The sequence below is a fragment of the Dyella marensis genome, assembly GCF_900112865.1.
Lineage (GTDB): Bacteria > Pseudomonadota > Gammaproteobacteria > Xanthomonadales > Rhodanobacteraceae > Dyella_D > Dyella_D marensis_A.
Genome location: NZ_FONH01000008.1, coordinates 57,436 through 114,658 on the forward strand (window position 1 = coordinate 57,436; position 57,223 = coordinate 114,658).

Consider the following 57,223-nt stretch of genomic DNA (forward strand, 5'->3'; position numbering starts at 1 on the left):
CCAGCTGGAGCCGGGCGTCGATGCGCGCGCGATCCAGGCCTATGCCTACGAAAGCTTCCCCACCGACGGCCTTGCACCGGAGCGGCGCGCGGGCCTGCTATTCGTCGCCGGCTTCGGCCATCCGCCGAACGAGGATGCCGCGGTGTGGCTGGTCGAGGATATCCTGCCGAAGATCCGCGCCCGTGTGCCCGAGGTGACGCTGTACCTGGTCGGCTCCAATCCGACCGCGCGCGTGGAGGCGCTGTCCAGCGCCGGCGTGGTCGTCACCGGTTTCGTGGACGATGCGGCGCTGCAGGATTTCTACGCGCGCAGCCGCGTCGCCGTGGTGCCGCTGCGCTTCGGCGCAGGCGTGAAGTCGAAGGTGGTGGAAGCCTTGCAGCAGGGCCTGCCGCTGGTGACCACCGCGGTGGGCGCCCAGGGCCTGGCCGGGCTGGAGCAGGTGGCGAAGGTCGCGGACGACGCGGATGCCATCGCTGCCGCGGTGGCGGACCTGCTGACCGGTGCCGACGAATGGAGCAGCCTGTCGGCCGCGGGCACCCGCTACGCGCAAGCGCATTTCTCAACCGGCTCTCTGCGTAGAGCTCTCGCCGACGCCCTGGAATTGAAGAGTCTTTCATGATCGTCCGATCGCGCGCGCCCTTGCGTCTTGGCCTGGCCGGCGGTGGCACCGACGTGTCGCCGTACTGCGACATCTACGGCGGCCATGTGATGAACGCCACCATCGACAAGCACGCCTTCGCCATCCTCTCCGAGCCCGAATCCGGCCAGCGCGAGTTCTGCGCGATCGACGTCGGCGTATCCGAAGTGCTCGGCGGCGACGAGGCGCTGGTGCCGGATGGTCCGCTCAAGCTGCTGAAGGGCGTCTACGCGCGCATCTGCAACGAGTTCCTCGGCGGCGAGCCGCGTCCGCTGAAGGTGCAGACGTTCTCGGACGCGCCGCCGGGCTCGGGCCTGGGTTCGTCCTCGACCATGGTGGTGGCGCTGGTGCAGGCCTTCGCCGAATACTTCGCGCTGCCGCTGGGCGAGTACGAAGTGGCCCATCTCGCCTACGACATCGAGCGCAAGGACCTGGGGCTGGCCGGCGGCAAGCAGGATCAGTACGCGGCGGCGTTCGGCGGATTCAACTTCATGGAGTTCTACAAGGACGACCGCGTCATCGTGAACCCGCTGCGCATCAAGGACTGGGTGTGGTCGGAGCTGGAAGCCTCGCTGGTGCTGTACTTCACCGGTGTCTCGCGCGCCTCGGCCGACATCATCGACCAGCAGTCGCGCAATGTGGTCGAAGGCAATCGCAGCTCGATCGACGCCATGCACAGCCTCAAGCAGGAGGCCGTGCAGATGAAGGAATGCGTGCTGCGCGGCGACCTGCAGGGCCTGGCGCGCACGCTGCAGGCCGGCTGGGAAGCGAAGAAGAACATGGCCAGCTCGATCAGCAACCCGGTGATCGAGCAGGTGGAGCGCGTGGCTTTCGCCAATGGCGCCCACGCGGCCAAGGTATCGGGCGCGGGCGGCGGCGGCTTCATGATGTTCATGTGCAGCCCCGACAAGCGCATCGGATTGACCCGGGCATTGGCCGAACAGGGCGGCCGTCTGCTCGATTTCCATTTCACGCAACAAGGAGCGACGTCATGGCGCATCATGTGAAAGCCATGCTGCAATCCGAATTCAGCAAGTCCATCGCCCTGCTGCAGACCATGTCCGGGGACGAGGCGCTGCACGGCCAGGTGCAGCAGGTGCTGGAGCTGTCGGTGCAGGCACTGAAGAGCGGCAACAAGCTGCTGTTCGCCGGCAACGGCGGCAGCGCGGCCGACGCCCAGCACTGGGCGGGCGAGCTGGTCAGCCGCTTTTACTTCGATCGCCCGGGCCTGCCCGCGATCGCGCTGACCACCGACACCAGCATCCTGACCGCGATCGGCAACGACTATGGCTACGACTACGTGTTCGCGCGCCAGGTCGAGGCGCTGGGGCAGGCGGGCGACGTGCTGTTCGCCATCTCCACCTCCGGCAATTCCAAGAACATCGTGCGCGCGATCGACGCGGCCAGGACCAAGGGCCTCAAGGTGGTCGGCTTCACGGGGCAGGGCGGTGGAGCGATGGCTGTGCTGTGCGACGTCTGCTTCCGCGTGCCGTCGCCGGAGACGCCGCGCATCCAGGAAGGCCACGAGGCGCTGGGCCACCTGATCTGTGCGCTGATCGAGCAGGAAATCTTCGGTCAGGAAAAGACGGGCGATGCTGGGCACTGACGAGGCGATCATCCTCGCCGGCGGTTTCGGCACGCGCCTGCGCAGCGTCGTGAAGGACCTGCCCAAGCCGCTGGCGCCGGTGGCGGGGCGTCCGTTTCTCGCTCATGTGCTGGACCTGATCGCCGGCCAGGGCATCCGGCGCGCCGTGCTCGCCACCGGCTTCATGGCCGATCGGGTGGAGCAGGAGCTGGGCCACGACTGGCACGGCATGCAGCTGGTGTACTCGCCCGAGACCGAGCCGCTGGGCACCGGCGGAGCGATCGCCAAGGCCATGCCGCTGCTGGCCGGCGACGCGTTCTTCGTCTTGAACGGCGATACCTTCCTGTCGCTCGATTACGCCGCGCTCGACCGCGCGGCCCGTGCGGCGGACCGGAGCATGTGCATGGCGCTGGCCGCGGTGCCCGACGTGGCGCGCTACGGCGCCGTGGTAGTTGAAGATGCGCGCGTCACCGGCTTCCGGGAAAAGGGCCAGCCGGGCCCCGGCTTCATCAATGCGGGCGTCTATCGGCTGCGCCACGAGGTGCAGGAGCGTTTCCCCGCGACGGCGAACTTCTCGTTCGAGACGGACGTGATGGCCGCGCTGGTGGCGGCCGGCCAGGTGAGCGCGTTCGCGCAGACGCAGCGCTTCATCGACATCGGCGTGCCGGAAGACTACGAACGCGCCCAGACCGAGCTGGCCGCATGAGCGCGCCGTCGGCGCAGGGTCCGCGCGTGTTTCTCGATGAGCGGGCCGTACTCGGAGCCAAGACGCTGCGACCGGCGTTGTTCCTCGACCGCGACGGCGTGATCAACGTCGATCACGGCTATGTGCATCGCGCCGAAGACACGCAGTGGCTGCCCGGCATCTTCGAGCTGGTGCGGCGCGCCCGCGCGGCCGGCTATCTGTGCATCGTGGTTTCCAACCAGGCCGGCCTGGCGCGCGGCTACTACACCGACGCGCAGTTCCGCGCCTATACCGCGTGGATGCATGCCGAGTTCGCCCGGCATGGCGCGCCGCTCGATGCCACCTATTACTGCCCGCATCACCCCGAGGCCGGCCTGGGCGATCTGAAACAGGCCTGCGACTGCCGCAAGCCGCAACCGGGCATGTTCCTGGCCGCGCGCGATGCACTGGGCGTCGACCTGCCGGTCTCGATCATGGTGGGCAATCAGGCGACCGACATGCAGGCGGCATTGGCCGCCGCGGTGGGCCGTTGCTATTGGCTCGACGGGGAACGCGATCGTGCCGCCGAATGGGGCGGCAAGGTGATCGTCGCCGCGGGCCTGGACGACATCATGCCTGCGGGGGAAATTGCCGCGCAGCCCGGTTGAGGCGATGCGTGCAGCGACGCTTTCGCCTGAGCCGCAATCGAGCTGGATCGATCATGGAGCTGGACAATGCATGTATTCCGTTTTGAAGCCTACGCCGCACGCCAGGAAAGCAAGGAGCTGGTGGGTTGCTGGCTGCACAGCAGGGACTTCTGTGAAGCCGCGGGCAGGCGCAAGTCGGTCGCGCGGCTATGCAGCGCCTGTGGCGAACTGGTCGACCTGGCGGTGTCGGCCCCCGGTGGCCAGGTCGAAACCCGCGAAGGCCTGCAGTGCCCGCGGTGCGGCCTCAATGCCCGCGTGCGCGCCGGCATCAGCCTGCTGCGCGGGCTGGTCGATCCGGCGTCGGCTTCGATCTATGTCACCGAGCAGGCGACTTCGACCTACGCGTGGATGCAGGCGCATCACCAGGGCGCCCTGTACGGCAGCGAATTCGAACCCGATGCCGCCAAGCGCGGCAAGCTCGCCGCGAACCTGCAGCACCTGGGCGGTCAGGGCGAGATCAACTTCGAGGACGTCACCCGGCTGACCCTGCCGGATGCCAGCCAGGACGCGGTGCTGACCTTCGACGTGCTCGAACACGTACCCGACTACCGGGCCGCGCTGCGTGAATTCGCCCGTGTGCTCAAGCCCGGCGGCAGCCTGGTCGCCACCTTTCCCTTCACCGACCAGCCGCCCACCATCACCCGCGCATCGATTAATGCCAAGGGCCAGATCGAGCACCACCTGCCGCCCGAATACCACGGCGACCCCATCAGCGGCGGCGTGCTGTGCTTCTACCACTTCGGCTGGGACGTGCTGGAGGAGGCGCGGCAGGCCGGCTTCGGCAAGGTCGAGATGGTGATGCCCTGGGCGCCCGAGCAGGGCATCGTCTATGGCAACTGGACCCTGCTGGCCCGGCGCTAGCTCGCCCCCCTGGCGGATGGAAGGATTTCCATCCTGGCCGTCTCATCCGTTGTAGCTCTGGCGGGTCTGGAACTGCAGGCTTTTGCTTGTCACGGCAAAGTTGTTTTTGCCGTGCTGCGGCGGCCTGCCTGACCGTATAATCCTGCGGCAATTATTCGCGACCCGTTGGAAATGGTTCGCAAGCTTCAGGGGGGCTGACAGGGGACATCCTGGTGGAGAAACAACGATCTTCGGGCGTCGCAGCGACGTGGATGACGCGCCTGCTGTCGCTCGGTGGATGCCTCGCCGTGGCGGCCGGGCTGGCGCTTACGCCGGCGTTGCAGGGGCTGCGTTCCGTCGTCACCGATCACAATCTGGTCCTTTTCGCCGTCGCCCTGGTGGCCGCCGTCGTCATTGCCCGCCTGGCGCGATGGTCGGTGGCGAGCGCGCTGCTGCTGGTGGCGCTGGTGCTGCTGCTGCGCTTCGTCGGCGCGGGGCCCTTGCTCGCGGCGGCATTGCTGGTGGCTGCCGCCGCCGTCATCGGTGCATCGATATGCCGCTCGGACACCTGGAGCCACCCCGGCATCGCCATCCTGGTCGGCCTGGCGGTGTTGTCGGCGCTTGCCGGTTGGCTATTGCCGTTTCCCGTCCATTACTTCCTGACCTACCTGGCCGTGCTGGCCGCCATCGTCGGCCTGGGGCGGCATCGCCTGCACTGCCTCGTACGGGCGGCGCAGGGCAGTTGGCGCGAGGCCGTGCGGCAGGCGCCGGTGCATGCCGCGTTCGCCATGCTGGTAGTGCTCATGGGCGGGGCGGCGCTGTGCGCGCCGACGGTGCAGTACGACGATCTGGTCCTGCACGTCACGCTGCCCGCGCAGCTCGTCGCGCTGGGCTATTACAAGATGGACCTGGCCTCGCAGGTGTGGAGCGCGGCGCCCTGGGCGTCGGATGTCATCCAGGCCTATGTCGCGGTCCTCGCCGGGCATGAAGCGCGCGGTGCGGCCAACCTCATCTGGTATGGACTGACCGTCGTCTCGGTCTGGACCCTGGCCAGGGAGCTCGATCTATCGCCGGGCCTGCGCTGGCTCGCCGTGGCCCTCACCGCCTCGGTGCCCCTCATGGTTTCGCTCAACGGCAGCATGCAGGCCGATACCGCGATCACCACCGTCACGGTGGCGTTGGCCGCGCTGGTGGTGCGGCTGGTGCGCACGCGCGAAGCAGGCTTGCTGCTTCCGTTCTTCCTGCTGTCGGCGCTGGCCATTGCCTTGAAGGCCACCCAGGGCTTGCTGGTGTTGCCGCTGGCGGCAGTGGTGCTGGCCTACGTCGGTTGGCGTCCATTTCTCCGACAGGCGCTGCGCATCGCCATCCCCGTGGTCTTCGTAGCGGGGTCGAGCTATTTCTACGCCTTCTTTGTCACCGGCAATCCGTTCTTCCCTCTATTCAACGGTGTCTTCAAGTCTTCGTTCGCGCGCCCTGAGGACTTTGCCGATCGCCGTTGGAACCAGGGGCTGCACCTCAATTCGCTGTGGCGCCTGACCTTCGAGACCGATCGCTATCTGGAGGCCGCCCCGGGAGCCATCGGCTTTTCCATGCTGGCCCTGTGTGGCGGTGCGTTATGGACCTTGCTGTTGCCGCGCATCCGATGGATCACGCTTGCGTTGCTCGCCGCCAGCATCGGCATGTTTCTTGGCATCCAATACGCTCGATACCTGGTGCCGTTGTTCACGGCGCTGATCACGCTGGGTCTGCTGGCATGGGAGCGCGCGCGGATGCGCTGGGGCGGGGAGGTCGTGCTCGGCGCGGTGGTATTGGTAAATATCGTCTTCATGCCCGCGTCGCTCTACATTTTCGGCGACGACCTGTACTGGAGGATGTTCAGCAACGTCAATGGACAACCCAGTGTCGTCAAGCAGGATTTGCAGCGCACCTATGCCGTCGAGCTGTTATTCGCCCAGTACCTGAGCATGACGCAGCCGAAGGGCTATTCGCTGTACCTGGCGGACACGGATCGTCCCTTCGTCGCTCCCTTCGACGGCCAGGCTTTCGGCAGCGGATGGTACGACCCGACCTTCAACGCGATCCTGGCGACCGCCAACCGGGACGAATCGGGAGCGACCTGGTCGGGCATTTTCGAGCGCACCGGCATGTCGCACGTGCTGGTCACGAGCAATACACCCCAGGCCATCAGGGCCTCGCTGAAGGCGATCAAGGCGGCGCCCGAACTCGTCATCGGCGACGCCACGCTGTGGAGCCTGTGCAAGGACCGCTGTGCCGGGCGGGTGCACGCGCTGGTGAACGAGCGTGACGTCAGCCGCAACCTGATCCGTTCCCGTGGTTATTAGCCCGCCCTGTCGCCGATCGGGTGACGACCGGACGTGACCCGATCAACGTTGAGGAAAGCATGAAGTTACTTAAGCAAGGATTCGGTTACGGCGTGGTGGGCGGCGTCCAGTTGGGATTGGACTGGATGATCTTCGTCGCGCTGACCGCCGCCGGCGTCGCCACTGGTGGCGCGAACGTGATCGGACGCGCCACGGCGGCGATGCTGGGCTTCTGGCTCAACGGCAAGTGGACCTTTGCGGAAAACGGCGGGAAGCCGCTGGGCATGCAGCACTTCGGTCGCTACGTGATCACCTGGCTGAGCATGACGGCCTTGAGCACCTGCATCGTCGTCGCCACCAGCCGGGCGCAGGGCATGCACGCCGCGTGGATGGTCAAGCCGGCGGCGGACCTGGTCCTGGCGGCCCTGGGATTCACTATTTCCAAGTATTGGATTTACCGCTGACTGTGCCAGCGCCGGATATGCCATGAACACAACTATGGACACGATCGCCGCCCCCATCGCCGTCGTCATCCCCTGCTACCGCGTCGGCCGCCTGGTGCTCGACGTCATCGCCCGCATTGGCTGCGAGGTCGGCTGGATCTTCGTGGTGGACGACAAATGCCCGATCGACACGGGCGATATCGTCGAGGCCGAGTGCAAGGACGCGCGCGTCAAGGTGATCCGGCATGAGGAGAACCAGGGCGTGGGCGGCGCGACCGTCACCGGCTACAAGGCCGCCATGGCGACCCCGGCCAAGGTGGTGGTGAAGATCGACGGCGACGGCCAGATGGATCCGGCGCTGATTCCGCAGCTGTCGCGCGCGATCCTGCTGGGGCGCGCCGACTACGTGAAGGGCAATCGCTTTCATCGCATCAGCGACGTGCACGGCATGCCGGCGGTGCGGCTGCTCGGCAATGCGGGCCTGTCCTTTCTCACCAAGCTTTCCAGCGGCTACTGGCAGCTGTTCGATCCGACCAACGGCTTCACCGCGATCCATCGCGAAATCCTGGCCGAGATCGAACTGGACAAGCTGGCCAGGCGCTACTTCTTCGAATCGGACCTGCTGTACAACCTCAACCAGGTGCGCGCGGTGGTCGCCGAGATGCCGATGCGCGCGATGTATGGCGACGAGCCGTCGAGCCTCAGCCCGATGAAAGTGCTGCTGCCGTTCTTCAAGGGCAATATGCGCAACTTCTTCCGGCGCCTGCTGTACACCTACTTCGTGCGCAATTTCTCCGCCGCCTCGCTGGAACTGCTGCTGTCGATCCCCTTGATCCTGATCGGGCTGGTCTACGGCACGGCGCACTGGTTCGCCGGCATGGAGACCGGCATTCAATCGGCGCCCGGCGTGGTGATGGCCGCGGCGCTGCCGCTGATCATCGGCACGCAGCTGCTGCTGTCCTGGCTCAACTACGATGTGGCGGTGCAGCCGACGCAACCGATCCATGTATCGCTGGAAAAAGCGAGGGAAGGCTGATGGGCAAGCGCGATGCTTTCATCCTGCTGGCCATGCTCGCATTGAGTGCGTGCACGGACCGGCAGACGGCGCCGGTTCCCGGCGCGAACCTGATTACCGGCAAGGCCGGCGGTCGGCAGTTGTCCGGTGTCACCATGGAGCTCTCGCCCGGCATGCTGCGCACTTGCGAGCACGCCGGCGGCCGCATGGTGGCCAAGGTGAGCTGGAACGCGAAAAGCTCCGGCGCCAAGTCGGTGACGATCTGGGTCAGCGACAGCACGAGCGAGGAAAAAAGCTGGTACCACGGTGCAGCCGAGGGTTCGGCGGAAACCGGTCCGTGGGTCGGCGACGGGACCATGTTCCGCATGGCGGACGGCGACGCCAAGCGGCGCACGCTTGCCGTACGCGAAGTCCGTGCCGTCGATTGCATGACGGCTCAGCCGGAAACGCCTTCGAATCCGGCGACGCCATAAGCCCGAGTAAGGCTCAGCGCACCATGCTTAGCTGGTCGACCTGCGCCTGCAATCCCAGCGCCCACTGCGCCCGTCGCGTGGACTCGTCCTGGAAGAAATACGAGCGCGCGGATTCGAACGCGGCGACGTAGAGCAGCGGGCATTCCTTCAGCAGCTGCTGGTTCTCCGGCAGTGCATGATAGAAGCGCTGTTCGAACGGGATCGGCGAAAAATCGGGCCGATACTCGACCAGGAAGGCGAAGCTCTTGCCCGGCAGGTCCAGCACGCGGAAGCCGTGCGGCTCGAAGATGCGCCGCAGCGCCTTGATGCCGTAGGACACGATATGCCCGCGGTGCTTCGGATCGAGGTAGCCCGGATCCTGGTGCCGCACATAGGACGGCATGCCGGTGTTGAACAGCCAGGCCGCATTGACATTGCTGACCTTGGCCAGGCCGGCGGCCAGGCCGCCGAGCATGCCCGGCGTCAAGTGTTCGACGACTTCGATGCACACGCCGGCGTCGAATTTTCCGGCCAGGCTGCCGACGTCGCCGACGATGTAATTCGGATGAGTGCTGCGCTCGTCCGGCGGAAACAGTTCCACGGCGTGGAAGGTATCCGGATGCGCCGGATACTTCGCGGCCAGTTCGTCCAGCAGATAGCCGGGGCCGGCGCCCACGTCGAGAAAGCGCCGCACCGGCCGGCGTGCGTAGATGATCGCCTCGCCCGCGCAGATCAGGCCTTCCGCCTGCGAGCGTTCGCGTGCGGATTGCAGTTCGCTGTTCCAGTAGTCCGCGTCGTACTCGCGAGTGGTGTGGCCCTCATCGATCCTGGCCAGTACGTCGGGGTTGATGTAGAGCGACTCGCAGCTGCTGCAGGCGTAGTAGTCGTAACCGTCGCGGACGCCGAAATGGACCTGTTCGTGGCGGCCGTTGCATATGGGACAAGCGACGTGCATCGAAGCTCCTGCTGGCGGCTGGGCTGGCGGTGACGACTCGTTGCTGACGGACCGGTCGCGCGCGCGACCGTTTTCTCCCCGAATCCCGAATCTATCCCCGTACCCGGAACGGAGCAAGGGCAGAAACGCACGCCCATGCGCAGGCCCTGCATGCGCATGTCGTTGCGTGGCATGGTTCGCGGATTCGCCCTGTACCGCCGCGCGCATGTTGGCCGGCGAGGGTGACTGGCGCGCTACAGCGGTATGAAACCGGCGCGGAAAACGGCGAGGCCCACTGAACGTGATGCTGCCGTGATGAAACGAAGCGAGCGGAACTTCGCCGCACGGAAAACCGCGCGACGAAGTTCGTCGTGCCGCCGCTCAGCCCAGCGCCTGCTCGATCTCGGGGATCAGCTTGAACAGGTCGCCGACCAGGCCGATGTCGGCGATCTCGAAGATCGGCGCCTCGCCGTCCTTGTTGATGGCGACGATGGTGCCGGCGTCCTTGATGCCGGTCAGGTGCTGGATCGCGCCGGAAATGCCGAATGCCATGTACAGCTCCGGCGCGATGATCTTGCCGGTCTGGCCGACCTGCAGCTCGTTTGGCACATAGCCGGCATCGACCGCCGCGCGCGAAGCGCCGACCGCCGCGCCGATCTTGTCGGCGAGCTTGTAGATCACCTCGAAGTTTTCCTTCGAGCCGACACCGCGTCCGCCGGACACCACCTTGCCCGCGCCCTGCAGGTCGGGGCGGTCGCTCTTGCCCTGCTGCAGTTCGACGAAGCGGGTGTGCGCGGGCAGGGCCGCATCGACAGCGAGCGCTTCGACCGCGGCGCTGTCGCCGCGGCTGCCGGCCGCCGGCCAGGAGGCCGTGCGGATGGTGGCAACCACGGCATGCGCCGGATTCGCCTCGACGGTGACGATCGCGTTGCCGGCGTAGATCGGACGCTTGAAGCTGTGCGCGCCTTCCACGCTCATCACGTCGCTGACCTGCGACACGCCCAGCAGCGCGGCGACGCGCGGCGCGACGTCCTTGCCGAAGGTGGTGGACGGGAAGAACACGTGCGAGTAACCGGCAGCTGCCTTGGCCACCTGCGGCGCCAGCACGGCGGCCAGCGGATGGGCGTTCTCGGCGCGCGCGATGGTGAGGACCTTGCCGACGCCGTCGATCTTCGCCGCTTCGGCGGCGATGGCGTCCACGCTGTCGGCCAGCACCAGCACGTCGATGCTGTCGCCCTTGACGGCGGCGGCGGCGCTGACGGCGCGGGCGGTGGAGGAATTGAGCTTGCCGTTGAGGTGTTCGGCGACGACCAGAATCTTGCTCATGTCTATCTCCCGGCCCTGCTTACAGCAGGCCCTTCTGCTTCAGCACCGCGACCAGCTCGGCCGCGTCCTTGACCATCACGCCCTTGCTGCGCTTGGGCGGCGCGGCGTAGTGCGTGGTCTTGAGGTGATCGTGCGCCTCCACCCCGAGCGAGCCGAACTCGATGCTGTCGATCGGCTTGGACTTGGCCTTCATGATGTCCGGCAGCTTGATGAAGCGCGGCTCGTTGAGGCGCAGGTCGGTGGTGATCACTGCCGGCAGCTCGGCCTCGATGGTTTCCAGGCCGGCATCCACTTCGCGCGTCACCGTGGCCTTGCCGGCGGCGATCTCGACCTTGCTGGCGAAGGTGGCCTGGGGGCGATCCCACAGCGCGGCGAGCATCTGGCCGGTCTGGTTGGCGTCGTCGTCGATGGCCTGCTTGCCGAGGATCACCAGCTCCGGCTGCTCCTTCTCGACCAGCTTCAGCAGCACGCGCGCCGCGGTCAGCGGCTGCACTTCGTCGGCGGTGACCACGTGGATGGCGCGGTTGGCGCCCATGGCCAGGCCATTGCGCAGGTGCGCGGTCAGGTCGGCGGGGCCGATGCCCACCACCACCACTTCGGTGGCGATGCCCTTCTCGCGCAGGCGCAGGGCTTCTTCCAGGGCGATATCGTCGAACGGATTGGCCGAAAGCTTGACGCCGTCCGTCATCACGCCGGTGCCGTCAGGCTTCACCTGAATACGGACGTTGAAGTCCACCACCCGCTTGTAGCCGACAAGAATTTTCATCTGAGGACCTTTGGTGCGTGGCCGCCTGACGGTGGCCGGAAGCCATCGATTGTACCCGCCGGCAAACAATCGTTTGAAGTGCCGCTCGCTTGAAGTGCCGGCGCGTTTGAAACGCCGGCCGGCGGCCCGTTCAGGACAGGGCCGCTTCCAGCGTGGCGCGGGCGATGGCGGGGGAGAAATGTTCCTGGATGTTGCGCAGGCTGGCCTCGGACAGGCGCAGCCACAGTGCCGGGTCGTCGTACAGGCGCAGCACGGCGGCGACGTAGGCATCGGTGTCGTCGCCGATCAGCACGTTCTGGTCGTCGACCAGAAACATGCCCTCGGCGGCGATGCTGGTGGCCACCACCGGCAGGCCGTGGCTCATGGCGGTATTGACCTTGCCCTTCACGCCGGCGCCGTAGCGCAGCGGGGCCAGGGCGATGCGGCAGCCGTCCATCCAGGGATCGAGATCCTCGACGCGGCCGTGCGCGACCACGCCGTTGCCGTCGAGCTCCTGGCGCGTGGCCTCGGGCATCTGGCCGATCAGGTGCAGTTCGATGTCCGGCCGCGCGGCGCGGATCTTCGGGAAGATCTCGCCGACCAGCCACTGCACGGCATCGACATTCGGCGGATGGCCGAAGCCGCCCACGAAGACCAGGCCGCTGCGCTGCGCGAACGGCTGCTTGCGCCCATGCACCTCGTGCATGTTCGGCAGCAGCATCACGCGGGCGTCGGGCACCGCCTTGCGCAGCAGTTCCAGTTCCACCGTGCTGACCACGAAGGTGGCGTGGCAGGCGCGGATGGTGGCGATCTCGCGCTGCTGCGACACCGCGGCGCGGCGCGCCAGGGTCGGGTTGTTGGTGTGGTCGGCGGCGCGTTGCTCGCGCAGGAAATGCACGTCGACAGTGTCGAACAGCAGGCGCGCCTGCGGCGCCATGCGCTGGACCAGCGGCAGGTTGGCGTCGGCCACGTAGTGGCGGCACAGCAGCACCGCGTCCAGGCCGGCGCCTTCTTCCTTCAGCCAGGCGGCCAGCGAGCTCAGCGTCGGCTTGCACAGCACGCGCACGCCGATCGCGCCCAGCGTGCGCAGGTCGGCGGCGCTGGCCTGGGCGTTGTCGGCCATGAAGGTGACGCGCCAGCCCATGCCGCGCAGCAGCTGCATGATGTTGTAAAGCTGCAGCGAGCCGGCGTCGCGCTTCGGGTCCGGGGTCAGCGCGTCCATCACGAAGATATGCCGCTGGCCGGCGTGGATCGCCTTGTTCACCGGCGTGCCGCGCGCGGGCTGGCGCTTCAGCGCATCGCCCCACTTCTCGATGAACTTGGCGCGGTTGAGCACCTGGTACTGCTTGGTGCCGGCGGTGAGGTCCGTGCCCGAGCTGATGCCCTCGCAGTGGATCACCACGCTGGCCGGTTCGTAGACCACGCGGCGGCCGGCGGCACGCACGGCGAAGGCCAGGTCCATGTCTTCGCAGTAGGCCGGTGCGTAGCGCGTATCGAAACCGCCCAGCTGCATGAACAGCTCGCGCTCGATCAGCAGGGCCGCGCCGGAGACATAGTCGACGTCGCGGCGATACAGATAGCGCGGATCGTCGCGCTGCTCGAAGCGCCCCACGTTCCAGGCTTCGCCGTCGTCGTAGACCAGCGCGCCGGCTTCCTGCAGGCGGCCGTCCGGATAGACCAGCTGGCTGCCGGCGATGCCGCAGTCCGGTTCTTCCAGGTAGGTCTGCAGCAGCCGGTCCAGCCAGCCCGCGGTGACCTGCGTGTCGTTGTTGAGGAACAGCAGGTACGGCGCGCGCGCCGCCGCGGCGCCGGCATTGCAGCTGCCGATGAAGCCGAGGTTGCGCTCATTGCCGAGCACGCGCAGGCCTTGCACCTGGGCCAGGGTGGCCGCGGTGTCGTCGGGCGAGGCATCGTCCACCACCAGGATCTCGATCGGCGCCTCGCTGCCGTATTGCGCGATGGAGCGCAGGCAGGCGAGCGTCCAGGCGAGCTTGCCGTAGACGGGAATGATCACGCTGACGCGCGGCGCGTCGTCATGCGGCACCTCGAACGGCGCGAACGGCTGCTCCAGCGGCAGCAGTTCCAGCGCCAGATCCTCCGGCGGCAGCGGGCGGAACTCCTGCATCATGCGCGACAGCGTTCCGCGCAAACCACGCTGGGCGATGCTGCCTAGGACGCGCTCGGACAGATAGCGCAGGCGCTTGACCCGCCATGGCAAGGAACTCAAAGGCATTCGTACCTCTCGACTGCGGGCGTGCGCGGCACGCCCGCGAAGGACAGCGGCGACCGCACCGGTGTCTTACAGATTCTGATAATTCGGACCCGAGCCGCCTTCCGGCGTCACCCAGTTGATGATCTGGTACGGATCCTTGATGTCGCAGGTCTTGCAGTGCACGCAGTTGGCGGCGTTGATCTGCAGCCGCTTGCCGGCCTCGTCCTGCACGATCTCGTAGACGTTGGCCGGGCAGAAGCGCTGGCAGGGGTTGCCGTATTCCTCTGCGCATCTGGTCACGCAGATCGAGGTGTCGGCCACGTGCAGGTGCACCGGCTGGTCCTCGTCGTGCTCGGTGGCGGCGAAGTACACGCCGGCGAGGCGGTCGCGCGGCGGCAGCTCGCGCTGCACGTAGTCGCGCCTGGGTTCTTCCTGCTGGCCGAGCTTGTGCAGGGACGACCAGTCGGCCTTGTTCTTCAGCGTCCACGGCGAGGCGCCGGCGGTGACGGTTTCCCAGGCGGCGTTGAGCATGCCGATCCACAGGCCCTTCTTGAACGCGGGCTTGATGTTGCGGACCTTCTTCAGTTCCGCCATCACCTCCGAGCCGCGCAGCTTCGCGTCGAAGCCGGCCGGGTCCAGCGCGTTGCCGGCCAGGTGCTCGGCGGCGAGCATGCCGCTCCTGATCGCCTGGTGGGTGCCCTTGATCTTCGGCACGTTGAGGAGGCCCGCGGTATCGCCGATCAGCAGCGCGCCGGGCATTTCCAGCTTCGGCAGCGACTGCCAGCCGCCGGTGACGATGGCGCGCGCGCCGGCGGAAAGAATGCTGCCGCCTTCCAGCAGCGGCTTCATCGAGGGATGGTTCTTCCACTGCTGGAAGGCCTCCCAGGGCTGGTAGTTCGGATCGCTGTAGTCCAGGCCGCTGACATAGCCCAGCGCGACGCGGTCCTTGTCCAGGTGATACAGGAAGCTGCCGCCGTAGGTGTGGCTGTCGGCCGGCCAGCCGAAGCTGTGCACGATCTTGCCGGGCGTGACGCGGCCGGCGGGCAGCTGCCACAGCTCCTTGATGCCGATCGAATAGCCCTGCGGGTCGCTGTCCTGGTCCAGCTTGAAGCGCTTGATCAGCTGCTTGCTCAGGCTGCCGCGCGCGCCTTCGGCCAGCACGGTGACCTTGGCCTTGATATCGATGCCCTGGGTGTAGCCGCTCTTGTGCGAGCCGTCCTTCGCCACGCCCATGTCGCCGATGCGCACGCCGGCGACGGCGCCGTGCTCGTCATAGATGTTGTCGGCGGCGGCGAAACCGGGGAATACATCCACGCCCAGCGCCTCGGCCTGCGGCGCCAGCCACGCGCACATGGCGCCCAGCGAGACGATGAAGTTGCCCTTGTTGTGCATGCCCGGCGGGATCGGCAGGCTGCGATGGCCGGTCTTGCTGAGCAGCCAGAACTCGTCCTCGACGGCCGGCACGCAGATCGGCGGCGGGTTGTCGCGCCAGCCGGGCAGCAGGGCGTCCAGCGGCTGCGGCTCGATCACCGCGCCGGACAGGATCTGCGCGCCGATGGTCGAAGCCTTCTCGATCACGCACACGCTGACGTCGGGCTTGAGCTGCTTGAGCCGGATGGCGAACGACAGGCCGGCGGGGCCCGCGCCCACGACGACGACGTCGTATTCCATGATTTCGCGTTCGCTCATCGGCTGCTCCGGAAGGTTCTGGCTGGCGGTGGTTCTGGCTCGCGCGAGGCGGCCGCGGCCACCCCAGCTGGCCATTGTCCGGTTTCATGCACCGTGCGGCAACGCATGGTGCGTGCACGGCATGGTGCGGCACCGCTTGCAAACGCTTAACCGCCCACGTCGATAATCGATCCCGCCACCAGGGAGAGTTCATGAATCAGTTGCCGCCGATCTCCGACCGTGACCTGCGTCGCGCCACACTTTGTCAATTGCTGCACTGGCTGGCCGCCGGGCGGGTTCATCCGGAGGGATTGGCCGAGGTCTACCTGGAAGCCATCGAGCGTCTGAACCCCCAACTCAATGCCTACGTCGGCCTCAGCGCCGGCCTGCTGCGGGAACAGGCCCGCGCTGCGCAGCACCGTCGCCGCGATGGCGTGCTGGGCCGCCTCGACGGCCTGCCGGTGGCGATCAAGGACAACTTCGACGTGGCCGGCTGGCCCACCCGCGCCGGCCTGCCCGGCCGCGCGCAGCCGGCACAGGGCGATGCCCATGCGGTGGCCCGGCTGCGCGCCTCGGGCGCGGTGCTGCTGGGCAAGACCAATATGGACGAGGGCGCGCTGGGCGCGTCCACCGACAATCCGCACACCGGCCCCACCCATAACCCGCACCGCCATGGCTACACCGCCGGCGGCTCCTCGGGCGGCGCGGCCGCGGCGGTGGCGGCGGGCATGGCGGTGGCGGCGATCGGTTCGGACAGCCTGGGCTCGATCCGCATTCCCGCCAGCTATTGCGGCGTGTATGCGCTGAAACCGACGCACGGCGAGATTTCCGCGCGCGGCCTGGTGCCCGCCGCGCGGCGGCTGGACGCGGTCGGCCTGCTCGCGCGCAGCGCCAACGACCTGACCGTGCTGCTGCAGGTGCTGGCCGGCTATGACGCCGACGATGCGCGCTCGCGCCGCCGCCGCGTGGCCTTCGCGCCGCCGGACTGGGAGCCGGGCAACCTGCGCTGCGGCCTGCTGCCGGACCTGGCGGCGGTGGGCGTGGAAGCGGCGGTGATCGACGTGTTCGAGGACGCGCTATCGCGGCTGCCGCGCGAGCTGGGCGAGCGGCGCCAGGTCGACTTCAGCGATTGGGACTTCGCCCGCACGCGCCGCGCCGGCCTGTTCCTGATGGAAGCGGAGATGCTCAGCACCTTCGCCGCCGACCTGGATGACGCCGAGCATCCGGCCTCCGAGCGCTTCCGCCGCATGCTTTCCTACGCTGCGACCAAGAGCGCGGCCGACTACGCCGTGGCCGACCGCGTGCTGGATGCGGCCACGCTGAAGATGCGCCGCCTGTTCGCCCAGATCGACGTGCTGGTGCTCCCCACCACGCCGCAGGGCGCCTTCCCGCTGGGCGGCGCGGTGCCGGATTCGCAGGCGGACCTGACCAGCTTCGCCAGCCTCGCCGGCTGCCCCGCGGTGAGCATCCCGATGGGCACGCTGCCGGACGGCATGCCGGTGGGCATGCAACTGGTCGGCGCGCGCGGCTCGGATCTGCGCCTGCTCGAACTGGCCGAGGTCTGCGCGGCCACGCTGGATGCGGAGCCGGTCTATCCGGTGGAGCCGCGTCCGCTGGCATGAGTCCGCCCTGGTGAGCCTGTTCCCTGCGCAGTGGCAGGCGATTCCGCTGCCGGATGCGGAGCTGCGCCTGCTGCCGCAGTGGCTGGCCGCGGACGAGGCCGATGCCTTGTTCGAGGAACTGCAGCGCAGCATCCCCTGGGAGGTGCACCGCATCCGCATCTTCGGGCGCGAAGTGGATTCGCCGCGCCTGAGCTGCTGGATCGGCGATGCCGACGCGACCTATGTGTACTCGCGCACCCGCTTCGAGCCGCAGCCGTGGACGCAGGCGCTGTCTTCGCTGCGCTGGCGCGTGCAGCAGGCTTGCGGCGCGCGCTTCAACAGCGTGCTGGCCAATCTCTATCGCGACGGACGCGATGCGATGGGTTGGCACAGCGACGACGAGCCGGAGCTGGGGCCGCGGCCGGTGATCGCCTCCGTCAGCCTCGGCGCGCAGCGGCGCTTCTGCCTGCGCCGGCGCGAGCAGGGCATGGCCAGGCGCGAAGTGCGCGGCCTGGAGTTGCCGCACGGCAGCCTGCTGTGCATGGCCGGCGAAACCCAGCGGCACTACCAGCATGCGTTACCCAGGACGAGCGCGGCGACCGGGCCGCGCATCAACCTCACCTTCCGCTGGATCGACGCACGCCGCTGAGCGGATTCAGTCGTGCGCGTCCGCGCGCTGCTGCAGCGTCCAGCCCACTACCTGTGCGGCCAGCGCATCGCCGGCCTGGCCGAACGCCGCGACCACCTGCGGCACCGCGGTGCCGTTTACTGCCTGGGTCACTTCGAAGCGGCGTGCGGCAACGATCTTCAAGCCGCTGTTGCGCACCAGCCGCGCGTCGTAGCGCACGACCACCACCGGATCCTTGCCGCGGTATTCCGACTGGAACGCGGTGAGGTCGGCGTCCAGCACGTAATCGGCCTGCAGGCTGGTGTCGTCGCTGCTGAGCGCCGTGATGCGGCCATCGTTGCGGAAGCCTTCGAGCAGGCGGTTGCGCAGCAGCACCGGCACGCGGTCGCTCCAGCGCGCGCCCTTGTACACGCTGACCGTGTCGCCGGCGGGGAGCACCGCGATGCGCGCGCTGTCGAGCATGCGCTCGGCCTGCGGCGTATCCACCCGCAGCGACCAGCTCACCGCACCGGCCTGCGCCTGCGGCAGCGATGCGGCGGGCAGGCGGTAGATTTCCGGCGTCTCTGCCTTGGGCAGCACCGAGCAGGCGGCGGTGGCGAGCAGGGCCGCCAGGAGCGGGGCGCGGCGGGCGGCGGTCGTCATGGCACGCGTCATGGCTCGAACTCCTTGCTGCGGTCGCGGCCGAGCAGGAAGCCGGCCGGGTTGTCGTCGAACTTGCGGGTGATGCCGCGCAGCGAATTGGCGGCGTCGCGCAGTTCGCGCACCGCCGGTCCCAGTTCGCCCAGGCCCTGCATGCCGCCGTTGAGCGCGGCGCGGTTGTCGTTGAGCAGGCGGTCGATCGCCGCGGTGGAGCGCTCCAGCGAGGCCATCGCATTGCGCGCGCTTTCCAGCGTGGCGCGGCCCTGCTGGTCGACCAGGCCGTTGGCGCTGCGCGCCAGCTGCTCGGTCTGCGCCAGCGTGGCGTTGGCCTGCTTGCTGGCCTGGGCCAGCTGGCTGAGCAGGGCGCGGATGTCGTCGCGCTGGTCCGCCACCGCGCCGGTGGCCTTGTCCAGGTGATCCAGGGTGCGGCCGATGCGCGCCACGTTCTCCTCGGACATCAGCTGGCTGGCACGCGAGACCACGTCGTTGATATTAGTCATCACATCTTCGCCGTTGGACAGCAGTTTGCTGAGCGGCGAGGGGTCGGCCACGATCACCGGCAAGCCGCCTTCCGGCGAAGTCAGCGCCGGGCTGCCGGGCGAGCCGCCGCTGAGCTGGATCACCGCCATGCCGGTGACGCCGGTGAGCGCGAGCTTGGCGCGGGTGTCCTGCTTGATCGGCGTGTCGGCGCCGACGCGGATGCGCGCGAGCACGCGGCGCGGATCCTGCGGATCGAGCTTGAGCTGGTTGACGTCGCCGACCTTGATGCCGTTGTACTGCACCGCGCTGCCCTGCGAGAGGCCGCTGACCGCTTCGTTGAAGACCACCTGGTATTCGGCGAACTGCCGGTCCGTGCTGGACTTGGCCAGCCACAGCCCGAACAGCAGCGCGGCGGCCACCACGATCACCGTGAACAGGCCGATCAGGACGTGATGGGCGCGGGTTTCCATCTCATTTCACCTCTCGCGTCTGTTCTGCCGCGTCGAGTGCGGCACGGCCACGCGGGCCATGGAAATACGACTGGACCCAGGGGTCCTCATTCTGCGCGACCACGTCCAGCCGATCGCACGCCAGCACCTTCTTCTGCGACAGCACGGCGACGCGGTCGCAGATGGTGTAGAGCGTGTCCAGGTCGTGGGTGACCAGGAACACGGTGAGGCCGAGCGCGTCGCGCAGGGTCAGGATCAGCTGGTCGAACGCGGCGGCGCTGATCGGATCGAGGCCCGCCGTGGGTTCGTCCAGGAACAGGACTTCCGGATCCAGCGCCAGCGCGCGGGCCAGCGCCGCGCGCTTGACCATGCCGCCGGACAGCTCGGACGGGTATTTGTGCTCGGTGCCGGGCGGCAGGCCGGCCAGGGCCAGCTTCACCGTGCCCAGGGCTTCGGCTTCGGGCCGCTTCAGGCCGGCGTGTTCGATCAGCGGCATGGCGATGTTCTCGACCACGTTCTGCGAAGAGAACAGCGCGCCGTTCTGGAACAGCACGCCGAAGCGCCGCTCGATGCGCGAGCGTTGTTCCGGCGGCAGGCGCAGCAGGTCCTGCCCGAACACCTGCACCTGGCCCGAGGTCGGCCGGCGCAGGCCGACGATGGTGCGCAGCAGGACCGACTTGCCGGTGCCCGAGCCGCCGACCACGCCGAGGATCTCGCCGCGGCGCACGTCCAGGTCCAGGTGCTCGTGCACGGCCTGCGTCCCGAAGCGGTTGACCAGGTCGCGGACCTGGATCACGTCTTCCTGCGCGGAGTGTTCCTGCGCGACGGCGTTCACCAGTCCATCTCCATGAAGAACAACGCGGCCACGGCGTCCAGCAGGATCACCACGAAGATCGACTGCACCACGCTCGAGGTGGTGTGCTCGCCCACCGACTGCGCGCTGCCACTGACCTTGAAGCCCTCCAGGCAGCCGATCACCGCGATCAGGAAGGCGAACACCGGTGCCTTGGACAGGCCGACCAGGAAATGGCGCACGCCGATGTCGGCCTTGAACAGCGTCAGGAACATGGTCGGCGAGATGTCCAGGGTCAGCGCGCACACCACGGCGCCGCCGAGCAGGCCGCAGATCATGGCCAGGAAGGTCAGCATCGGCAGCGATACCAGCAGGGCCAGCACGCGCGGCAGCACCAGCAGTTCCAGCGGGTCCAGGCCGAGCGCGCGGATCGCGTCGATTTCCTCGTTGGCCTTCATCGAGCCGATCTGCGCGGTGAAGGCGCTGGCGGTGCGGCCGGCCATCAGGATGGCGGTGAGCAGCACGCCGAATTCGCGCAGGAAGGAGAACGCGATCAGGTCCACCGTATAGATGGTGGCGCCGAAGTCGGCCAGCACGGTCGAACCCAGGAAGGCCACCACCGCGCCGACCATGAAGGTGAGCAGGGCCACGATCGGCACCGCATCCAGGCCGGTCTGCTCCACGTGCGCCACCAGCGAGGTGACGCGCCAGCGGCGCGGGTGCAGGATGCCGCGCGCCAGCGCCTCCAGCGTCATGCCGATGAAGCCGAGCAACTGCAGCTGCTGGCGCCACACGCTGTCCATCGCGCGGCCGATGCGCGCCAGCACCTCGACCACGGCGGAGCGCCGGCGCCTGGCCTTGGCGGGGATGCGATAGGCATCGAGCGCCTTGCCCACCGTGTCGAGCAGGGCGCGCCGCGCGGGCGGCAGGCCGTCGGCCTGGGCCAGTTCCGCGATGCGGTCCGGGCCGAGCAGGCGCACCAGCAGCGAGGCGCCGGCGGTGTCGAGCGCCGCCAGTGCGGCCAGGTCGATCCGCGTGCCCTGCGGCAGCGGCGCGGCGAGGGTCTCCACGCGGCGTTCCAGATCGGCGTAATGTGCGAGAGTCCAATCGCCCGAGATGCGCAGCTGCGGGGGCTGCGAGCTGGCATCCAGTTCGGCGCTTCCGGTCGCGGTCGATGGGCTCATGAAAGGCGATCTTATAGGCACCGCCGGGTTTTGTATGCGCGCTGCCGTGTGGGCGGCGTGCACGGCAGAGAGGGGACAAATGCGATGAGTTCCGCATGCCGCGGCGGCGCGGCGACCGCTCGTGTCGTCCGATTGGCGCCTGCCGCGTTAGCGGTGCGTTCGGGCGCGGCGCGCCGGCCCGATTTCATTCTTCAAGCGGAATCGACGTGAACGAAAACGCCGTATGGCCCAGCTCCTGGCTCGACGTCCTGGAGGCGGAAAGCATCCACATCCTGCGCGAGACCATGGCCGCGTTCGCGCGGCCGGTGCTGCTGTATTCGATCGGCAAGGATTCGGCCGTGCTGCTGCACCTGCTGCGCAAGGCCTGCTATCCGGCGCCGCCGCCGATGCCGCTGCTGCACGTGGACACCACCTGGAAGTTCCGCGAGATGATCGAGAGCCGCGACCGCCTGGCCGCGCAGCCGGGCATCCGCCTGCTGGTCCACGTCAACCAGGACGGCCTGCGCCAGGGCATCTCGCCGCTGGTGCATGGGCCTTCCGTGCATACGGACGTGATGAAGACCGCCGCGCTGCGCCAGGCGCTGGACCACTATGGCTTCGATGCCGCGATCGGCGGCGCGCGGCGCGACGAGGAGAAATCGCGCGCCAAGGAGCGCGTGTTCTCCTTCCGCGGCGGCCAGCACCGCTGGGACCCGCGCCGCCAGCGCCCCGAGCTGTGGGGCAACTACAACACCCGGCTGCATCCGGGCGAGAGCGTGCGCGTATTCCCTCTGTCCAACTGGACCGAGCTGGACGTGTGGCGCTACATCCGCCGTGAACAGATCGAGGTGGTGCCGCTGTATTTCGCCAAGCCGCGCCCCGTAGTAGAGCGCGACGGCGCGCTGATCATGGCCGACGACGAGCGGCTGGTGCTGCGCGAAGGCGAGCGGCTGCAGACGCGCATGGTGCGCTTCCGCACCCTGGGCTGCTATCCGCTGACCGGCGCGATCGAATCCAGCGCGGCGACGCTGGACGACATCATCGAGGAGATGGCCGGCTCGCGCTGTTCCGAGCGACAAGGGCGGATGATCGACCACGACGGCGCCGCCTCCATGGAGCGGAAGAAGCAGGAGGGGTACTTCTGATGGCCGTCGCGATGAAAGACCTGCCGATGGAGACGCAGCCCGGCCTGCTGCGCTTCATCGCCTGCGGCAGCGTGGACGACGGCAAGAGCACCTTGCTGGGCCGGCTGCTGTACGACGCCGGCGCGGTGCCGGACGACCAGCTCGACGCGCTGGCGCGCGACAGCCGCGCGGGCCCGCTGGATTTCTCCCTGCTCACCGACGGCCTCGATGCCGAGCGCCAGCAGGGCATCACCATCGACGTGGCCTACCGCTATTTCCAGACCGCGCGGCGCGCCTTCATCGTGGCCGACTGCCCCGGGCACGAGCAGTACACCCGCAACATGGCCACCGGCGCGTCCGGCGCGGACCTGGCGGTGGTGCTGATCGATGCACGCAAGGGTGTGCTGCCGCAGACCCGCCGGCATACCTATATCTGCGCCCTGCTCGGCGTGCGCGAGGTGGTGCTGGCGGTGAACAAGATGGACCTGGTCGGCGGGCGGCGCGAGGTTTACGACGAGATCGTCGCGGCGTACCGCGAGCTGGCCGCGTCGCTCGGCATCGCCGCGGTGCGCTGCCTGCCGGTGATCGCGCCGGAGGGTGACAACGTCGGCAGCCGCTCCACGCGGATGCCCTGGTACGACGGCCCCAGCCTGCTGGAACTGCTGGAAGCCGCGCAGCCGGCCAGCGCGCGCTTCGCGGATTTCCGCCTGCCCGTGCAGTGGGTCAATCGTCCCGATGAGTCGTTTCGCGGCTATGCCGGCACGCTTTGCGGCGGCGCGGTGGCGCCGGGCGACGAGATCGTGGTGCAGCCGGGCATGCAGCGCGCCCGCGTGGCGCGCATCGTCACCGCCGACGGCGATCTGTCGTGCGCCGTCGAGGGTCAGGCCGTGACCCTGACCCTGGATCGCGAGCTGGACATCATCCGCGGCGACGTGCTGGCCTGCGCGGCGCGGCCGGCGCCGGTGTCCGACCAGTTCGCCGCGCACCTGCTGTGGCTGGGCGACGAGGCCCTGCTGCCCAACCGCACCTACGAGCTGAAGCTCGGCACGCGCAGCGTCCATGCGCGGGTGTCGTCGATCAAGCACAAGGTGGACGTGAACAGCCAGGCCGAGCTGGCCGCGCGCCGGCTGGAGCTCAACGAGGTCGGTTACTGCAACCTCGACCTGGACCAGCCGGTGCCGTTCGAGCGCTACGCCGACAACCGCACGCTGGGCGGCTTCATCCTGGTCGACCGCCAGAGCCAGGCCACGGTGGCCTGCGGCATGCTCGACTTCGCCCTGCGCCGCGCCACCAACGTGCACTGGCAGCACCTGGACATCGACAAGCGCACGCGCAGCCTGGCCAAGGGCCAGGGACCGCGCTGTCTGTGGTTCACCGGCCTGTCCGGAGCCGGCAAGTCGACCATCGCCAACCTGGTCGAGCGCCGCCTGCACGCGCTGGGGCAGCACACCTACCTGCTCGACGGCGACAACCTGCGGCTGGGCCTCAACAAGGACCTGGGCTTCACGCCCGAGGCGCGCGTGGAGAACGTGCGCCGCGTGGCCGAGGTGGCGCACCTGATGGTCGACGCCGGGCTGATCGTGCTGGCCTGCGTGATCTCGCCCTACCGCGACGAACGCCGCTTCGCGCGCGAGCGCTTCGAGGACGGCGAGTTCGTCGAGATCTTCGTCGATACCCCGCTGGAGGAGTGCGAGCGGCGCGACGCCAAGGGGCTGTACCACAAGGCGCGCCTGGGCGAGATCCGAAATTTCACCGGGATCGATTCGCCGTACGAGGCACCGGAGACGCCGGAGCTGCATCTGCTCGCCGGGTCGATGCGCGCCGAGGCGCTGGCCGAGCGGGTGGTGGAATACCTGCTGGCGCAGGAGCGGCACGCGCGCTGACGTCTGGATGTCCATGCGGCCACGTATTCAAGGCTGCATGGAATCGATCGGGGCACCCCCAGCGCCGCATCGCAGCATGGCCTTGGCTTGGAATGCGGCATGGCGCCCGGCGATAATGCGGCTTTTCCCCAGGCGCACTTTCGATGACCGAGAAGACCGTACTCAATGCCACCCATCGTGCGCTCGGCGCGCGCATGGTCGACTTCGGCGGCTGGGACATGCCCATCAATTACGGCTCGCAGATCGAGGAGCACCATGCCGTGCGCCAGGACGCCGGCATGTTCGACGTCTCGCACATGACCGTGGTCGACCTGCACGGCGAGCGCACCCGGGAGTTCCTGCGCCACCTGCTGGCCAACAACGTCGACAAGCTGAAGGCGCAGGGCAAGGCGCTGTATTCCTGCATGCTCGACGAGCAGGGCGGGGTGATCGACGACCTCATCGTGTATTTCTTCGACGACCGGCACTTCCGCCTGGTGGTCAACGCCGCCACCCGCGCCAAGGACCTGGCCTGGATCGAGCAGCAGGCCAAGGCCTTCGGCGTCGAGGTCAAGGAGCGGCCGGACTTCTCCATGATCGCCGTGCAGGGCCCCAATGCCCGCGACAAGGTGATCGGGCTGCTGCACGAGGTGGATCGCGAGCGCATCCGCAAGCTCGGCAAGTTCGTCGCCGCGGCGGCGCAGGGTCCGCACGGCATGCCGCTGTTCATCGCCCGCACCGGCTACACCGGCGAGGACGGCTTCGAAATCATCGTGCCGGAAGAGCACGCCGTCGCCCTGTGGGAAGCGCTGCTCGCCGCGGGCGTGAAGCCGGCCGGCCTGGGCGCGCGCGACACGCTGCGCCTGGAGGCCGGCATGAATCTCTACGGCCAGGACATGGACGAGACCGTCAGCCCCTGGGAAGCCAACCTCGGCTGGACCATCTCGCTGGACGAGGGCCGCGACTTCATCGGCCGCAAGGTGCTGGAGGCGCAGAAGGCCGCCGGCGTGAAGCGGGTGATGGTCGGCCTGGTGCTGGACGAGAAGGGCGTGCTCCGCCACGGCCAGAAGGTGCTTACCGCCAACGGCGAGGGCGAAATCCTGTCCGGCAGCTTCGCGCCGACGCTCAACAAGGCGGTGGCGTTCGCGCGCATTCCGGCCGGCGAGCCGGGCGAGGTCCGCGTGGACATCCGCGGGCGCGAGGTGCCGGTGCGCGTGGTGAAGTATCCGTTCGTGCGCGACGGCAAGCCCTGCGAAGGCATCTGAGCTGCAGTGTTGTCGCTGCGGCGAAGCGGCTAGAATGCCGCGCATTCTTCCAACCCAACCTCCTTCAACCCAGGACTGGACCCGATCATGAGCGAGATTCCCGGCGATCTGAAATTCCTCAAGTCCCATGAGTGGGCTCGCGCCGAAGACAACGGCAACGTCCGCGTGGGCATCTCCGACCACGCCCAGGGCCAGCTCGGCGACGTGGTGTATGTGGAGCTGCCGGAGATCGGCGCCAGCGTGCAGGTCGGCCACGGCGTGGCGACGGTGGAATCGGTCAAGGCCGCTTCCGACATCTACACGCCGGTGTCCGGCGAGATCGTCGAGGTCAACGAGGCGCTGGCCGATTCGCCCGAGACCATCAACGAAGACGCCTACGGCGAAGGCTGGCTGTTCGTGGTCAAGCCCAGCGATCGCGCCGAGCTCGGCGAACTGCTCGACGCGGATGCCTACGCCGAGCAGCTGGAGAACGAAGACCACTGATCGCCACGCGCGAAAGTGGATCGAACGACGGCCGCGCAAGCGGCCGTCGGTTTGTCAGAGGAGCGTCGTCGTCGGCGCGTGGCGAGAGCCGATGCGCGACGCGGGCGGTCCCGTCGTCGCGACCGGTTGCACGGGCCGAAGACGTCTCCGGGAGGGTCGGACGGGTCGCCGAGGGGCCTTCGGTCGAATTTCGTTCATCCACCCAAAATGGCCATGACGACGGGTCTAAGTCCTTGCCTGGCAAGGGGTTGCGCGTTCGATGCGATTGGCTCACGCGATTATGAGCGAGTGCGCCGGAATAGCGCGTTTTATGCGGGATTTAAGCGGTTTTTCGATTTTTTCCGATTTTCTCTTATAGCCGTATGGACGTCCAAACGAATTATCCTCTTCGACCCCGTGGAGCCTTGTGGGACGGGGCTTCCGGGGCGGATGGGGCGGGCCGGCCAGATTGAATTCCCGGTTGAAATCAATTGACACCAGAAATAATCGGGAATAGTTTTCGCACCAGATAACGGGGAACAGGCGTTATGGCACCATCGAAGTTCATCAAGCCGTATGTGGAACACGGCGAGAAGGCCGGAGCGGTACGCAAGATCACGGTCTCTATTCCGGTCCACGTTTTACGGCTGCTTTCGGACGAACGTACCCGTCGTCAAGTGAACAATTTGAGGCACGCCACCAACAGCGATCTGCTGGTTGAGGCGTTCCTCCACGCTTTTACTGGGCAACCACTGCCAACTGATGAGGAGCTGAGACGAACTATGGCCACTGCCAAGAAAGCTGCGAAGAAACCGGCCGCCAAGAAGGCTGCCAAGAAGACCACCGCGAAGAAGGCCGCTACCAAGCGTCCGGTCGCGAAGAAGCCGGCCGCCAAGAAGGCCGTGAAGAAGACCGCGAAGAAGGCCGCCGCGCGCAAGCGTCCGGCCGCTGCCAAGAAGGCGTCCGCCAAGAAGGTCGCCGTCAAGAAGGTTGCCAAGAAGGCCGCCAAGAAGGTTGCCAAGAAGCGCACCGTGAAGAAGGCTGCCGCTGCCAAGGTGGTCAAGGCCACCAAGACGGCCAAGCCCAAGGCTGCCAAGAAGTAAGCACGACTAAAAAAGCTTTACCTCGATTTTCTCTCCCTGCGGTGCCCAGCGCAGGGAGAGGCACTTCGAAAAAGTTTCGTCCCGGCCTCCGTGCCGGGACGCTTCGTTTCAGGGGCCCGGAAATCCACTTTTCGCCCGGACCCCGCTAGCGCATTCCCCCGCCTGGCACCGTGAAATTAAGCGCGATTTGCCGTACTGCTGCATTGCGGTTACCTTTCGCGTATCCGCGCCGCGGCAGGCCGGGGGGTCCGCCGCTCCTGGGTACACAGGGGGAAAAAGCGCGGGTATCTGATGACACTCAGCGAGAGACCATGGATACCCGATACATACGTCATGCGCGCACGCACGCGCGCGGGGCTATCCAGCCCGTTGTCATAGCAGCCCTGGTGGTCGTCGTCGTGTTGGCGGCGGCAGCCTGGTTCCTCATCATCAAGCCGCATCAGGACCTGATGCAGTCCGATAACGGCGGCCATCCGTCCACGCCGGTATCGGCCGGGCGCGAAGCGGCGCCGCCGCCGGCGAACGTGGAGGCGATGAGCCTCAACCAGCTGCTGTCCGAAGCGCGCCGCGCGATGAACGAGCAGCGCCTGCTCGCCCCTGCCGGCAACAACGCGTTCGAGTTCTACCTGAAGGTGCTGCAGAAGCAGCCCGGCAACCAGGTGGCCACCGACGCGCTGCGCGAGACCTTCCCGTTCGCCGCCAATACGGCCGAACAGGCGATCAACCAGCGTGACTTCAACGATGCGCAGCGCCAGATCGACCTGCTCGCCAAGGCCGACCCGGCCAACTACACGCTGACTATCCTGCGCTCCAAGCTGGACGCCCAGCGCAAGCTGCAGGATCGCGAGCAGCAGCTGGCGGCGGACAAGGAGAAGCAGGCGCAGCTGGCCGCGCAGAAGGCCGCCGCCGACAAGGTGGAAGCCGATCGCCAGGCCGAGCTGAAGACCCAGCAGGCCGCCGCCGAGCAGACCCGCCTTGCGCAGCAGGCGCGCCAGGCGCAACAGCAGCAGGCCGAGGCGGCACGCCAGCCGCAGGCGGCGCCGGCCGCCGCGGCCGCCGGTCCCGCGGACGCGGCAACGCATGCGGCCGTGCTGGTGAAGAACACCGCGCCGCGCTATCCGACCGCGGCGATGCGTTCCAACCAGGAAGGCTGGGTGGAGCTGTCCTTCACCATCACCCCCAGCGGTGACGTGAGCGACGTCAAGGTGGTCGACGCGCAGCCGCGCCATGTGTTCGATCGCGCGGCAATGGACGCGGTGAGCCGCTGGAAGTACCAGCCGGCGACCCAGGACGGCACGCCGGTGGCGTCCACCAAGCGCCAGCGCATCGAGTTCAAGCTGTAAGGCGGCGCTCCGGCAACGCAGACGAAAGAGGCGCCGCTATGGCGCCTCTTTTTTTACGCGCCGTCCAGCATGCTCGTCATTCCGGCGCAGGCCGGAATCCTGTGGCGAGGCGTGGGATGAAAGCCGTGAACCCGGCGCATGCGCTTGGCGACAATCGGGGTTGACGTCACTGGATTCCGGCCTGCGCCGGAATGACGAGCTTTGACGGCTCAGCGCCGGTGTCCGCGCTTGCTCGACGCCGCCTTGGTGCCGCCGCTCTTGCGCGCCTTGAGCTTGCCCTTGGCGCTGGACTTGGTCGCCGCCACCACCGGCGCGTCGCTCTCGACGCCGGCCCAGTCGACGTGCTCCAGGCCCAGCATGCTGTCGAACACCATCGGCATCAGGCCGGACGGCATCGGGCTGGCGGAGTTCCACATGGTCACCACGCCCGTGCGGTACTTCGGGAAGAAGCCGATCATGGTGCGGTAACCCTCGACCGCGCCGGCATGGAAGATCAGCGTCTCGCCGCCGTACTGGAACACGCGCCAGCCGAGCGCGTACGACGCCTCGGTCAGCCGCTCGCGCCGCCACGGCGTGGAGCGCAGTTCCACCGGCGTGCTCACTTCCGGCGCGTGCAGCGTCTCCAGCAGCTTCGGCGGCAGCACGTCCGGACGGCCGCCCATCTGCGCGATCAGCCACTGCTCCATGTCGCGCAGGCTGGCGTTGACGCCGGCGGCCGGGGCCACGCGGTAGTACGCCTCCTTCGGCTCGAACGGACGCCAGCTGCCGGCGCCGGCGGGACGATGCGGGCGCGCCCAGCTCGCGCTGGCTTCCAGCGCCTCGCGGCCGTAGCTGGCGGTCTTCATGCCGAGCGGGAAGAAGATGCGCTTGTCGACCTGGCGGTAGAAGAAGTCGCCGGTCATGCCATAGATCACGTCGCCGATCATGCTGAAGGCCACGTTCTGGTAGCCGTAGCACTGGCCCACGCCGCAGGTCATCTTCACTTCGTCGAGCCGGCGCACCAGTTCCTCGTAGGGCACGTCGCCCTCGAGCATGTTGTCGTAGGTGTTGCGCGGCAGTCCCAGGCGCTGGCCGAGGATGTCGCGCACGGTGGCCTTCTCCGCCGCCGCGGCGTCCTTGAGCTTGAAGAACGGCAGCACGTCGGCGAGGCGGGTGTCCCAGCTGAAGCGGCCGTCGTTGACCAGCACGCCGGCCACCGCCGTGGCGAAAGCCTTGGACAGCGAGGCGAGGCGGAACACCGTCTCCGGCGTGATCGGCTCCGCGGTACTGGCATTGGCATAGCCGAGGGTGTGCTCGTAGACGACCTTGTTGTCGACCACCACCGCGGTGGCCAGGCCGGCGACGGCATGGCGCTGGTCAAGCTTGTCCAGCCAGTCCTGGTAGGCGGCGAGCGTGGCCTTGATGCGTTCGTCCGGCAGGCGCTGCGGCGCCGGATTGGCGCTCTGCATGGATACCTGGGGCTGGGTAGGCGGCGGCACCAGCGGCGGCGCCGAAGCCGGCGCGGTCTGGGGTGAGGCGGCCTGAGCCGGCGCGGACGCGGCTTCGGCTGGGAGCGGACCGCCGGCGAGGCCGAGCGCGCCGGCGATCAACAGAAAGATAGGGCGAAACTGCATGCTGCTCTGGCGTCGTGTTGGCGCGGTGCGCCGTAAACGGGGAATACCTGGGCTCCCTGAGGCTATCGGCGGGATCCGTCCCGGTTTTAGACCGTCCAATTGTCGTGCACTTCGTGCCGCTCCACAACGGACCGCCGGCGGCGTGAAAAGGCGGCAGTCATGCGCCAGGCGGGCTCGACGATGCCCCCTCTCAGGCATCGCCAAGCATCAGCGCCGCGGCGCGCTCGGCAATCATCAGCGTCGGCGCATTGGTATTGCCGGTCACCAGCGTGGGCATCACCGAGGCATCGGCCACGCGCAGGCCCGGCAGGCCCCACACGCGCAGCTCGCTGTCCACCACCGCTTCGTGCTCGCGCCCCATGCGGCAGGTGCCGACGGGGTGATAGATGGTTTCGGCGCGGCGGCGGATGAAATCGGCGTATTCGGTGTCCGTGCGCAGCTCGCCGGCAGGCTGCACCGGCGCGCCGCGGAATGCGTCGAACGGCGCCTGAGCGAGGATCTCGCGCGACAGGCGGGCGGCTTCGATCATCAGCTTCAGGTCGTGGCCTTGCGCATCCCCGAGGTAGTTGGCGTGAATGGCGATGGGCACCGCCGGATCCGCCGAGCGCAGGCGCAGCCGGCCGCGGCTGCGCGGATGCAGGTAGCAGGCGTGCACGGTGTAGCCGCGGCCGGGCAGGGCGTGCGCACCGTGGTCATCCAGCTGCGCCGGGATGAAATGGAACTGGATGTCGCAGCGCTCGTCCGGCGCATGGCGGCTGCGCACGAAGCCGCCGGCCTCGGCCGCGTTCGAGGTGCCGATGCCGTCGCGATGCCGCGCATAACGCCAGGCCACGGCCAGGTCGTTGAGATGGTCGAAGGTGGCGCGGCTGTGGGTGCCGACCACGCTGCAGATGTCCAGGTGATCCTGCAGGTGGGCGCCGACGTGCGGCTGGTCCAGCAGGACCGGCACGCCGTGTTCGCGCAGGTGATCGGCCGGGCCGATGCCGGACAGCATCAGCAACTGCGGCGTGTTGACCGCGCCGGCCGCGAGGATCACTTCGCCGGCCTCGATGCGCCGGCCGCCGACCTGCACGCCCACCGCGCGGCCCTGCTCGATCAGCACGCGCTGCACCAGCGCGCCGGTGCGCACCTCCAGATTGGCGCGTTGCAGGGCCGGGCGCAGGTAGGCCACCGCGGCCGAGCAGCGCGCGCCATCGCGCTGGGTGACCTGGTACAGGCCGAAGCCGTCCTGCCGCGCGCCGTTGAAATCGTCATTGCGGGCGAAGCCGGCCGCGGCGCCGGCGGCGACGAAGGCATCCGACAGCTCGCTATGGAAGCGCAGGTCGGCCACGCTCAGCGGGCCGCCCGCGCCATGCCAGGGACCTGCGCCGCGCGCATTGTCCTCGCCGCGCAGGAACCAGGACAGCACCGCGTCCCAGCGCCAGCGTTCGTCGCCGGTGGCCTGCGCCCAGGCCTCGTAGTCGCCAGCGGCGCCGCGGATGTAGCACATCGCGTTGATCGAACTGGAGCCGCCCAGCGTCTTGCCGCGCGGCCACCACAGGCGGCGGTTCATCAACTGCGCCTGCGGCTCGGTGCGATAGCCCCAGTTGATGCGGCCGCTGCCATACAGCCGCGCCAGGCCGCGATGATCGCCGACCAGCTTGGCGATGCCGGCGGGCATGTGGATCAGCGGATTGAGATCGCGCGGTCCGGCTTCGAGCAACAGCACGCGCTTGCCAGGCTGTGCGCTGAGCCGGTTGGCCAGCACGCAGCCGGCGGAGCCGCCGCCGACGATCACGTAGTCGTAGTCCATGCGCTCGCTCACTCCCCAGCCCCCTGGATGCGTCATGGTCGCATGCTAGTCTTCGCGCGACCCACGCAGGATGTCCCCTGGTGAACTCACCCCGTCCTACCGAGACCGGCCAGGTCTACGCGCCCGTGATGTCGGCGCTGGCGTTCTTCTTCGTGATGGCGTCCTACTACATCATCCGGCCGGTGCGCGATCAGCTGAGCGGCGTGGTGGGCTCGCAATCGCTGTGGTTTTTCTACAGCGTGGTGTTCGTGGTGATGCTCTTGCTTACACCGGTGTTCGGCATGCTGGTGGCGCGCTTCCCGCGCAAGCGGCTGCTGGCCTGGAGCTACAGCTTCTTCGCGCTGTGCCTGCTCGCCTTCGTACCCGCCTTCGTGGCGCAGGACCGCATCGGCGCGCGCTCGCTGGGCGTGGTGTTCTACGTCTGGGTCAGCGTGTTCAACCTGTTCGTGGTGTCGCTGTTCTGGAGCTTCATGGCGGACATCTTCAACAGCGCCGGGGCGCGCAAGGTGTTCTCGCTGATCGCCATGGGCGGCATGGCCGGCGCGATCGTCGGGCCGCTCGCGACCAAGATGCTGGTGCAGGTCATCGGCGTGGCGCCGCTGCTGGTGGTGTCGGCGGTGGCGTTGCTGGCGGCGCTCGGCCTGCTGCTGTTCCTTTCCGGCAGCCAGGAGCACGGGCGCGGCACCGACGAACCGGTCGGCGGTTCGATCTGGGCCGGCATCAAGGAGCTGTGGTCGCGCCCCTTCCTGCGCTACATGGCGATCCTGATGCTGCTCGGCGATGGCATCGGCACGCTGGCGTATGCGCTGATGGCCGACTACACCAAGGCGCACATCGCCGACAAGGTCGCGCGCACCGCTTTCTACAATGACCTTGATCTGTATACCAACGCGATCGGCGCCGTGCTGCAGCTCACCGTGACGCGCTGGCTGATGATGCGCCACGGCGCAGGCTGGGGCCTGGTCGTGCCGGCACTGGTGAACCTGCTTCTGCTGCTCGGGCTGGCGCTGGTCGGCAGCGGCCAGGTCGAGATGTTCGGCGTGGCGGTGCCGATGCTGGCGGTGACCATCGTCGGTTCGCGCGCCTTCGCCTACGGCATGACCAAGCCGGCGCAGGACGCGCTGTACACCCGCGTGCCGCGCGAGACGCGCTACAAGGGCAAGAACTTCGTGGAGACCGCGGTGTGGCGCTTCGGCGACGTGCTGGTCACCAGCGGCGTCAACCTGTTCGGCATGCTGGGCGTGACCCTGTCGGGCATGGCCTCGGTCGGCGTCGGCATTTCCGCGCTGGCGGCGTGGATCGCCCGCCGTGCGGGGCACGCGCCGGACCTCGCGCCGGAGGCGCCTGCCTCGCGCGGGACACCGTCCGGGCCCGCGCTCAAGGCCTGATCAGCGGCCGGCGATGTACTGCTCGAGGTGGTCGATCTGCTCGGCCTGCTCCTCGATCACCGCCTTCACCAGGTCGCCGATCGAGATCACGCCGATCACGCGGCTGTCGTGCACCACCGGCAGGTGGCGGATGCGGCTGTCGGTGCACAGGCGCATGCAGTATTCGACTTCGGTGTCCGGGCCGACGGTGAGCGCGGGACTGCTCATGATCTCGGCCACCGAGGTCTGCGCCGAAGAGCGCCCCTGCAGGATCACCTTGCGCGCGTAGTCGCGCTCGGAAACCATGCCGACCAGCTGCTCGCCGCGCATCACCAGCAGCGCGCCGACCTGGCGTTCGGCCATGTGCTTGATGGCGTCCAGCACCGTCGCGTCTTCCGCGATGCTGAAGACCTGGTGCCCCTTGCTGTCCAGCAGATGCTTGACCTGACGCATGCCTTGCCTCCCGGAATGACCGTGGACGAACGACTGCGAAACGGTGCGTATCAGTCTAGCGCCGCCGCGCGGCGGAGGTGTAGCGCGGACGTGAATCCGTGCCGGCGCCGCTCAGCGCCGCCGCTCCTCGATGAAATACAGCGGCCGCTGCTTGCTCTCCGCATAGTTGCGGCCCAGGTATTCGCCGATCACCCCCAGCGCCAGCAGCTGCACGCCGCCGAGGAACAGGATCACCAGCATCAGGGTGGGATAGCCGCGCACCGGATCGCCGTAGAGCATGACCTTGGCCAGGACCCAGCTGCCGTAGACGAAGGCCAGCAGCGAGGCGCTCAGGCCGATCCAGGTGGCCAGGCGCAGCGGGGCGGTGGAGAACGAAGTGATGCCCTCGATCGCCAGCTGGCCCAGACGCCAGTAGTTCCACTTGGTCTGGCCGGCCTGGCGCGGCTCGCGCTGGTAATGCACGGCGGTCTGGCGGTAGCCGATCCAGGCGAACAGGCCTTTCATGAAGCGCTGGCGCTCGCGCAGCTGGCGCAATGCGTCCAGGGCACGCCGGGAGAGCAGGCGGAAGTCGCCGGTGTCGCGCGGCACCGGCGTGTCGGACAGCTTTTCCATGGCGCGGTAGAACGCGGCTGAGGTGAAGCGCTTGAAGCCGCTCTCGCCGGCGCGCGCGCTGCGGGTGGCGTAGACCACGTCGTAGCCGGCGCGCCACTGTTCGACCAGGGCGGGGATCAGCTCGGGCGGATCCTGCAGGTCGGCGTCGATCACCACCACGGCGTCGGCGTCGGCTTCGTCCAGGCCGGCGGTCATCGCCGCCTCCTTGCCGAAGTTGCGCGAGAGCTTGAGCGCGGCGGCGCGCGGATCGCGCTGCGCGAGCGACTCGAGGATCTCCCAGCTGCGGTCGGTGCTGCCGTCGTCGACGTACAGCACGCTGGCCTCCAGCGGCAGCTGGTCGAGCACCTGCGACAGGCGCTGGTGGAAGTGCTCCAGCACCGCCGCTTCGTTGTAGGCGGGCACGATGACGGTCAGCTGCGGCATGCGCGGGTCCATGCGGGCGATGCGCGCATGCTAGCGGAGCGGCGCCGGCTTCAGCGCGTGCGCCGGACCTGCGCCGGCGTGTCGCCGCGCAGATAGCCGGGGCCGCCGAGCTGGCCCATCTGCTGCTGGATCCACGCCGCGCGGCCCAGCACGTAGGGACTGGGCTGGGCCACTTTGAAGCGGCGCGGGCTGGGCAGCACCGCGGCCAGGCGCGCGGCCTGCGCCGGCGCCAGGCGGGCCGGCGGCGTGCGGAAATAAGCGTCGCTGGCGGCGCCCACGCCGTAGACGCCATCGCCCAGCTCGGCGATGTTCATGTACACCTCGAGGATGCGCTGCTTGGGCCAGGTCAGTTCGATCAGCACGGTGAAATACGCTTCCAGCCCCTTGCGCACGAAACTGCGGCCGTTCCACAGGAACAGGTTCTTCGCGGTCTGCTGGCTGATCGTGCTGGCGCCGCGCAGGCGCTTGCCGTCCTCGGCGGCGTCCATGGCGTCATGGATGGAATCGAAATCGAAGCCATGGTGGAACGGGAATTTCTGGTCCTCGCCGGCCACCATCGCCATCGGCACATAGGGCGATACCTGCGACCAGGGCACCCAGCGGTAGCGCAGGTGGAAGTCCTGCTCGCCATGGATCAGTGCGCTCAGGCGCCGCTCCATCATCACCGCCGAGGTCCACGGCGGCACGAAGCGCAGCACCAGCACCGCGAACCAGCTCAGGGCGAGCCAGGCGACCAGCAGGATCGCGAGCGGGCGCAGCAGGCGGAAAAGCAGGGGACGGCTGGGCGGCATGGCCTTGGGTTCGGAAGGATGGGGTCGGCGGCGACGCGGCAGTATAAGAGGCTGCCTCGCCGGCTTGGCATACACTCGGGGGCCAGCGGCGCCCCGGCGCGCCGACTTGCATGGCCTTGCGGCGCCCCCATCTCTCCGCGCTTGTCCTCAGAGGTTCGCATCGTGGAAACCGTTCTTGTCGAAGACGTGCTGCACCGCTTCCTGCTCGAGCGCGCCGGCGTGCGCGGCGTGCTGGTGCGGCTGGGCGCCGCCTGGCGCGAAGTGGCCGGCCGCGCGGATTACCCGCCCGCGCTGAACGCCCTGCTGGGCGAGTCGCTGGCCGCCAGCGCGCTGCTCACCGGCAACATCAAGCTGGAAGGCAACCTCTCGATCGAACTGAAGAGCAGCGGCCCGCTGCGCCTGCTGTTCACCGAGTGCAGCGACCAGGGCCGGCTGCGCGGCCTCGCGCGCTGGGATGGCGTGCTGCCCGCGCCGCTGGAACTGGAAGCGCTGCCCGACGCGGTGATGGCCATCACCATCGGCCACGCCGAGCGCGGCCAGCGCTACCAGGGCCTGGTCGACCTGCGCCATGCGGAACTGGGCGGCGCGCTGGAAGGCTATTTCACCCAGTCCGAGCAGCTGCCGGCGCGGATCCTGCTGGCGGCGGACGGCGAGCACGCCGTCGGCCTGATGCTGCAGCGCCTGCCCGGCGAGGGCGGCCGCGACGGCGTACAGGACGAGGATGCCTGGCCGCGCATCGGCCATCTGGTCGATACGCTGGGCAAGCAGGAAATGCTCGCCACCGCGCCGGAAGAGCTGCTGTACCGGCTGTTCCATGAGGAATCCGTGCGTTTGTTCGATCCGCGCCCGCTGGCCTTCGGCTGCAGCTGCACGCGCGAGCGCGTGGAATCGATGCTGCGCTCGCTGGGCCGGGCGGAAGTGGAAGCCGCGCTGGAAGCGCGCGAGGGCGAGATCGAGGTGACCTGCGAGTTCTGCGCGCAGCGCTATACGTTCGACCGCATCGACGCCGAGCACCTGCTCAGCCATTCCAGCGTCAGCGCGCCGGGCACGGCGCAATAAAAAGGCTGGGGACGCTCTGATCTATTCCACGCGCCCGGCATGGCGTCCAGAAGGCCCGCCGGCGGTGCTGCGTGGCGCAGGGCAGACTGGCCGTCTGTTCAAGCCGCGCGGCACCGCCGGCGGGCCTTCTGGACGTCACCCCATCATTCAAGTTCAACAGGCGGGGCCGTTCTGCAAGAACGGTGACGGGTGCGTGGAATAGATCAGAGCGTCCCTAGGGCAGCGCGAAGTGATATTCGCGCTGCAGCCACACATCCGCCGCATGCGGCGTGGCGAACAGGAAACCCTGGCCGTAGCGGCAGCCGACGCGCAGCAGCGCGTCGCGCTGGTTCTCCTGCTCGATGCCTTCGGCGATCACCTGCATCTGCAGCGAATCGGCCAGCACCTGGATCGCGCGCACCACGGCGAGGCTGTGGCCGCCTTCGCGCGGCAGCTCGGTGATGAAGGAACGATCCACCTTCAGGGTGCTGATCGGGTACTGGTGCAGGTAGCTCAGCGAGGAGTAGCCGGTGCCGAAATCGTCCAGCGCGATGCCCACGTCGTGGTCGCGCAGGTTCTCCAGGATGCGTTTGACCTGCGAAGCGTTTTCCAGCAGCGCGCGCTCGGTGACCTCGATGCGCAGGCAGCGCGTCGGCAGGCGATGGGCGGCGAGCAGGTCGAGCAGGCGGCGGTCCAGGTCGGGCGAACGGAAGTGGCGGCCGGAGACGTTGATGCTGACGAAGCCGTCGCTGCCGGTGAGCGCCTCGGCCTGGGCGCAGACCTGTTCGAAGATCTGCCAGTCGATGCTTTCCGAGCAGCCGCTTTCCTCCGCCACGGCGAGGAAATCGCTGGGCGTGAGCAGGCCGCGGTCCGGGTGGCGCCAGCGCAATAGCGCCTCATAACCGACCGTGCGGCCGTCCTCCAGCGAGACGATCGGCTGGTAGAACGGCACGAATTCGTTGCGGCTCAGCGCGCGGCGCAGGTCGCCTTCCATCTCCAGCAGCGACAGCGCCTCGCGGCGCAGGCGGTCGTCGAACACGGCGGCGCGGTGGCGGCCTTCGTCCTTGGCGCGGTACATCGCCGCGTCGGCGTCGCGCAGCAGTTCTTCCGGGCGCTGGTAGTGCGGGCCGGGCAGGGCGATGCCGATCGAGGCGGAGGTGAAGATCTCCTTGGCGCCCAGGCGGAACGGCGTCTGCAGCTCGGCGATGATGCGCTCGGCGATCACCAGCGCCATGCGGTAGTCGGTGATGCCTTCGGCCAGCACGGCGAATTCGTCGCCGCCCAGGCGGGCGACCACGTCGCGGGTCTTCAGGCAGGCGCGGATGCGGCCACCGACCTGGAACAGGAGATCGTCGCCGACCAGGTGGCCGACCGAGTCGTTGATGACCTTGAAACGATCAAGATCGATGAACAGTACGGCGAACATATCGTTCGGATTGCCGTGATAGCGCTGCAATGCCTGCTCCAGCCGCTGCAGCAGCAGGGTGCGGTTGGGCAGGCCGGTGAGCGAGTCGTGCAGGGTTTCGTACTTGAGGCGGCGCTCGACGCGCTCGCGTTCGGCGATCTGTTCGCGCAGGTCGCGGTTGGCCAGGGCCAGCGCGCGGGTGCGCTCGGTGACGCGGCGCTCCAGGCTGGCGTAGGCCTGCTTCAGCGATTCGGTGGTGTGCTTGCGCTGCAGCGCGTTGGCGACGTGGTAGCTGACGAAGGTGAGCAGCTCCTGGTCGCGCACGTCGTAGGTGTGCTCGGGCGAATAACTCTGCACCGCCAGCACGCCCATCGCGCGCTCGCCCCAGATCAGCGGCACGCCCAGCCAGCACACCGAGCGCGAGCCGTGGTGGCCGATCTCGCCCTGGCGGGCCAGGCGGTCGATGTCGTCCGGCGAGGCCAGCAGCGGCTTGCCGTGGCGCAGCACGTACTCGGTGAGGCCGCGGCCGTGCGAGCGCGGCAGGCGCACCGTGTCGAACTCGTCGACCGAATACGGGAAGGTGAGCTGGTTGGGCTCTTCGTCCAGCAGCGCGATATAGAAGTTGCGTGCGTACAGCAGGCCGCCGATCACGCGGTGCACGGCGGCGTAGAAGTTGTCGAGGCTTTCCGAGGCGTTGGCCAGTTCCGCGATGCGGAACAGCGCCGCCTGCAGCCGCTCGCCGCGCTGGCGCTGCAGCACCTGCTGGCGCAGCACGCGGTTGGCTTCGCGCAGCGCGGCGGTGCGGCTGGCGACGCGGCGTTCCAGTTCGGCGTGCGCCTCGCGGCGTTCCAGTGCGGTCTGCACGTGCTTGGCGACGTAGCTGAGCAGCTCGCGGTCGTGTTCGGTGTAGTGGGTGTCCTCGCGATAGCTCTGCACCACGATGCCGCCGACCACGCGCCCGTCGCGCTGCAGCGGCACGCCGAGCCAGTCCTCGCAGACCGGCCCGAGCAGTACGAACTGGCCGGCGAACTGGCGCGACAGCTCTTCCACCGAGCCCATGATCGGCTGGCCGCTCTGCAGCAGGTTCCAGGTGAGGCTGTGGCGCATGTCCTGCAGCGGCACGCTCTGGTCGGGCAGGGGCGGATCCTTGTCCATGGTGTCGACGTAGTACGGGAAGCGCACGCTGTCGGTGGCCGGGTCGTACAGCGCGACGTAGAAGTTCTCCGCGTACATGAGGCTGCCGAGGATGCCGTGCAGCGCGTGCATCATCTCGGCCATGTTGTGTTCGGTGCTGGCCTGGTCGGCGATCGCGTAGAGCGCGCGCTGCAGGCGCTCGGCCATGGCCAGGCGGGAGATCGCCTCGTACAGGCGCGAGGTCTCGGCCAGCTGGCGCAGGCGCGAGGCGGCCATCCGGCCCAGCCAGGCGATTTCCTCGGCGGCGCCGGCCGGCAGCGGGCCTTCGGTGGCCACGGCCAGCAGGCGCTGGCACTGCGGGTCCTCGGCCAGGGCCAGCTGGCCCGGCAGGAGCGGGTCCGCGGGGGCCTCCAGCTGGCGCCAGACCAGGGAGCCGCGCACCCCGAGGGCGCGGATCATCGTCCCGCAGATTTCCATCACGGCGGCCGCGTCACCCGCCCGGAACAGACCCTCGACAGCCGCATGCAACGCCGCGGAGCCGGGCTCCGGGGGCGGGTACATGGGGGCGGCATTGGTGGGTACTGAACTCATCCGGCGTGGACCGGTCCATCGCTTAAGGTCACATACGCCTTTATATCGTCTCTGTTCAGCGTTGTCGCTGACGGAACGGGCCGGCGTAGCCGCTTTTTGGCCGGATGGGACTCCAGAATATTTTGCGGTCTGGATCACCCAATTACCGGGGCAAAATGGATGTAAGTAAAAGTTAAATTGTGGTAAGCTCCAACCACCCGAGCCCTGGGGAGGGTGTGGGTTCCATCCACGTAGAGCTTTATTCCGGTCGAACTCCATGCGTCGCCTGCTGTTGCCCATGCCATTTCTGCTGATGCCGCTTGCCGCGGCAGGGCAGTCGCTGGCCGGCGATACGCACGAGCTGGCCAACCGCCTGCTGGCCCAGAAGCCGGACCAGGTGGTGCAGGTCGGCCCGGATACGGCGGTTCCCCTGTGGCGCGGCAGCGATGGCCGCTGGCTGACGATCAAGGCCGATAGCGGCACGTTCGGCTCTGCCCAGCACAGCGACGGCCCGCTCCAGTTCAGCGTGGTCGACGCTTCCCGCGCCGTTTCCACCGACCTGACCTACGGCCTGGGCTCCAATTTCCAGGCGCATGTGGGCGTCAGCGAGCACAGCTGGATCAACAACCGCGTGCCGCGCGTGATCGGCAGCGAGATCGGTGCCACCTACAGCAGCGGCCGCTACAGCGTGGGCCTGAGCCTGGGCGCCAACAGCACGCCGAATGCCTCGGTGCTGCCGCGCCTGCTGCCGGGCGCTCCCGCCGGCGTCAACGGCCTGAACGCGTTCGACAGCAGCGCGCAGCTCAATGCCCGCGGCCGCGTGGCGCTGGACAACAAGAGCGGCATCGACCTGGGCGCCAGCGTGGGCCGTGTGCGCCTGCTGCCCGGCAACCTGCTGGGCGTCAATACGCTGGACCAGAAGGCGCTGAGCTTCGGCGTCGACCGCGGCCCGCTGGCCGTCGGCGTGGCCGGTCGCGTCATGCAGCCGGCGCTGCCGGGCACGGGCTACAACAGCGACCGCCGCTGGAGCAGCATCGACCTGGGCGTCACCCTGCGCCTGCCCTGGCAGGGCGAGCTGAGCATCGGCGCGCAGAACGTGTGGTCGTCCGGCAATGCGGTGAATACGCCCGCCGGCCCGGAGCCGGACCAGTCGCGCACGCCGTACGTGCAGTACCACCAGGATCTCTGAGTTCGTCGGCCTGACTTGATCGGCCTGGGTTGATCGACCTGAATTGATCGGCACGCAGTCGAACTCGATGCAAAACAAGAAGCCGTCGCTACTGGCGACGGCTTCTTCGTTTCGGGGCCCGTCCGAGCCGGCGCTCAGTCCTGCCGGCGGATGCGCAGGTCGCCGCTGAACGTCTCCAGCTTGATGGTCGAACCGCCGCTGCCGGCCGTGGTATCCAGCTCCGTACCCGGGCCGTGTTCCACCTTGCGCGGCGAACCGAAATCGCTGCGCAGGTCGCCACTGAACGTATTGGCGTGAATCTGCGCGGCAAGGTTGCCTGGCACCTGCACCTGCACATCGCCGCTCATGCTGTCGATGTTCATGTCGCCGCCGCCGGCCATGCCGCCGCCCACCTGCACGTCGCCGGAGACGGTGCTCAAGTTGAGCCGCTTCCACGGTCCGCCGTTGACGTGGATGCGGCCGGACACGGTCTGCAGTTCGGCCTCGCGTCCCACCGACGGAGCGAGGATGTCGCCGCTCACCGTCTGCAGGTCCACCTTGTCGGCGTGGCCGGCCAGTTCCAGGCTGCCGCTGACGCTTTCCGCTTCCACCGAGGGCGAGCGCGCGTTGATGCGCACCTTGCCGCTCACCGAATTGATCTTGATGCTGCCGCCGTCGATGCCATCGATGCTCGCCGGCGCGCTGACCACTTCCACTTCCAGCGAGGCGGCCTTGGGCACGCGCACGTCCAGCGTGGTGTTGCCCATCGCAGTGTCGTTGCTCCAGTTGAACCAGCGCGACTTGCCCGTCGATTCCACTTTCAGCTCGAGGTTGCCGTTGTCGCCCTCGAACTCCAGCGGCCTGGCGCCTTCGCCCAGGCGGCCGGTGACCTGCACCTGGTTGCGGTCCCAGGCGGTGACGGTGACCGAGCCTTTGACGTTGCTGATCTGCAGCTGCACGTTGGGCTTGGCGTCGTGGCTGAGGTTGATCGGCGTATCGGCGTAGGCCTGGCCGATCGCCAGGGCCAGCAGCAGGACAGGTAGATTGCGTGCGGTTTTCATGATTGTGCTCCGGTGACTCAGCCTGCCTGTTGTTCCATCTGGCGCAGTTGCGACTGGCGTTTGGCGGTGCGGTCCAGCAGACGCTGCAAGGCGGGGGAATGCGGTGCCTGCTGGATGGCCTGTTGCAGTTCCATGCGTGCGGCGTCCAGTTCCACCGCCGCGCCGGCCAGGCGCGGGTCGGAGGGTTTCCAGTTCGCCGGCACCTGTACTTCGAGCGTGGCGGGCGCTTCGACCCGCAGCCGATGATTGATCGCGACAGCCAGCAGCGACAGTCCGGCGAAGCTCGCCGCGAGCATCCAGGCGTGGCTGCGCCGTGCGCGCGGGGTTACCGCGGCGGCGGGCGCTGCGGCATCCAGCTTCGCTTCGATGTCCACCCACAGGTCTCGCCGCGGGGACACCGGCTCGCGCAGGGCGCGCATCTGGCGATGCCATTCGAATTCGTTCATGACGCTTCTCCAAGTACCTTGCGCAGCAGTCCGCGTGCGCGGTGCAGCTGCGCTTTCGACGAGCCGACGGCCATGCCGAGCTCGGCGCTGATTTCCTCGTGCCGCCAGCCTTCCACGTCGTGCAGGACCAGCACGGCGCGCGCGCGTGGCGGCAGTTTGCCGATCGCACGTTCCAGTTCGTCGCGTTCGGCCGCACAGAACGGAGTCTGGCCGTGATCCGGCAGGTCGTCCTGGTCCATCGTGCTGACCGGGTCGGCGCCGCGCGAGCGGATGTCCATCAGCGCCACGTTCACCGCCAGGCGATACAGCCAGGTGCCGAACGCGCTTTCGTGACGGAAGCCGGCGAGTTTCTGCCAGGCGCGCACGAAGGCATCCTGGGTCAGGTCCTCGGCGCGTGCGTGGTCGTAGCCGGCCAGCCGGAGTACCGCGCCGTAGACGCGATCCGCATGCCGGCGATAGAGCCGCTGGAACGCTGCCCGGTCGCCGTCCGCAGCGGCGCGCACGTCGGCGGCGTCGTCGTCGGGCGCTGCGACGATGGCAGGCGGCATGGGGTTTCCGGTGGTGGCGCAGGCGCTGATCATCTTGCCAGCTTGGATGCGCCGTGGCGCGGCAAGGTTTAGAGGAGGGGGCTCATCGGCCATCGGTCATGGCCGCGATGCGGAAGGCGGCGGCCGGGCCTTGCGCCACGGCCGCCGCGAACGTCAGGAAGCGACCGCGGAAGCCCGCGGCGCGCCGGCAAGCGCGCCGGCGACGCGCTGCAGTTCGTCATGCAGGCGCTGCGGCATGCGCTGGCCGAACTCGCTCAGGTAGCCGCCGATGGCGGCGGCCTCGGCCTGCCAGCCGGCTTCGTCGACGTGCAGCAGCTCGTCCAGCGCGGCGGCGTCGAGGGCCAGGCCTTCGGTACGCAGCTCGCCCCGGGCCGGCAGCGTGCCGATCGGCGTATCGACACCGGCGGCCTTGCCTTCGACGCGGGCGATCATCCATTCCAGCACGCGCAGGTTGTCGCCGAAGCCCGGCCACAGGAACTTGCCGTCCTTGCCTTTGCGGAACCAGTTGACGTGGAAGATCTTCGGCAGTTGCGCGCCCGGCTGGTCGAACGACAGCCAGTGCTTGAAATAGTCGCCGTAGTGGTAGCCGCAGAACGGCTTCATCGCCATCGAATCGCGGCGCAGCACGCCGACCGCGCCGGTGGCCGCGGCGGTGGTTTCCGAGCCCATCGCGCCGCCGACCAGCACACCGTGCGCCCAATCGCGCGCCTCGAACACCAGCGGCACCAGGGAGGGGCGGCGGCCGCCGAATACGATCGCGCTGATCGGCACGCCCTGCGCGTCCTCGGCCTTGGGCGACCAGGTCGGGCACTGCTTCGCGCTTACCGTGAAACGCGCATTGGGATGCGCGGCCGGTCCGTTGGCCGGGTCATAGGCGCGGCCCTGCCAGTCGAGCGCCGGCTCGCCCGGCAGGCCTTCCCACCACGGCTGGTTGTCGGCGGTGACGGCGACATTGGTGAAGATGGTGTCGCGCGCGATGCTGGCGAGCGCATTGGGATTGCTGCCCGCGCTGGTGCCCGGCGCCACACCGAAGAAGCCGGCCTCGGGATTGATCGCGTACAGGCGGCCGTCCGCGCCGGGGCGCATCCAGCAGATGTCGTCGCCGACGGTCCACACCTTCCAGCCGTCGCGGCGATAGCCTTCCGGCGGAATCAGCATGGCCAGGTTGGTCTTGCCGCAGGCCGAGGGGAATGCGGCGGCAATGTAATGCGTCTGCCCCTGCGGATTCTCGATGCCGACGATCAGCATGTGCTCGGCCAGCCAGCCCTCGGACTTGGCCTGCCAGCTGGCGATGCGCAGCGCGTGGCACTTCTTGCCCAGCAGCGCGTTGCCGCCGTAGCCGGAGCCGTAGGACTTGATCGCCAGGTCCTCGGGGAAATGCATGATGAAGCGGCGCTCCGGGTCCAGCTCGCCGGTGGAGTGCAGCCCCTTCACAAAGGTCTCTTCGCGCTCGATGCGCGCCAGCGCCGCGGCGCCCATGCGCGTCATGGTGCGCATGTTGGCGACCACGTAGGGGCTGTCGGTGATCTCCACGCCGCAGCGGGCCAGCGGGGAGTCGATCGGGCCCATGCAGTACGGGATGACGTACATGGTGCGGCCTTCCATGCAGCCGTCGAACAGGCCGTCCATCTTGGCGTGGGCCTCGGCCGGGTCCATCCAGTGGTTGTTCGGGCCGGCGTCCTCGCGCTCCTTGGTGCAGACGAAGGTGAGGTGTTCGACGCGGGCCACGTCGGAAGGGCTCGAGCGGTGCAGGTAGCAGCCCGGATGGGTCTGCTGGTTCAGTTCGACCAGGTCGCCGGTCTGCAGCATCTGCTGCACCAGCGCCTGGTATTCGGCGTCAGAGCCATCGCACCAATGGATGCGGGCGGGGCGGGTCAGCGCCGCCGCCTCGTCGACCCAGCGCTGCAGCGCCTCCAGCTTGCTCGCCATGCGTTCCTCTCTCTGGTCTTAGAACAAAAAAGAGCAGAAACGGTAGTTTGCGTGTACTGGCATTGCAAGGCGGAGTGCAGCAAAGCGGCCCTGCAGTGCCGCCAAGCCGCTGATGCGGCTGGTCTTTCAGCCAGGCGTGAGCGTCTTGATCATGTGCTCGACGTAGGCATCGAACTCTTCATGGCTGATGCGCGGTAGACCCAGCGTGAAGTTGAGCTGGAGGAAGCCCACGTAGGCCGCATAGGTGAGGCGCGCGCGATTCAGTGCCTCGTCCGGCGCCAGGCCGGCCTCGCGGTAGATGTTGGTGAGGAATTCCATGCGCCGCTGCGAGACGCGGGCCATCACCGGCACCACCTGCGGGTGGTCCAGCGCCTTGAGCAGGGCGGCATAGACGCGGTGCGGGGCGATCTCGTGGGCGACGCGGCGGAACAGTTCCGGCAGGCGGGCGCGCGGGTCGGGCATGGCCTCGATCTGGCTGATCACTTCGCGCTCGCCGTACTGTTCCCAGCGCTCCAGCGCCGCCTGCAGCAGGGCCTCGCGGGTGCGGAAGTGCCAGTAGAAGCTGCCCTTGGTGACCCCGAGCTGGCGGGCCAGGGCTTCCACGGCCAGGGCGCCTACGCCCTGGTCGGCAATCAGCTTGAGGGCGGCATCTTCCCAATCTTCGGCGGAAAGACGGGTGCGTTCGGGTTTGGCGCTGGCATTCATTCCAGCATGGTAGCCCCAGTCCTAGGCTTTGCAATCCGAACGGGCATGGTTGACGGCGGCTTGGAGGGCAATCCATACTCGTCCGTATGGTTACTGTCGCGTCCATTGCCGATTCGTCCTCGCGCTTCACCGCCGCCGATGGCGTGCGGCTGGCGATCGACGTGCGCCAGCCGGAGGGCCGGCCGCCCCTGCTGTTTGCCCACGGCTTCGGCCAGACCCGCCACGCCTGGACCGCCACCGCGGATGCGCTGGCCGGCGAGGGTTGCCGTTGCGTCAGCTTCGACAGCCGCGGCCATGGCGAAAGCGAGCGCGTGCCCGGCGGCGATTACCACATGGAACAGTTCGTGGCCGACCTGGTCGGGCTGGCCCGCGCGCAGCCGGAACCGCCGGTGCTGGTCGGCGCCTCGATGGGCGGCCTGCTCGGCCTGGTGGTGGCCGGCGAGATCGAACCCACGCTGTTCCGCGCCCTGGTGCTGGTGGATATCACCCCGCGCTGGGAGACCGCCGGCGTCGAGCGCATCCTCGCCTTCATGCAGGCGCATCCGGACGGTTTCGCCGACTACGCCGAAGCGGCCGAGCAGATCGCCGCCTACCTGCCGCACCGGCCTGGCCGCAAGAGCGAAGACCAACTGCGCCCGCTGCTGCGCGAAGGCGCCGACGGCCGCCTGCGCTGGCACTGGGACCCGGCCCTGCTCGGCGGCGACCTGGTGCGCGAGAGCGAGCGCTACCAGCCGCGCCTGATGAGCGCCGCGGCTAACGTGCGCGCGCCGCTGCTGCTGCTCTCCGGCGGACGCAGCGACGTGGTCTCGCGCGACACGGTCGACGAATTCCTGCGCCTGGCCCCGCATGCCGAGCACGTGGAACTGCCGCGCGCCACGCATATGGTGGCCGGCGACGCCAACGACGCTTTCACCCGTGAGATCGCACGCTTCCTGCGGACTCTGGATGGTGAAGCCACGCATTGAATGCCGCACGGACGCGGAACCTGATCGAGTAGTTCTTATGCCTGTCCATCGCAACAACGCCATTCGCGACGAGGTGCTTCCATGTCCGTGATCCTCACCCTGCTGGCGGCGCTCATCGCTACCGGCGCCTGTGCCTACCATCGCAGCAGCCTGCGGACCTGGGCGGTCGTCACGCTCGGCGCCACGGTGATCGTGGGCCTGATCGCGGGCGCGCCGGTCACCACCGTCGTGCTGCTGGTCATCGAGCTGCTGGTCGCGGTGCCGCTGCTGATGCTGGACTTCCGCCGCAAGAAGATCAGCGCGCCGCTGCTGAAGCTGTTCGCCAAGGTCACGCCGAAGCTGTCGGAGACCGAGCAGACCGCGCTGGAGGCCGGCACCGTCGGCTTCGAAGGCCAGCTGTTCTCCGGCAAGCCGGACTGGCACGAGCTGATCAAGCAGCCCAAGCCGGAGCTGAGCACCGAAGAGCAGGCCTACATGGACGGCCCGGTCGAGCAGCTCTGCGGCATGCTCAACGACTGGCAGATCACCCACGAGCTGGCCGACCTGCCGCCGGAGGTCTGGGCCTTCGTCAAGAAGCACAAGTTCTTCGGCATGATCATCCCGAAGCAGTACGGCGGCCTGGGCTTCTCGGCGCTGGCGCATTCGGCCGTGCTGCAGAAGCTGGCGACCATGTCGGCCACGGTCGCCTCCACCGTCGCGGTGCCCAACTCGCTCGGCCCGGCGGAGCTGCTGCTGCACTACGGCAGCGACGAGCAGAAGAACTACTACCTGCCGCGCCTGGCGGTGGGCGAGGAGATTCCCTGCTTCGCCCTCACCGGCCCGTACGCCGGCTCCGACGCCACCTCGATCACCGACTACGGCATCGTGTGCAAGCAAGTGGTCGATGGCGTCGAGACGCTCGGCATCCGCCTGACCTTCGACAAGCGCTACATCACGCTGGCGCCGATCGCCACCGTGGTCGGCCTGGCTTTCCGCATGTACGACCCGGACCAGCTGCTGGGCGACAAGGACGACCTCGGCATCACCCTGGCGCTGATCCCGCGCTCGACCCCGGGCCTGGAGATCGGCCGCCGCCACTTCCCGCTCAACATCCCGTTCCAGAACGGCCCGGTGCACGGCAAGGACATCTTCGTGCCGATGTCGGTGCTGATCGGCGGCCCGGGCATGGCCGGCCACGGCTGGCGCATGCTGGTGGAATGCCTGTCGGTCGGCCGCGCCATCTCGCTGCCGTCCAATGCCACCGGCGGCGTGCGTTCCGCGGTTGCCGCGACCGGCGCCTATGCGCGCATGCGCAAGCAGTTCGGCCTGTCCATCGCGCGTTTCGAAGGCGTGGAAGAGGCGCTGGCGCGCATCGGCGGCCTCACCTACGCCACCGCCGCGCTGTCGCGTGCCACGGCCGCCGCGGTGGACCGCGGCGAGAAGCCGGCGGTGCCCTCGGCGATCGCCAAGTACCACGCCACCGAATGGGGCCGCATCATCGCCGGCGACGCCATGGACGTGCACGGCGGCAAGGCCGTGCAGCTGGGTCCGAAGAACTACGCCGGCCGCGCCTGGCAGGGCGTGCCGATCGCCATCACGGTGGAAGGCGCGAACATCATGACGCGCAGCCTGATGATCTTCGGCCAGGGCGCGATCCGCTGCCATCCCTACGTGCTGAAGGAAATGCAGGCGCTGTCGATCAACGACTACGGCGACCGCCTGAAGACTTTCGACCGCCTGCTGTTCAGCCATATCGGCTTCGGCATCTCCAACGCGGTGCGCGCCTTCACCTTCGGCATCACCGGCTCGCGCATCGGCGAAACGGCGGGCGATGCCTACACCCGCCGCTACTACCGCAAGCTCGACCGCTACTCGGCCGCGCTGGCGCTGTGCGCGGACACCTTCATGGGTGTGCTCGGCGGCAAGCTGAAGTTCAAGGAAAAGCTGTCCGCGCGCCTGGGCGACGTGCTGAGCTACCTGTACATCGCCAGCGCCATGCTCAAGCGCTACGAGGACACCGGCCGTCCGGAAGCGGACCGCCCGCTGCTGGCCTGGGCTTTCCACGAATGCATGTGGCGTACGCAGATGGCGCTGGACGGCGCGATCCGCAACTTCCCGGTGCGCCCGGTCTCCTGGCTGCTGCGCGCGCTGGTGTTTCCGTTCGGCCGCCGCGAAGTGCCGCCGTCCGATCGCCTCGGCCGCCGCGTCGCAGCGATCATCACCGCACCGGGCGAAGCCCGCGACCGCCTGCTGGAATGGGTCTATCTCACCCCGACGGCGAACAACACGGTCGGCCGTATGAATGCGCTGCTGCCGGACGTGATCGCCGCCGAGCCGGTGGAGCGCAAGTTCCTCAAGGCGCAGAAGGCCGGCCAGTTCAAGTCGCACGACTACCTCGGCCAGCTGGCCGAGGCCGAGAAGGCCGGCCTGATCGACAGCGCCGAGGCCGCCCTGCTCAAGCGCGTGCGCGAGGGCGTGTTCGAGTTCATCTCGGTGGACGATTTCGATCCGGCCGAGCTGGGCGCGGCCAAGGCCAAGGACGAAACGAAGAAGCTGGCCGACGCGGCTTAAACCAGCGATTTAAACCAGCGGCATGCAACGGCGGGATCCGGCGTATCCGGCTCCCGCCGTTTTTTATGGCGCCATCACGCAACGGTTCTTGCCGTCTTCCTTGGCCTTGTACAGCGCGCGGTCCGCGGCCTGGATCAGGTCCTCGTCGTTGCGCGCATCGCCGGCCCACAGCGCGATGCCCTGGCTGGCGCTCACCTGCGCGATGAACGGCCCGCGGCGTCCTTCGAGCGGGTAGGGCGCGGCCAGTTCGCCGCCCAGTTCGCGGCAGCGATGCAGCAGGCCGTCGACGTCGGAGACATCCTCCAGGACCAGCGCGAACTCGTCGCCGCCCAGGCGCGCCACGGTGTCGCTGGCGCGCAGCGCCGCGTTCAGGCGTCCGGCGATGGCGCGCAGCAGATCGTCGCCGGCCGGATGGCCGTGCTGGTCGTTGACGCCCTTGAAGCCGTCGATGTCCAGCAGCACCAGCGCGAACGCACTGCCATGCCGCGGCGCGCGCTGCATCGCGGTGCGCAGCCGGTCGTGGAACAGCACGCGGTTGGGCAGGCCGGTGAGCATGTCATGCGTGGCCTGGTGGCGGATCGCCGCCTCGGCCCGCTCGCGCTCGGCCATCTCGATGCCGAGCTGGTGGTTGCGTTCGGACAGCTCGCTCAAGGTCGCGCGCAGCTGCGCGCGCGCCTCGTACAGCTCCAGGAACACGCGCACCTTCGATTGCAGGATGGTGTCGTTCACCGGCTTGGCGATGTAGTCCACCGCACCGAAGCGGTAGCCCTTCAGCCGGTGGATGTCGTCCGCATAGGCCGCGGTGACGAAGATGATCGGCGTCTCGTGCAGCTGGCCGGATTCGCCCATCAGCGAGGCCACCTCGTAGCCGTCCATGTCCGGCATGTTCACGTCGAGCAGGATCAGCGCGAACTCGTGGTCCAGGCACAAGGTCAGCGCCTCGTTGCCGCTGCTCGCCTCCAGCAGATCGGCGCCGCAATTGGCCAATAGCCGCCGCATCGCCACCAGGTTGGCGTGGGTGTCGTCGACGACCAGGATCTTCGGGCGGGCGATGTTCATGCGAGACAGAGCCGGTTGAGTAGCGAGGGAATATCCGCCAGCGGCAGGCAATGATCGGCGCCGGCGCGTTCCAGCGCGGCCTGCGGCATGGTGGGGCTTTCCGCATCGCCGGGCTCCTGCACGATGGCGATGCCGCCGTGGCCGCGGATCGTCGCCAGTCCTTGGGCGCCGTCGCTGTTGGCGCCGGTGAGCACCACGCCGACCAGGGCGTCGCGATAGGCCTCGGCGGCGGAATCGAATAATACGTCGATCGAAGGGCGGGCGTAGCTGACGCGCGGATCCACGCTCAGCGCGAAGCGGCGGTCGTGTTCGATCAGCAGGTGATAACCGCTGGGCGCCACGTGCACCGTGCCGGCCTGCGGCAGCTCGCGCTCGCGCGCTTCGGTCACGCGCAGGCGGGTATGCCGCGCCAGCAGCTCGCACATCAGCTCGACCGTGGCCGAGCCGGTGTGGCAGCACACCAGCAGCGGCTGCGGCAGGCGCGGATCCACTTGCGCCAGCAAGCGTTCCAGGGCGGTGAGGCCGCCGGCCGAGCACCCGATCGCGATGGCTTCGGGCGCCACCTCAGCCTGCCCTGGGCGCTTTGGCGCCGAGCCGGTAGATGCGCAGGCCGGCGTCGACCGGCACGAAGTCCGCCGCGGCCGGCGCGAAGTCCAGGCTTTCGCGCGTGCCCAGGCAGAGGAAGCCGCCGCGCACCAGGCTGTCGCGGAACAGGCCCAGGGTGCGGTCCTGCAGCGGGTCGGAGAAATAGATCAGCACATTGCGGCACAGCACCAGGTGCGCTTCGCAGAACACTTCGTCGGTGACCAGGTTGTGGTTGGCGAAGATCACGTTGCGGCGCAGCCGGCTGTCCAGCTTCAGCAGTTCGTAGCGCGCGCTGTAGTAGTCGGCGAGCGTATGGCTGCCGCCGGCCGCCAGATAATTGCGCGACCACAGCTGCGCTTCGCGCGCCGGGTAGATGCCTTCCTGGGCGTGGCGCAGCGCGGCCGGATTGAAATCGGTGGCATAGATCTGCGTGCGTTCGTACAGGCCCGCTTCCTCCAGCAGGATGGCCAGCGAATAGACCTCCTGCCCATGCGCGCAGCCGGCCTGCCAGATGTTGATCTGCGGATACGAGGCCAGTAGCGGGAGCACCTGCTCGCGCAGCGCGCTGAACACTTCCGGGTCGCGGAACATCTCCGACACCGGCACCGACAGTCCCTCCAGCACGGTGGTCAGGAAATCCGCCTCGTGCAGCAGGCGGCCGGTGAGCGCGCTGATGGTGCCGGTGCCATGGGCGTGGACCAGCTGCTGCACGCGCCGCTTGAGCGAGGCAGGCGCGTACTGGCTGAAGTCGTAGCCGTGGCGCGCCTGCAGCGCGCGCACGAACAGCTCCACCTCGATGTCCTCGAGTTCGCCGTCCGTCCTGCCGGCGCTGTGCTCCTTCATCGATGCAGCCACACGCGCAGCATCGAGGACAGCTTGTCGATGTCGATCGGCTTGGACAGGTAATCGTTGGCGCCGGCCTCCAGGCATTTCTCACGATCGCCGCGCATGGCCTTGGCGGTGAGCGCGATGATCGGCAGCTTGGCGAAGCGCGGCTGCGCGCGGATCTCGCGGATGGTGTCGTAGCCGTCCATCACCGGCATCATGATGTCCATCAGCACCAGTTCGAGGCCGCCCTGCTCGTCCAGCGCCTTGAGCGCCTTCAGGCCGTCCTGCGCCATGTTCACCTGCATGCCCCAGCCGCGCAGCACCTTGGACAGTGCGAACAGGTTGCGCATGTCGTCGTCCACCAGCAGCACCTTGCGCCCGCTCAGCTCGCTGGGCATGCCGTTGATGGCCGGCGCCTGCGCCGGCGCGGCAGCGGTGGAAACACTTGCTGTCGCGGACGGCACGCTGCGGCCCTTGCCGTCGCGGATGCTGTGCAGGAACAGGCTGACCTCGTCCATCAGCCGCTCCGGCGAGCGCGCGCCCTTGATCACGATGCTGTCGGTGTACTGGCGCAGCTTGAGGCTTTCCTCGCGGCTCAGCTCGCGGCCGGAATAGATCACCACCGGCGGGGTGCTGGCGCCGTTGCCCAGGCGCTCGAGGAACTCCATGCCGTCCATGCCGGGCAGGCCCAGGTCGAGCACGATGCAGTCGTAGCTGCCTTCCGCCAGGCGCTGCTGCGCTTCCTCGGCGCTGCCGGCCTCGTCGATGGTGACGTCGTCGCCGCGCAGCAGGGTGCGCATCGCCGCGCGCGAATCCGCGTCATCATCGACGATCAGCAGCCGGCGCGCCTGGCCCTCGGCGAAATGCAGCAGGCGGTCGAAGGCGCCGTCGATCGATTCGCGGCTCACCGGCTTGGTGAGGAAGCCCACCGCGCCGAGGTCGCGGCCGCGGCTGGCGTCGTCGACGGCGGAGATGAAATGCACGGGGATATGGCGGGTCGCGGCGTTTTCCTTCAGGCGCGCGATCACCGTCCAGCCGTCCATGCCCGGCAGCATCACGTCGAGCAGGATGCCGGTGGGACGGAAGCGCTGCGCCAGCTGCAGGCCGGACTCGCCGTCGGCGGCGGCCAGCGCGCGGTAGCCCTTGCGGCGCACCATGTCGGCGAGGATGCGCGCGAACACCGGATCGTCCTCGACGATCAGGATCGCGGTGTCGCCCGGCGCCAGCGTGTCGCGATCGTCCTCGATGGTCTCGGGCAGCAGTGCGCTGCTGAACGGCGCCGGCCGGGCTTCCATCGGTGCGCTCTGCGTCGGCGAGGGTGCAGCGGCACCATCGACGCTCTCGGGCAACAGCATGGTGAAGATGCTGCCGCGGCCTTCTTCGCTGTCCAGCACGACGCTGCCGCCGAGCAGCTCCACCAGCCGGCGCGAGATGGCCAGGCCCAGGCCGGTGCCGCCGTACTGGCGGCTGGTGCTTGCATCGACCTGCTCGAACGCGTTGAACACGCGCTCGGCCTTGGCGCGCGGAATGCCGATGCCGGTGTCGTGCACCGCGATGGCGATCGCGGGTTTGCCTTGCAGCGCTTCCGGCAGCGCCAGGCCGGCCGGTGGACGCGCGATGCGCACGGTGACACCGCCCTGGTGGGTGAACTTGAAGGCGTTGCCGACCAGGTTGTTCGCCACCTGTTCGAGCTTGGCCGCGTCGGTATGGATGCTCGCCGGCACGCCCGGCTCGATCTCCACGCGGAATTCCAGCCCCTTTTCCTGCGCCACGTGGGCGAAAGTGCGCTTGAGCGCGCGCTCCAGGTCGGTCAGCGGCAGGTCGGCCAGCACCAGTTCCATCTTGCCGGCCTCGACCTTGGACAGGTCGAGGATGTCGTTGATCAGGCGCAGCAGGTTGCTGCCGGAGTCGTGGATGATGCGCGCGGATTCGATCTGCTCGCCGTCCAGGTTGCCCTCGCGGTTCTCGGCCAGGCTGCGCGACAGGATCAACAGGCTGTTGAGTGGCGTGCGCAGCTCGTGCGACATGTTGGCGAGGAATTCCGATTTGTACTGGCTGGCGCGCGCCAGCTCGTCGGCCTTTTCCTGCGTCTCGTGCTGCAGTGCTTCGAGCATGCGTTTCTGCTCGTTGAGCGTCTCGGTCTTCTGGCGCAGTTCTTCGTTGCTGGCCTGCAGTTCCTCGGTCTGCACGCGCAGCTCCTCCTCGGAGGCGAGCAGGCGTTGCGACTGCTCCTGCAGTTCGTGCGTCTTGTGGTTGAGTTCCTCGTTGCTGGTCTGCAGTTCCTGCTGCTGGTTGCGCAGGGTTTCCTCGGAGGCGCGCAGCTCGTCGGCCTGTTCCTGCGTCTGGCGCAGCAGTTCGCGCGTGCGCACGGCGCGGCCGAGGTTTTCCAGCGAAAGCGCGGCGATCGGCAGCAGTTCCTCCAGCAGGTTTTCCTGGGCATAGCTCAGGTGCTGGAAGCTCGCCAGCTCCAGCACGCCCAGCAGTTTGTCGCGCGACAGCAGCGGCAGCACGCTGATGCTGGCCGGCGGGGCCTCGCCGGTGGCGGAATGGATGCGCACATAGTCGGCGGGCACGTCCTGCAGGGTGATCGGCTTGCGTTCCAGCGCGCTCTGGCCGACCAGGCCCTCGCCCAGCGCATAGGTCGTGCTCAGGTGGCGGCGCTCGCGATAGCCGTAGCTGCCCTGCAGCTCCAGGCTGCGCCGCTCCTCGTCGTAGACGTAGAACACCGCCACGCCGACACCCAGCAGCGGTGCCAGGACGCCGGTGAGGCGGTCGCCGAATTCGCGCTGGTCGCCCACTTTCTGCAGTTCGCCGGCGATCTCGGTGGCATGGCCCTTCACCCAGGCCTGCTCGCTGGTCTCGATCGCCATCTGCTTGAACACCTGCAGCGCGCGGGCGATCTCGCCGATCTCGTCGCGGCGTTCGGTCTGGCGGATCTCGATGTTGTGGTCGTGCGAGGCCAGCTGGGTCATCAGGCCGGCCATGCGGATGATCGGGCGGGTGATCAGCTTGGAGGTCAGCACGATCACCCACCAGCCGAAGCCCAGGCTCAGCAACATGGTGCCCCAGGTCATCGCCCGCACGATCATGACGTCGCGGCGCTGCGTGGCTTCGCGCTGGTCGAGCAGCGCCTGTTCGGAGTCCTGCATCTGCTTGACGATGGTCAGCAGGTCATCGATCCGCAGCGCGCTGTGATTGAGGTAGTTCTGCTGGATATTGGTGCGTTCCAGCGCCGCCGCCGCGGGATCGGCCGCATGGATGTCGTTGATGGCGTCGATGCCCTCGTGCCGCACGTCCTTGTGCCATTGGATGGCCATGGTGCGCAGGCGGTCCAGGCGGGTCTGCTGGACCGGGTTGTCCTCGGTCAGCTTCCACAGGATCCCGATGTTCTTGGCGAGCGCGCTGTTCGCGCGTTCGAAATTCGCCAGCTCCTGCGGGGAGGGCGCGAGCAGATAGCCGCGCAGGGAGGCGCGGCCGTGCAGCAACTCCTGCGCCACGTCGTCCAGGCTGCTGAGTACCGCCAGGGTATGCCGCGTCCAGCGCGTGCTTTCTTCCTGGCGCGACAGGGTGGTGAGCGTCACCACGCCGCAGATCACGAACAACAGCACCAGGCTGCCGATGGCCAGCTGGATCTTGTGCTGGATCGGCTGGTGCGCCAGCCAGGAATAGCGGCGGGGGGCGGTGGCCATGCGGGTTCCCTGTATCGTCTGGCCGGGGCTGTCCGGCCTGCGGTGCGCGCAGGGTAGCGCAGCCGGCGTCAGGCCGGCGTGGTCGGCGGGCGGCGCTTCCAGGACGGGGGCACGATCGAGCCGCGGCGCAGGGCAATGGCCAGCAGCAGGGCGCTCAGGCTGCTGCAGACCAGCAGGGCGACCACCGAGGCCTCGGCGCCGAAGCCGCCGCCGCTGAGCCAGGTCGGGCCAGTCAGGCTGGCGACCAGGAAGCCGTGCGCCGGAAGGCCGGATACGGCGATGCCGAACACGGTGCCCTGCATGACGTTCCAGGCCAGGTGCATGCCCACGCAGATCCACAGCGAGCGGGTCACGTGGTAAAGCAACCCCAGCAGGATGCCGGCCTCGATGGCGATCGCCGCCGAGCTCCAGGCGGTCGCCCCGGGGTTGCCCAGGTGCGCGGCGCCGAAGAACAGCGCCGAAATCGCCAGCGCCCACCAGGTGCCGAGGCCTTCCTCGACGATGCGGAACAACACGCCACGCGACAGGATTTCCTCGCCCAGCCCCGCGCCCAGGCCGACCACCAGTACGGCCGGCACCCAGTCGGCGGCGGGGTCGGTACGCAGCACGTGGTAGCTGCCGAGCAGCCACAGCGCGGCCACCGTGATGCTCATCAAGGCGATGCCGATCAGCAGGCCCAGGCCGCCTTGCGCCGGCAGGCGGCGCAGCGACAGCTCCGCGACAGGACGGCGCTCGACGCCACGCACAAGCGCCAGGTAGGCGATCAGCGCGGGCAGGACCTGCTCAAGCAGCATGGCCAGCGCGCGCAGCGCCGGATCGGCGTCCTTGGCGGTCCAGCCCAGCAGGTGGAGTAGGGAGCCGAGCAGGAAACCGGCCGCGATCATCGTCACCACGAAGCTGACGATGCGCGCCACCGGCGAGAACACCAGCCGGCGCTGCCACCTGGTGGCATTCGCGGGGGTGACGAAGGCGAGCTGGGTTCCGATTGCGTCCATGCGGTCCACGGGTCAGACGTCCAACGAGGCGGCGTGCTCGCGCGTGGCCGAGAAGCGTACCTGCGGCCAGCGCTCCTGCGCCAGCTGCAGGTTGACCCGCGACGGCGCCAGGTAGACCAGCTCGCCGGCGGCGTCCACCGCCAGGTTCATCGCGTTCTTCTCGCGGAATTCTTCCAGCTTCTTCTCGTCGCCGCAGTGCACCCAGCGCGCCGTGGCCACGCCGACCGGCTCGAACGCGGCATCGACGCCATATTCGTCCTTCAGGCGGTACGCCACCACGTCGAACTGCAGCACGCCGACCGCGCCCAGCACCAGGTCGTTGCTCATCAGCGGGCGGAAGAACTGCGTGGCGCCTTCTTCCGACAGCTGGGCCAGGCCCTTCTGCAGCGCCTTCATCTTCAGCGGATCGCGCAGGCGCGCGCGGCGGAACAGCTCCGGCGCGAAGTTGGGGATGCCGGTGAACGAGACCGGCTCGCCCTCGGTGAAGGTGTCGCCGATGCTGATGGTGCCGTGGTTGTGCAGGCCGATCACGTCGCCGGGGTAGGCGCTCTCGACGATCTCGCGGTCGCTGGCCATGAAGGTCAGCGCATTGGCGATGCGGACCTCCTTGCCTGTGCGCGTCTGGATCATCTTCATGCCGGCGGTGTAGGTGCCCGAGCACACGCGCATGAAGGCCACGCGGTCGCGGTGCGCCGGGTCCATGTTGGCCTGGATCTTGAACACGAAGCCGGTGAGTTTCTCCTCGTCCGGCTCGATCTCGCGGCTGAGCGTGGCGCGCGGCTTGGGCGAGGGCGCGTGCTCGACGAAGAAATCCAGCAGCAGCTGCACGCCGAAGTTGTTCACCGCCGAACCGAAGAACACCGGCGTGAGCTTGCCGGCCTGGTACTGCGCCAGGTCGAACGGATGCGAGGCGCCCTGCACCAGTTCCAGCTCGTCGCGCAGCTCCGCCAGCGCCTCGGCGCCGATAGCGGCTTCGAGGCCCGGCGCGTCGAGGCCCTTGAAGATGGTCGAATCCTGGCGCGTGAAGTTCTTGCCC

49 protein-coding genes (2 of these 49 running past the window's edge) are annotated in these 57,223 nt (G+C 68.3%); 23 read left to right on the top strand and 26 right to left on the bottom strand.

Annotation, left to right across the window (positions count from 1 at the left end; translation table 11 throughout):
• The 10 genes from BM172_RS12745 to BM172_RS12790 form a co-directional block, all read left to right on the top strand.
• Positions 1-619, top strand: the final stretch of a protein-coding gene (locus BM172_RS12745; protein ID WP_051548755.1) for a glycosyltransferase. 2,747 nt of this gene lie to the left of the window's left edge; the window shows 619 of its 3,366 coding nt (coding positions 2,748-3,366); the start codon falls outside the window, past its left edge; its stop codon occupies positions 617-619.
• A complete protein-coding gene (locus BM172_RS12750; RefSeq protein ID WP_026635555.1) occupies positions 616-1,644 on the top strand; it encodes a GHMP family kinase ATP-binding protein in 1,029 nt (342 codons plus the stop codon). Before BM172_RS12745 ends, BM172_RS12750 begins: the two co-directional genes overlap by 4 nt.
• Complete coding sequence (locus tag BM172_RS12755; protein ID WP_026635556.1) at positions 1,629-2,243, top strand: D-sedoheptulose-7-phosphate isomerase; 615 nt, start codon at positions 1,629-1,631, stop codon at positions 2,241-2,243. Before BM172_RS12750 ends, BM172_RS12755 begins: the two co-directional genes overlap by 16 nt.
• On the top strand, positions 2,230-2,928 hold the full coding sequence (locus tag BM172_RS12760) for a nucleotidyltransferase family protein (protein WP_026635557.1): 699 nt from the start codon (positions 2,230-2,232) through the stop codon (positions 2,926-2,928). Before BM172_RS12755 ends, BM172_RS12760 begins: the two co-directional genes overlap by 14 nt.
• Entirely contained in the window at positions 2,925-3,554 is a 630-nt protein-coding gene (locus BM172_RS12765) for a D-glycero-alpha-D-manno-heptose-1,7-bisphosphate 7-phosphatase (RefSeq protein ID WP_051548757.1), read from the top strand. Before BM172_RS12760 ends, BM172_RS12765 begins: the two co-directional genes overlap by 4 nt.
• Positions 3,555-3,620: 66 nt before the next feature.
• Positions 3,621-4,454 (top strand): class I SAM-dependent methyltransferase, encoded by an 834-nt coding sequence (locus tag BM172_RS12770; RefSeq protein WP_051548759.1) that lies wholly within the window; start codon positions 3,621-3,623, stop codon positions 4,452-4,454.
• Positions 4,455-4,705: 251 nt separating this feature from the next.
• The gene (locus BM172_RS12775) at positions 4,706-6,775 is read left to right on the top strand and encodes a glycosyltransferase family 39 protein (protein ID WP_026635558.1); all 2,070 of its coding nucleotides are present in this window, start codon (positions 4,706-4,708) and stop codon (positions 6,773-6,775) included.
• Positions 6,776-6,834: 59 nt separating this feature from the next.
• On the top strand, positions 6,835-7,218 hold the full coding sequence (locus BM172_RS12780; RefSeq protein WP_026635559.1) for a GtrA family protein: 384 nt from the start codon (positions 6,835-6,837) through the stop codon (positions 7,216-7,218).
• A gap of 22 nt (positions 7,219-7,240) precedes the next feature.
• A complete protein-coding gene (locus BM172_RS12785) occupies positions 7,241-8,233 on the top strand; it encodes a glycosyltransferase family 2 protein (protein ID WP_026635560.1) in 993 nt (330 codons plus the stop codon).
• Positions 8,233-8,685: a hypothetical protein gene (locus BM172_RS12790; RefSeq protein WP_026635561.1), complete on the top strand. Its 453-nt coding sequence runs from the start codon at positions 8,233-8,235 to the stop codon at positions 8,683-8,685. Before BM172_RS12785 ends, BM172_RS12790 begins: the two co-directional genes overlap by 1 nt.
• 13 nt (positions 8,686-8,698) lie before the next feature.
• Here BM172_RS12790 and BM172_RS12795 read toward each other — a convergent pair whose 3' ends face one another.
• The 5 genes from BM172_RS12795 to BM172_RS12815 all read right to left on the bottom strand — a co-directional run bounded on the left by BM172_RS12795 (position 8,699) and on the right by BM172_RS12815 (position 15,570).
• On the bottom strand, positions 8,699-9,619 hold the full coding sequence (locus BM172_RS12795) for a methyltransferase domain-containing protein (RefSeq protein ID WP_026635562.1): 921 nt from the start codon (positions 9,617-9,619) through the stop codon (positions 8,699-8,701).
• Positions 9,620-9,979: 360 nt separating this feature from the next.
• Positions 9,980-10,924, bottom strand: coding sequence for an electron transfer flavoprotein subunit alpha/FixB family protein (locus BM172_RS12800; protein ID WP_026635563.1), 945 nt, complete (start codon positions 10,922-10,924; stop codon positions 9,980-9,982).
• A 19-nt stretch (positions 10,925-10,943) separates the two neighbouring features.
• Positions 10,944-11,690 carry an electron transfer flavoprotein subunit beta/FixA family protein gene (locus BM172_RS12805; protein ID WP_026635564.1) on the bottom strand — a complete coding sequence of 249 codons (747 nt, stop codon included), beginning with the start codon at positions 11,688-11,690 and terminating at the stop codon, positions 10,944-10,946.
• 130 nt (positions 11,691-11,820) lie between these two features.
• Complete coding sequence (locus tag BM172_RS12810; RefSeq protein ID WP_035323473.1) at positions 11,821-13,902, bottom strand: glycosyltransferase; 2,082 nt, start codon at positions 13,900-13,902, stop codon at positions 11,821-11,823.
• Positions 13,903-13,968: 66 nt separating this feature from the next.
• Positions 13,969-15,570: an electron transfer flavoprotein-ubiquinone oxidoreductase gene (locus BM172_RS12815; protein ID WP_026635566.1), complete on the bottom strand. Its 1,602-nt coding sequence runs from the start codon at positions 15,568-15,570 to the stop codon at positions 13,969-13,971.
• 191 nt (positions 15,571-15,761) lie between these two features.
• Between BM172_RS12815 and BM172_RS12820 the strand changes: the two genes are divergently transcribed.
• A complete protein-coding gene (locus tag BM172_RS12820) occupies positions 15,762-17,171 on the top strand; it encodes an amidase (RefSeq protein WP_026635567.1) in 1,410 nt (469 codons plus the stop codon).
• A 10-nt stretch (positions 17,172-17,181) separates the two neighbouring features.
• Positions 17,182-17,799: an alpha-ketoglutarate-dependent dioxygenase AlkB family protein gene (locus tag BM172_RS12825; RefSeq protein WP_428844766.1), complete on the top strand. Its 618-nt coding sequence runs from the start codon at positions 17,182-17,184 to the stop codon at positions 17,797-17,799.
• A 6-nt stretch (positions 17,800-17,805) separates the two neighbouring features.
• Here the strand turns inward: BM172_RS12825 and BM172_RS12830 are convergent, their stop codons facing one another.
• From BM172_RS12830 to BM172_RS12845, 4 genes are read right to left on the bottom strand one after another with little or no spacing between them, the layout of a single operon-like run.
• The gene (locus BM172_RS12830; RefSeq protein WP_051548763.1) at positions 17,806-18,432 is read right to left on the bottom strand and encodes an ABC-type transport auxiliary lipoprotein family protein; all 627 of its coding nucleotides are present in this window, start codon (positions 18,430-18,432) and stop codon (positions 17,806-17,808) included.
• The gene (locus BM172_RS12835) at positions 18,429-19,367 is read right to left on the bottom strand and encodes an MlaD family protein (RefSeq protein WP_026635570.1); all 939 of its coding nucleotides are present in this window, start codon (positions 19,365-19,367) and stop codon (positions 18,429-18,431) included. The genes BM172_RS12830 and BM172_RS12835 overlap by 4 nt, the downstream gene beginning before the upstream one ends.
• Position 19,368: 1 nt before the next feature.
• The gene (locus BM172_RS12840) at positions 19,369-20,184 is read right to left on the bottom strand and encodes an ABC transporter ATP-binding protein (protein WP_428844768.1); all 816 of its coding nucleotides are present in this window, start codon (positions 20,182-20,184) and stop codon (positions 19,369-19,371) included.
• On the bottom strand, positions 20,178-21,323 hold the full coding sequence (locus tag BM172_RS12845; protein WP_026635572.1) for an MlaE family ABC transporter permease: 1,146 nt from the start codon (positions 21,321-21,323) through the stop codon (positions 20,178-20,180). The genes BM172_RS12840 and BM172_RS12845 overlap by 7 nt, the downstream gene beginning before the upstream one ends.
• A 206-nt stretch (positions 21,324-21,529) precedes the next feature.
• On the opposite strand from BM172_RS12845, the gene cysD reads away from it, so the two are divergent.
• The 6 genes from cysD to BM172_RS12875 all read left to right on the top strand — a co-directional run bounded on the left by cysD (position 21,530) and on the right by BM172_RS12875 (position 28,461).
• Positions 21,530-22,447 (top strand): sulfate adenylyltransferase subunit CysD, encoded by a 918-nt coding sequence (cysD, locus tag BM172_RS12850; RefSeq protein WP_026635573.1) that lies wholly within the window; start codon positions 21,530-21,532, stop codon positions 22,445-22,447.
• On the top strand, positions 22,447-24,309 hold the full coding sequence (gene cysC, locus BM172_RS12855; protein ID WP_026635574.1) for an adenylyl-sulfate kinase: 1,863 nt from the start codon (positions 22,447-22,449) through the stop codon (positions 24,307-24,309). Before cysD ends, cysC begins: the two co-directional genes overlap by 1 nt.
• A 143-nt stretch (positions 24,310-24,452) precedes the next feature.
• Complete coding sequence (gcvT, locus tag BM172_RS12860) at positions 24,453-25,553, top strand: glycine cleavage system aminomethyltransferase GcvT (protein ID WP_026635575.1); 1,101 nt, start codon at positions 24,453-24,455, stop codon at positions 25,551-25,553.
• Between the two features lie 87 nt (positions 25,554-25,640).
• Positions 25,641-26,036, top strand: a complete 396-nt coding sequence (gene gcvH / locus BM172_RS12865) for a glycine cleavage system protein GcvH (protein ID WP_026635576.1) — start codon at positions 25,641-25,643, stop codon at positions 26,034-26,036.
• Positions 26,037-26,563: 527 nt separating this feature from the next.
• Positions 26,564-27,118 (top strand): met regulon transcriptional regulator MetJ, encoded by a 555-nt coding sequence (metJ, locus tag BM172_RS22930; protein WP_081805187.1) that lies wholly within the window; start codon positions 26,564-26,566, stop codon positions 27,116-27,118.
• Between the two features lie 311 nt (positions 27,119-27,429).
• A complete protein-coding gene (locus BM172_RS12875; RefSeq protein WP_026635578.1) occupies positions 27,430-28,461 on the top strand; it encodes an energy transducer TonB in 1,032 nt (343 codons plus the stop codon).
• Between the two features lie 209 nt (positions 28,462-28,670).
• On the opposite strand, the gene BM172_RS12880 is transcribed toward BM172_RS12875, so the two are convergent.
• Positions 28,671-30,074, bottom strand: a complete 1,404-nt coding sequence (locus BM172_RS12880; RefSeq protein ID WP_051548765.1) for a serine hydrolase domain-containing protein — start codon at positions 30,072-30,074, stop codon at positions 28,671-28,673.
• 190 nt (positions 30,075-30,264) lie between these two features.
• A complete protein-coding gene (locus tag BM172_RS12885) occupies positions 30,265-31,866 on the bottom strand; it encodes a GMC family oxidoreductase (protein ID WP_026635579.1) in 1,602 nt (533 codons plus the stop codon).
• Between the two features lie 80 nt (positions 31,867-31,946).
• Here BM172_RS12885 and BM172_RS12890 point away from each other — a divergent pair, with 80 nt between their 5' ends.
• Positions 31,947-33,254: an NTP/NDP exchange transporter gene (locus BM172_RS12890; RefSeq protein ID WP_428844767.1), complete on the top strand. Its 1,308-nt coding sequence runs from the start codon at positions 31,947-31,949 to the stop codon at positions 33,252-33,254.
• Here BM172_RS12890 and BM172_RS12895 read toward each other — a convergent pair whose 3' ends face one another.
• The 3 genes from BM172_RS12895 to mtgA form a co-directional block, all read right to left on the bottom strand.
• The gene (locus BM172_RS12895; protein WP_026635581.1) at positions 33,255-33,686 is read right to left on the bottom strand and encodes a CBS domain-containing protein; all 432 of its coding nucleotides are present in this window, start codon (positions 33,684-33,686) and stop codon (positions 33,255-33,257) included. It abuts the gene before it with no gap.
• A gap of 111 nt (positions 33,687-33,797) precedes the next feature.
• Complete coding sequence (locus BM172_RS12900) at positions 33,798-34,721, bottom strand: glycosyltransferase family 2 protein (protein WP_026635582.1); 924 nt, start codon at positions 34,719-34,721, stop codon at positions 33,798-33,800.
• Between the two features lie 50 nt (positions 34,722-34,771).
• Positions 34,772-35,512: a monofunctional biosynthetic peptidoglycan transglycosylase gene (gene mtgA / locus BM172_RS12905; protein WP_026635583.1), complete on the bottom strand. Its 741-nt coding sequence runs from the start codon at positions 35,510-35,512 to the stop codon at positions 34,772-34,774.
• Positions 35,513-35,674: 162 nt separating this feature from the next.
• Here mtgA and BM172_RS12910 point away from each other — a divergent pair, with 162 nt between their 5' ends.
• Entirely contained in the window at positions 35,675-36,571 is an 897-nt protein-coding gene (locus tag BM172_RS12910; protein WP_026635584.1) for an Hsp33 family molecular chaperone HslO, read from the top strand.
• Between the two features lie 214 nt (positions 36,572-36,785).
• On the opposite strand, the gene BM172_RS12915 is transcribed toward BM172_RS12910, so the two are convergent.
• Positions 36,786-39,680: a bifunctional diguanylate cyclase/phosphodiesterase gene (locus BM172_RS12915; protein WP_035323474.1), complete on the bottom strand. Its 2,895-nt coding sequence runs from the start codon at positions 39,678-39,680 to the stop codon at positions 36,786-36,788.
• Between the two features lie 277 nt (positions 39,681-39,957).
• Between BM172_RS12915 and BM172_RS12920 the strand changes: the two genes are divergently transcribed.
• Positions 39,958-40,848 (top strand): hypothetical protein, encoded by an 891-nt coding sequence (locus BM172_RS12920; protein ID WP_331279772.1) that lies wholly within the window; start codon positions 39,958-39,960, stop codon positions 40,846-40,848.
• Positions 40,849-40,982: 134 nt separating this feature from the next.
• On the opposite strand, the gene BM172_RS12925 is transcribed toward BM172_RS12920, so the two are convergent.
• The 5 genes from BM172_RS12925 to BM172_RS12945 all read right to left on the bottom strand — a co-directional run bounded on the left by BM172_RS12925 (position 40,983) and on the right by BM172_RS12945 (position 45,516).
• The gene (locus tag BM172_RS12925) at positions 40,983-41,888 is read right to left on the bottom strand and encodes a DUF4097 family beta strand repeat-containing protein (RefSeq protein ID WP_026635587.1); all 906 of its coding nucleotides are present in this window, start codon (positions 41,886-41,888) and stop codon (positions 40,983-40,985) included.
• Between the two features lie 17 nt (positions 41,889-41,905).
• The gene (locus BM172_RS12930) at positions 41,906-42,334 is read right to left on the bottom strand and encodes a hypothetical protein (protein ID WP_026635588.1); all 429 of its coding nucleotides are present in this window, start codon (positions 42,332-42,334) and stop codon (positions 41,906-41,908) included.
• Entirely contained in the window at positions 42,331-42,882 is a 552-nt protein-coding gene (locus BM172_RS12935) for an RNA polymerase sigma factor (RefSeq protein WP_026635589.1), read from the bottom strand. Before BM172_RS12935 ends, BM172_RS12930 begins: the two co-directional genes overlap by 4 nt.
• A 153-nt stretch (positions 42,883-43,035) precedes the next feature.
• Positions 43,036-44,811: a phosphoenolpyruvate carboxykinase (GTP) gene (locus BM172_RS12940; protein ID WP_026635590.1), complete on the bottom strand. Its 1,776-nt coding sequence runs from the start codon at positions 44,809-44,811 to the stop codon at positions 43,036-43,038.
• Positions 44,812-44,937: 126 nt separating this feature from the next.
• Positions 44,938-45,516 carry a TetR/AcrR family transcriptional regulator gene (locus BM172_RS12945; protein WP_026635591.1) on the bottom strand — a complete coding sequence of 193 codons (579 nt, stop codon included), beginning with the start codon at positions 45,514-45,516 and terminating at the stop codon, positions 44,938-44,940.
• 86 nt (positions 45,517-45,602) lie between these two features.
• On the opposite strand from BM172_RS12945, the gene BM172_RS12950 reads away from it, so the two are divergent.
• Together BM172_RS12950 and BM172_RS12955 are read left to right on the top strand one after the other, a co-directional pair.
• Positions 45,603-46,481, top strand: coding sequence for an alpha/beta fold hydrolase (locus tag BM172_RS12950; protein WP_026635592.1), 879 nt, complete (start codon positions 45,603-45,605; stop codon positions 46,479-46,481).
• Positions 46,482-46,562: 81 nt separating this feature from the next.
• Positions 46,563-49,031, top strand: a complete 2,469-nt coding sequence (locus tag BM172_RS12955; RefSeq protein ID WP_026635593.1) for an acyl-CoA dehydrogenase — start codon at positions 46,563-46,565, stop codon at positions 49,029-49,031.
• A 63-nt stretch (positions 49,032-49,094) separates the two neighbouring features.
• Here BM172_RS12955 and BM172_RS12960 read toward each other — a convergent pair whose 3' ends face one another.
• The 6 genes from BM172_RS12960 to BM172_RS12985 all read right to left on the bottom strand — a co-directional run.
• Entirely contained in the window at positions 49,095-50,090 is a 996-nt protein-coding gene (locus BM172_RS12960) for a diguanylate cyclase domain-containing protein (RefSeq protein ID WP_026635594.1), read from the bottom strand.
• A complete protein-coding gene (locus BM172_RS12965; protein ID WP_026635595.1) occupies positions 50,087-50,653 on the bottom strand; it encodes a chemotaxis protein CheB in 567 nt (188 codons plus the stop codon). Before BM172_RS12965 ends, BM172_RS12960 begins: the two co-directional genes overlap by 4 nt.
• A gap of 1 nt (position 50,654) precedes the next feature.
• Positions 50,655-51,518 carry a CheR family methyltransferase gene (locus tag BM172_RS12970; RefSeq protein ID WP_051548767.1) on the bottom strand — a complete coding sequence of 288 codons (864 nt, stop codon included), beginning with the start codon at positions 51,516-51,518 and terminating at the stop codon, positions 50,655-50,657.
• The gene (locus BM172_RS12975) at positions 51,515-55,192 is read right to left on the bottom strand and encodes a response regulator (RefSeq protein ID WP_026635597.1); all 3,678 of its coding nucleotides are present in this window, start codon (positions 55,190-55,192) and stop codon (positions 51,515-51,517) included. The genes BM172_RS12970 and BM172_RS12975 overlap by 4 nt, the downstream gene beginning before the upstream one ends.
• A gap of 68 nt (positions 55,193-55,260) precedes the next feature.
• Entirely contained in the window at positions 55,261-56,187 is a 927-nt protein-coding gene (locus tag BM172_RS12980; RefSeq protein ID WP_026635598.1) for a CPBP family intramembrane glutamic endopeptidase, read from the bottom strand.
• Between the two features lie 12 nt (positions 56,188-56,199).
• Positions 56,200-57,223, bottom strand: partial view of a peptide chain release factor 3 gene (locus BM172_RS12985; RefSeq protein ID WP_026635599.1) — the 3' portion only. The gene runs 578 nt beyond the window's last position; only the last 1,024 of its 1,602 coding nucleotides appear in the window; its start codon lies off the right edge, out of view; it ends in the stop codon at positions 56,200-56,202.

Coding starts and splice junctions, on each gene's coding strand:
- BM172_RS12750 (WP_026635555.1), top strand. CDS start 616: ATGATCGTCCGATCGCGCGCGCCCTTGCGTCTTGGCCTGGCCGGCGGT.
- BM172_RS12755 (WP_026635556.1), top strand. CDS start 1,629: ATGGCGCATCATGTGAAAGCCATGCTGCAATCCGAATTCAGCAAGTCC.
- BM172_RS12760 (WP_026635557.1), top strand. CDS start 2,230: ATGCTGGGCACTGACGAGGCGATCATCCTCGCCGGCGGTTTCGGCACG.
- BM172_RS12765 (WP_051548757.1), top strand. CDS start 2,925: ATGAGCGCGCCGTCGGCGCAGGGTCCGCGCGTGTTTCTCGATGAGCGG.
- BM172_RS12770 (WP_051548759.1), top strand. CDS start 3,621: ATGCATGTATTCCGTTTTGAAGCCTACGCCGCACGCCAGGAAAGCAAG.
- BM172_RS12775 (WP_026635558.1), top strand. CDS start 4,706: ATGACGCGCCTGCTGTCGCTCGGTGGATGCCTCGCCGTGGCGGCCGGG.
- BM172_RS12780 (WP_026635559.1), top strand. CDS start 6,835: ATGAAGTTACTTAAGCAAGGATTCGGTTACGGCGTGGTGGGCGGCGTC.
- BM172_RS12785 (WP_026635560.1), top strand. CDS start 7,241: ATGAACACAACTATGGACACGATCGCCGCCCCCATCGCCGTCGTCATC.
- BM172_RS12790 (WP_026635561.1), top strand. CDS start 8,233: ATGGGCAAGCGCGATGCTTTCATCCTGCTGGCCATGCTCGCATTGAGT.
- BM172_RS12795 (WP_026635562.1), bottom strand. CDS start 9,619: ATGCACGTCGCTTGTCCCATATGCAACGGCCGCCACGAACAGGTCCAT.
- BM172_RS12800 (WP_026635563.1), bottom strand. CDS start 10,924: ATGAGCAAGATTCTGGTCGTCGCCGAACACCTCAACGGCAAGCTCAAT.
- BM172_RS12805 (WP_026635564.1), bottom strand. CDS start 11,690: ATGAAAATTCTTGTCGGCTACAAGCGGGTGGTGGACTTCAACGTCCGT.
- BM172_RS12810 (WP_035323473.1), bottom strand. CDS start 13,902: ATGCCTTTGAGTTCCTTGCCATGGCGGGTCAAGCGCCTGCGCTATCTG.
- BM172_RS12815 (WP_026635566.1), bottom strand. CDS start 15,570: ATGAGCGAACGCGAAATCATGGAATACGACGTCGTCGTCGTGGGCGCG.
- BM172_RS12820 (WP_026635567.1), top strand. CDS start 15,762: ATGAATCAGTTGCCGCCGATCTCCGACCGTGACCTGCGTCGCGCCACA.
- BM172_RS12830 (WP_051548763.1), bottom strand. CDS start 18,432: ATGACGCGTGCCATGACGACCGCCGCCCGCCGCGCCCCGCTCCTGGCG.
- BM172_RS12835 (WP_026635570.1), bottom strand. CDS start 19,367: ATGGAAACCCGCGCCCATCACGTCCTGATCGGCCTGTTCACGGTGATC.
- BM172_RS12845 (WP_026635572.1), bottom strand. CDS start 21,323: ATGAGCCCATCGACCGCGACCGGAAGCGCCGAACTGGATGCCAGCTCG.
- cysC (WP_026635574.1), top strand. CDS start 22,447: ATGGCCGTCGCGATGAAAGACCTGCCGATGGAGACGCAGCCCGGCCTG.
- gcvT (WP_026635575.1), top strand. CDS start 24,453: ATGACCGAGAAGACCGTACTCAATGCCACCCATCGTGCGCTCGGCGCG.
- gcvH (WP_026635576.1), top strand. CDS start 25,641: ATGAGCGAGATTCCCGGCGATCTGAAATTCCTCAAGTCCCATGAGTGG.
- metJ (WP_081805187.1), top strand. CDS start 26,564: ATGGCACCATCGAAGTTCATCAAGCCGTATGTGGAACACGGCGAGAAG.
- BM172_RS12875 (WP_026635578.1), top strand. CDS start 27,430: ATGGATACCCGATACATACGTCATGCGCGCACGCACGCGCGCGGGGCT.
- BM172_RS12880 (WP_051548765.1), bottom strand. CDS start 30,074: ATGCAGTTTCGCCCTATCTTTCTGTTGATCGCCGGCGCGCTCGGCCTC.
- BM172_RS12885 (WP_026635579.1), bottom strand. CDS start 31,866: ATGGACTACGACTACGTGATCGTCGGCGGCGGCTCCGCCGGCTGCGTG.
- BM172_RS12895 (WP_026635581.1), bottom strand. CDS start 33,686: ATGCGTCAGGTCAAGCATCTGCTGGACAGCAAGGGGCACCAGGTCTTC.
- BM172_RS12900 (WP_026635582.1), bottom strand. CDS start 34,721: ATGCCGCAGCTGACCGTCATCGTGCCCGCCTACAACGAAGCGGCGGTG.
- mtgA (WP_026635583.1), bottom strand. CDS start 35,512: ATGCCGCCCAGCCGTCCCCTGCTTTTCCGCCTGCTGCGCCCGCTCGCG.
- BM172_RS12915 (WP_035323474.1), bottom strand. CDS start 39,680: ATGAGTTCAGTACCCACCAATGCCGCCCCCATGTACCCGCCCCCGGAG.
- BM172_RS12920 (WP_331279772.1), top strand. CDS start 39,958: ATGCCATTTCTGCTGATGCCGCTTGCCGCGGCAGGGCAGTCGCTGGCC.
- BM172_RS12925 (WP_026635587.1), bottom strand. CDS start 41,888: ATGAAAACCGCACGCAATCTACCTGTCCTGCTGCTGGCCCTGGCGATC.
- BM172_RS12930 (WP_026635588.1), bottom strand. CDS start 42,334: ATGAACGAATTCGAATGGCATCGCCAGATGCGCGCCCTGCGCGAGCCG.
- BM172_RS12935 (WP_026635589.1), bottom strand. CDS start 42,882: ATGCCGCCTGCCATCGTCGCAGCGCCCGACGACGACGCCGCCGACGTG.
- BM172_RS12940 (WP_026635590.1), bottom strand. CDS start 44,811: ATGGCGAGCAAGCTGGAGGCGCTGCAGCGCTGGGTCGACGAGGCGGCG.
- BM172_RS12945 (WP_026635591.1), bottom strand. CDS start 45,516: ATGAATGCCAGCGCCAAACCCGAACGCACCCGTCTTTCCGCCGAAGAT.
- BM172_RS12950 (WP_026635592.1), top strand. CDS start 45,603: ATGGTTACTGTCGCGTCCATTGCCGATTCGTCCTCGCGCTTCACCGCC.
- BM172_RS12955 (WP_026635593.1), top strand. CDS start 46,563: ATGTCCGTGATCCTCACCCTGCTGGCGGCGCTCATCGCTACCGGCGCC.
- BM172_RS12960 (WP_026635594.1), bottom strand. CDS start 50,090: ATGAACATCGCCCGCCCGAAGATCCTGGTCGTCGACGACACCCACGCC.
- BM172_RS12970 (WP_051548767.1), bottom strand. CDS start 51,518: ATGAAGGAGCACAGCGCCGGCAGGACGGACGGCGAACTCGAGGACATC.
- BM172_RS12975 (WP_026635597.1), bottom strand. CDS start 55,192: ATGGCCACCGCCCCCCGCCGCTATTCCTGGCTGGCGCACCAGCCGATC.
- BM172_RS12980 (WP_026635598.1), bottom strand. CDS start 56,187: ATGGACGCAATCGGAACCCAGCTCGCCTTCGTCACCCCCGCGAATGCC.